Below are 55,415 nucleotides of genomic sequence, written 5' to 3' on the forward strand. Positions count from 1 at the left end.
CGGCGTCCCCCGGGCGGTGCTCGACGCGTTCACGGGCGCGGATCCCGGGGCTCCGCTCGCCCGCCGCCTCGTCGACGCCCTGGCCGCGGGCGCGGCGGCAGGCGGCGAGGCGGGCCCGGTCCACTCGGCCGGACTCCTGGTCGTCGACGCGGTGCCGTGGCCGGTGACGGACCTGCGCGTGGACTGGACCGAGGGCGACCCGATCGCGGAGCTCGCGGACCTGTGGAAACGGTGGGAGCCGCAGCAGGAGGCATACGTGCAGCGGGCCCTTGCCCCGGACGCGGCACCGAACTACGGCGTGCCGGGGGACGAGTGAGGCCCGTGCGCGAGGCGGTCGCGAAGGCGGCGCCCGAACTCCTCGCCCTGAGCCACCGCATCCACGCGAACCCCGAGGTGGCGTGGGAGGAGGAGAAGGCGGCGCGCTGGACCGCGTACGCCCTCGGCGACCTCGGCTACGACGTGGTGACCGGCACCGCCGGCCTGCCCACCGCCTTCACCGCAACCGTCGGCAGCGGCCCGCTCCACCTCGCGATCTGCGCCGAGTACGACGCGCTGCCCGGCCTCGGTCACGCCTGCGGGCACAACGTCATCGCGGCGGCCGCGGTGGGCGCCGCGGCCGGACTCGCGCCGGTGGCCGACGAGTTGGGCCTCAAGGTCACCGTCCTCGGGACCCCGGCCGAGGAGGGCGGCGGCGGCAAGATCCTCATGCTGGAGCGCGGCGCCTTCGACGGGGTGCACGCGGCGATGATGGTGCACCCCGGGCCCGCGGACGTCGCCGAGGCCGACCCGTACGCGGTCGCGCACCTCAAGGTCCGCTACCACGGCAAGGCGGCGCACGCGGCGGCCTACCCGGAGCAGGGCCGCAACGCGGCGGACGCGTTCACGGTCGCCCAGGTCGCCATCGGTCTCCTGCGCCAGCAGCTCCCCTCCACGACGCGCGTGCACGGCATGGTGACGCGCGGCGGGGAGGCCCCGAACGCGATCCCGGAGCTGACCGAGGGTCGCTGGTACGTGCGCGCGGGCAGCCTTGAGGAGCTGGCCGCGCTCCAGCCGCGGGTCGAGAGGTGCTTCGAGGCCGGCGCGCTCGCCTCGGCCTGCGACCTGGAGATCGAGCCGGAGTCCCGCCCGTACTCGGAGTTCCGCAACGACGCCGCGATGCTGGCCGTCTACCGCCGGGCGGCCGAATCCCTCGGCCGTAGGTTCGACAGCTCCGGATCCCCGGCGGCCCGGATGAACCGCGCCTCCACGGACATGGGCAACGTCTCCCGCGTCCTGCCCGCCATCCACCCCTACCTGGGCATCAACTCGCTGCCCGCGGTCAACCACCAGAAGGAGTTCGCGGCGGCGTGCGTCACCTCGGACGCGGACCGGGCGGTCCTCGACGGCGCGCTCGGCATGGCGCTCACGGCGGTGGCCCTCGCGGGCGACGACCGGGAGAGGACCCGGCTCACAGCTGAGGGCAGCCGGTGACCGTCCGCGCGTAGCCGAGGAGCAGGCGCCGGGCGACGTCCGGCGTCAGCTCGGCGTTGCGGCTGACGATGTGCAGCCCGTAGCCGTCCTCCAGCGCGACGAGGTTGCGCGCGAGGTCGGTGACGGGCTCGGTGAGCGTGAACTCCCCGACGGCCGCGCCGACTTCGAGCACGGTCGCGTACAGGGCGACCTCGCGCGCGAAGAGCGACGCCATCAGCGTCGCGTGCCCGGAGCTGCGGTCGGCGCGCCGGTGCAGCTCGAAGAGCAGTCCGTGCACGGCGTCCCCCGAGCCGCCCGGCAGCCCGCTGCCGACGAGAGCCCGCAGCCGTGCGGCGGCCCCGGTCGCTCCGGTCGCCCCGTCCACCCCGTCCGCGGCCTTCTGCCGGGCGGCGAGATAGCGCTCCACGGCGCCCCGGTGCACTTCGAGGACCAGCTCGCCCATCTCCGGGTAGTAGTACAGAACCGACCCCGCCGACATACCCGCCTCGGCGGCGATGTCCTTGATGCGCAGCCCTTCCAGGCCCCGCTCGGCGATGGCGCGCCCCGCCGCGTCGACGAGGGCCTCGCGGCGCGCCGTCTGGTTCTTCGGTCTCCCAGGCTTGTTCCCCATGGGTTAATTCTCTGTTACTCGGTTCAAATAAATCAAGTTCCTTGCGCTCAGGGCATTGACGGCCGGACACCCCATTGTTTGAATCCGATCTCAAAGAAGTAGAGGGGAGCCGCCGCATGCACGCCTACGCAGACTGGCAGCGCCGAGCAGCAGAACTGACGCCCCGCACAAGGGCGTTCATCAACGGCACATGGACCGAAGCCCGAACCCGGGCGACCTTCCCCACCACCGACCCGGCCACCGGCAAGGTCACCGCACACGTCACGCACGGCGAAGCGCCCGAGATCGACGCGGCGGTCCGTGCCGCCCGCGCGTCCTTCGAGGACGGCCGCTGGTCCCGCACCGACCCGGCGGCCCGCAAGCGCGTCCTGCTCAGGCTCGCCGGCCTGATCACCGCCAACGCCGAGGAGCTGGCCCTCCTCGACACCCTCGACATGGGCAAGCCCATCGCGGAGTCCTACGGCACGGACGTGCCCGGCGCGGCCGGCGTCTTCGCCTGGTACGCGGAGGCCGCGGACAAGCTGTACGACGAGATCGCGCCGACACCCCCGGGCAGCCTGGCGACGGTCCGCCGCACCCCGCTGGGCGTGGTGGGCGCCGTTGTCCCCTGGAACTTCCCTCTGGACCTGGCGAGTTGGAAGCTGGCCCCGGCGCTCGCGGCGGGCAACAGCGTCGTACTCAAACCGGCCGAGCAGTCCCCGCTGTCGGCCCTGCGCCTGGCCGAACTGGCGGCGGAGGCGGGCCTGCCCGACGGAGTCCTGAACGTCGTCCCCGGCCTGGGCGACACGGCGGGCCGGGCCCTCGGCCTGCACGGGGACGTCGACACCCTGGTCTTCACGGGCTCGACGAAGGTAGCCCGCCTGTTCCTGTCCTACGCCGCCGAGTCGAACATGAAGCAGGTCTGGCCGGAGGCGGGCGGCAAGAGCCCGAACGTGGTCTTCGCGGACGCGGACCTGGACGCGGCGGCAGAGCGCGCGGCCTGGGGATTCGCGTACAACGCGGGCCAGGTCTGCTCCTCCAACACCCGTCTCCTGGTGGAGAGTTCCATCGCGGAGGAGTTCACGGCCCGCGTCGCCGAACACGCGGCGCGCTTCGTGCCGGGCGACCCCCTGGACCCCGGCACGAACCTCGGTCCGCTGGTCGACGAGGCCCAGGCCGTCCGGGTCCTCGCGGCGATCGAGGCAGCGGACGGCAAGGTGATCACGGGCGGCACCCGCGACGGGGCCTACCTCACCCCCACGATGGTCACCGGCCTGCGCCCCGACGCACCCCTGGCCCGCGAGGAACTCTTCGGCCCGGTCCTGACGGTCCACCCCTTCACCACGGAGGCCGAGGCGGTCGCGACGGCGAACGACTCCCCGTACGGCCTCGCGGCCTCCCTGTGGACGAGGGACCTGGCCCGCGCCCACCGGGTGGCGGACGCCCTGCACGCCGGGACGGTCTCGGTGAACACGGTCGACGCGCTGAGCCCGCTGACACCGTTCGGCGGCTTCAAACAGTCGGGCCACGGCCGGGACCTGTCACTCCACTCCCTCGACAAGTACACGGGCCTGAAGACGACGTGGATCACGTACGGCTAGCGACGACTCATTCCGAACGATCTCCCGAACCATCCCCCGAACGATCCCCTGAAGGGACGAACGCACCATGACGCTCACCCCCGCACAGCAGCTCGCAGCCACGGACCGGGCGCACATCATCCACCCCTACCTCCCCGGCACGGCCGAGGAACGCGTCGTGATGACGGACGGCAAGGGCTGCCGTCTCACCGACGCGGAGGGCCGCAGCTACCTGGACGCGACGGGCGGGCTCTGGCTCGCGCAGGTCGGCCACGGCCGCAAGGAGATCGCGGACGTCGCGCACGCGCAGATGCAGCAGCTCGAATACTTCACGAGCTTCTGGGAGTTCTCGAACGACAAGGCGATCCAGCTGGCCGAACGCCTCGCCGGCCTGGCCCCCGACAACCTCAACCACGTCTACTTCACGTCGGGCGGCTCGGAGGGCAACGAGGCGGCCATCAAGATGGCCCGCTACTACCACCACCGCAGGGGCGAGGGCTCCCGCACCTGGATCCTGGCCCGCGACAAGGCGTACCACGGCATCGGCTACGGCGGCGGCTCGGCCACCGGATTCCCGGTCTACCACGAGGGCTTCGCCCCGATGATGCCGCACGTCAGCCACCTGACGCCGCCGTGGCCGTACCGCACCGAGCTCTACGGCGGCGCCGACCCGACGGACTTCCTGATCGCCGAACTGGAGGGGCGCATCGCACAGATCGGGGCGTCCAACATCGCGGCGATGATCGGCGAACCCATCATGGGCGTCGGCGGCATGCTGGTCCCGCCGGCGGACTACTGGCCGCGCGTGCGCGAGGTCCTCGACCGCCACGGCATCCTCCTCATCTTCGACGAGGTGGTGACGGCGTACGGCCGCGTGGGCGAATGGTTCGCGGCCCAGCACTTCGACGTGAAGCCGGACATCATCACGACGGCCAAGGGCATCACGTCGGGCTACACACCGCTCGGCGCACTCCTGGTCTCCGACGAGGTGACCGAGGCGCTGCTCCAGGACCACGGCTTCCCGATGGGCTACACGTACAACGGCCACCCGGTGGCGGCGGCGGTGGCGCTCGCGAACCTCGACATCATCGAGCGGGAGAACCTCCTGGCGCGCGCCGTGACGATGGGCGAACACCTCCACGCCCAACTCACCGACGAGCTGGGCGACTTGCCGATCGTCGGCGAGATCCGCTCGGTCGGCATGATGCTGGCGGTGGAACTGGTCGCCGACCGCGAGACCCGCACCCCCCTCCCCCTGAACCCCGCCCGCATGCCGCACGACGTGATCCGCAAGGAAACGGGCGTCATCGTCCGCGACTCGGCCCACAGCCTGGTCCTGTCCCCGCCGCTGATCATGACGGAACAGGAGGCGAAGGAGGCGGCGACGGCGATGCGCTCGGTCCTCGAACGCACGACGCCTGCGGGTGAGATCACCACGTAGCCCCCGGATCCCCGCCCCACGTACACCAGCGCGCCCCACAGCCACCCGCACCGTCCCACCCGTCCCGAGCCACGAGGACACAGACGTGCCCGACTACAAAGAACAAGCAGCACCACCACCAAGCACCGCCGCCATGGAATCCGCCGCCACGGGGTCCACCGGCGAAGAAGTCACCCCCACCCCCACCCCCACCCCCACCCCCAACCTCCACAGAAGCCTCCGCCGCTTCGACATCACGGCGATGGCGGTGGCCACGGTGATCTCCTTCGACACGGTGGGCCAGATCGCGACGGGCGGCGGAGAGGCGGTGACGTGGACGGCGGTCATCGCGGTCGCGTTCCTCGTCCCGTACGCGCTGCTCTTCGCGGAGACGGGCGCGGCCTTTCCCCAGGAGGGCGGCCCCTACGTCTGGGTGAAACTGGCCTTCGGCCGGCTGACGGCGGCGCTCACGACGCTCTTCTACTGGGTGACGAACCCGATCTGGCTCGGCGGCTCGCTCGTGTTCATCGCGGCACAGACCTGGGACGGCTTCGTGTTCCGCCTGGGCCAGGGCACGTTCGCGGACTACGCGTTCAAGACGGTGTTCATCTGGACGGCGATCCTCACGGCGGTGGTCTCGCTGCGCAAAGGCAAATGGATCACCACGGCAGGCGCGTCGGCCAAGGTCCTCGCGCTCACGGTGTTCACGGCGACGGCAGTGGCGTACGGCATGGCACACGGCTTCCAGGGCCTGACGGGAACGACGGGCGACACCACAGCCACAGCCACCACCACCTTCAGCCCCACGACGGCCGGCTTCCTGGCCCTGGTCCCGGTCCTCCTCTTCGCGTACGTCGGCTTCGAGGCCCCGAACGCGGCGGGCGAGGAGATGCACGACCCGCAGCGCGACGTCCCCACAGCCCTCGGCCGCTCCGCGGCGATCGCGGCGGCCTGCTACCTGCTCCCCGTGCTGGCGATCCTCTCGGTGGTCCCGCCGGGCAAGGTGACCGGCATCGGCGGTTTCATGGAGGGCGCCCGGACCATCTTCACGGTCTACGGAGGAGCAAGCGGCGCACTCCTGAAGGCGACCGCGCTCCTGTTCGTCTTCGCGCTCCTCACCCAGGGCAGCGCGTGGATGATCGTCAGCGACCGGATGCAGGCGATGGCGGCGGCGGACGGCGGCTTCTTCAGCCGCAAGCTCGGCGCGTTCCACCCCACACTGGGCACACCGGTGCGCACGAACCTGCTGTCGGGCGTGATCGCGACGGTGTTCATGGTGGCGGCGATGCGGCTCGCGGACGGCGACGCGGCGGCGGTGTTCTCGGTCGTCCTGACCGTCGCGGTGACGACACTGCTGCTCTCGTACCTGACGGTGATCCCGGCCCTGGCGGTCCTGCGCCTGCGCCACCGGGACGTACCGCGCCCGTACCAGGTCCCGTTCGGGACGAAGGGGTTCATGATCTGCGCGGTGCTGGTGTACGCGTGGATCCTGACCGGCTCGTGGACGGCCCTGTTCCCGGGCACGCTGGAGGCGCTGCTCGGCATCACGTACGACTTCCACGGCACGTGGGGGGTGACGCGGACGGCATTCGAAGCATTCACTCTGGGCACGGTCGTCGCCCTGCTCCTCATCGGCACCATCGGCCACAAGATGGCCGGCGCGGTGAACACCCGCGCGCGTGTGCGCCGTTGACGCGCCCGCCGGGCTGGGCATGAACTGGGGGACAGGCAGTTCGCCCCGAGGAGGGAACACCATGGCCGAGTCCCCCACCCCCGAAGCCATCGCAGAGCAGCCCACGGAAGTCGCGGAGCCGCACCGGCTGGTCCTGCTAGGCGCCTGCGGCTGCGGCTCGGGCTGCGGCTGCGGCTGCCAGTCGGGCGCACCGTGCCAGTGCGGCGGCTGATCGGGCTGACATGACGAGACCCCGCACCTGTGGTGCGGGGTCTCGTCAGACTGTCGTCGGAGTGTCAGCTGCCGTCGACGGGCTGAGGCTGAGGCGTCTGGATCTCGTCGGCGTGTTCACCGGTCACGAGATACACCACGCGCTTGGCCACGGACACCGCGTGATCGGCGAAGCGCTCGTAGTAACGGCCGAGCAGCGTCACGTCCACGGCCGTCTCGATGCCGTGCTTCCACCGGTCGTCCATCAGGTGCTGGAACAGCGTCCGGTGCAGCTGGTCCATCTCGTCGTCGTCCTGCTCCAGCTGGAGCGCGAGGTCGACGTCCTTGGTGATGATGACCTCGGCGGACTTCGCCATGAGCCGCTGCGCGAGCTGCCCCATCTCCAGGACGGTCGCGTGCAGGTCGTGCGGAACGGCCTGGTCCGGGAACCGCAGCCGGGCGAGCTTGGCGACATGCTGCGCCAGGTCACCGCTGCGCTCCAGGTCCGCGCTCATCCGCAGCGAGGTCACGACGATCCGCAGATCCGTGGCGACGGGCTGCTGGCGCGCGAGCAGGGCTATCGCCCGCGCCTCCAGGTCATGCTGCAGGTCGTCGACCTTCTGATCCGCCGCGATGACACTCTCGGCCAGCTTCAGGTCGGCGTCGAGCATGGCCGTGGTGGCGCGCCCGATCGCCGACCCGACAAGGCGGGCCATCTCGACCAGGCCCTCGCCGATCGAGTCAAGTTCCTCGTGGTACGCGTCACGCATACAACTGTCCCTCTCACTCACTGCGGGGCTGCTGTGCCCCACGCTCCCACGTTCGGCCCTGTACGCGTCCGTTTCCGTCACCCCAAATGAATCACCCCTGTATCCAAGGTGAACTCTGGGCGACGAGTGTTCGAGCTACCACTCGGACGGCTGTGGGCAGCCCTTAAGAGGCGCATAACCTGGGGGCATGGACGTGAACGCGGCGGTCGCCGCAGCGGCAGCGATCGCCGGGGTGTGCACCGGGGTGATCGCCGTGCTGGCGTTTCGCTGGAGCGAACGCGACCAGAAACGACCCACCCGCACCTCCCTGCACACGGACCCGGTCCTTCCGCCCGGCGTCGACACCGTCCTCTCCGTACTGCGCTCCTCCGCCGTCGTCCTGGACGAGGCGGACAGTGTGGTCAAGGCCAGCTCGGCGGCGTACGCCCTCGGCCTGGTCAGAGGCGGCAAACTGGCCGTGGAGCCGATGCTCCTCATGGCCAGGGACACGCGCCGTGACGGAGAGATACGACAGGTCGAGCTGGACCTGCCCCGCCGCGGCACCGGCCGCGGAGACGCGCTCGCGGTCTCGGCCCGCGTGGCCCCCCTGGGCTCCCGCCTGGTCCTGCTCCTCGTGGAGGACCTCACCGAAGCCCGCCGCATCGAAGCGGTCCGCCGCGACTTCGTGGCGAACGTCAGCCACGAGCTCAAGACCCCGGTCGGCGCGCTCAGCCTCCTCTCCGAGGCGGTCATGGACGCGTCCGACGACCCCGAGGCGGTGGAACGCTTCGCGGGCCGGATGCAGATCGAGGCGACCCGACTGACCAACCTGGTCCAGGAGCTCATCGACCTGTCCCGGGTGCAGAACGACGACCCGCTGGAGGACGCCGAGCCGGTCCGCGTCGACGAACTCGTCGCCGAGGCGATCGACCGCTGCCGCCACCAGGCCGGCACGAAGCAGATCACCATGGCCTCGGGAGGCACCGCTGACCTCCAGATCTGGGGCAACCGGGGTCAGCTCGCCGCGGCTCTCGGCAACCTCGTCGAGAACGCCGTCAACTACAGTCCGGCCCGAACCCGCGTGGGCATAGCCGCGCGCCGGGTCAGCGCACCCGGCGGAGACCTCATAGAAATGGCGGTCACCGACCAGGGCCTCGGCATCTCCGACAAGGACAAGGAGCGCATCTTCGAGCGCTTCTACCGCGTCGACCCGGCCCGCTCCCGGGCCACCGGCGGTACCGGTCTCGGCCTCGCCATCGTCAAGCATGTGGCTGCCTCGCACGGCGGGGAAGTCACCGTGTGGAGCTCCGAAGGCCAGGGCTCCACGTTCACCCTGCGGCTGCCGGAGGCAGGCGCGACCCGCGACCGCGGCCCAGGACACGTAGGCGGCGACGCATACGGACACCACGACGGCAACGACGCCGCCGGGCCCGACGAGACAACCGCATACGACCCCATTCCTGCCGCCCCGGAGGTCCTTCCGTGACCCGAGTGCTCGTCGTCGAGGACGAGGAATCCTTCTCCGACGCCCTGTCGTACATGCTCCGCAAGGAGGGTTTCGAGGTCGCCATCGCGGCCACCGGACCCGACGGACTCGACGAGTTCGAGCGCAACGGCGCCGACCTCGTCCTGCTCGACCTGATGCTGCCGGGCCTGCCCGGCACCGAGGTCTGCCGCCAGCTGCGCGGCCGGTCCAACGTCCCGGTCATCATGGTGACCGCCAAGGACAGCGAGATCGACAAGGTCGTGGGCCTCGAGATAGGAGCCGACGACTACGTCACCAAGCCCTTCTCGTCCCGCGAGCTGGTCGCCCGCATCCGCGCGGTGCTGCGCCGCAGAGGGGAGCCCGAAGAGGTCACCCCGCAGGCCCTGGAGGCCGGCCCGGTCCGTATGGACGTGGACCGCCACGTCGTCACGGTCTCCGGCTCCAAGGTCGACCTGCCCCTCAAGGAGTTCGACCTCCTCGAAATGCTCCTGCGCAACGCGGGTCGCGTCCTGACCCGCATGCAGCTGATCGACCGTGTCTGGGGCGCGGACTACGTGGGCGACACCAAGACCCTCGACGTCCACGTCAAGCGCCTGCGAGCCAAGATCGAGCCGGACCCGGGTGCCCCGCGTTACCTGGTGACGGTGCGTGGCCTGGGCTACAAGTTCGAGCCGTAGAGCGCCGGGTCACGGCGGTGACCCGGACGCACGACGCCGAGCACGACGCCGAAGGGCGGGACCCCCACCGGGGGCCCCGCCCTTCGCCATTGCATACGTACGTGATCAGTGCCCGGCGGCCGGGCTGCCCGAGGCCGACTCGGACGGCGAGGTGGAGCCGGACGGCGTGGCCGACCCGGAGGGCGTCGCGGAGCCGGACGCGGACTCCGACGGCTCCGTGCTCGGCACGGCCGGGATCTCGCTCGGCCCCCACTTCTTGAAGTAGCTCTCGGCCGGCACGACGAACGACTGGATCTTGACGGCGCCCGTGGTGCTGAACGTGAAGGTCAGCGCCCGCACGTCACCGTCGAGGTCGGCGGTGCGGCTGTTGGGCAGCTGCGCGGACGCGTTGCCCTTCCCGCCGAGCACGAGGGAGCCGCCGGCCGGGATCTTCACGGTCTTCTTGCCGTCGGCGGCCGACAGCTCGGCCTTCTTGCCGACGCCGTCGAGGACGACCGAGTCGAGGGTCTGGGCCTTGGAGCCGTTGTTGAAGAGCGTCGCGGTCACGACGGCCGGACCCGTGGACTTCAGGTCGGGCTGCGTGATCACGGTGGCGTTCTGGATCCGGATGTCCCCGACGGAGGTCTCCGCGTTGTCCGGCTTGACCTCCAGCGTCTGGGCGTTGTTTCCGGCGCCGCACGCGGCGAGCGAGGCGATCGAGAACGCGAGGGCGGCGGCGGCGAGGGTGCCGCGTCGAAGGCTGCTGCTCACGGCGGCGGCAACTCCTTGAACGTGGGCGGTAAGGGTCTGGACGCCCTGGACGGGTGTAAAGCCGCCCTAAGGGTCTGTCAGCGGGCTTAGGTTACCGAGCCGTTCACGCGCCGCTGCACCCGACCCGCCCCTAGGGGGTTTTGGATGGATCTCGGCCCCGGCCGATCTCCCGCTCCGATCAGCCCCAGTGCCACCCGCCCCACCCGTGATCACACCCTCACCGGTCCCTCCTCAACCCCTCTCACCTCACCAAACGTGACAGGTCGCATTGGCCTCCCGTTCACCATTCACATAAGTGCCGCGGGACCGCCGCTGCGGATTTCCGGTAAGGAATGCATGGCGGTACGGAAAATTGATCACCCTCCACGGTGATCAATTTTGGATTCGGGTCGCACGCGTCTCCGAGTCACCGAACGGAGTAGCGGAAGTTCAGCGCTTCGAACCGCGCAAAACGGGACGTTCAACCCCCTGCGGGCCCTTGCGGGTAGGTGTAACGTGCGCGTTTCCTCTCCGTCGAAGAGCCGCTCCGACCTGCGGATACCCCCTTCCGCGAGCCCTCCGCAGCACGTTCCGGTTGTGCTTGTCAAGCCCCGAGATATGCCCTGACCTGCGAAAACGCCATTCAGAAGACGCCGTTTCCGTGTTACCCTGGATAGCCACGGAAGGGGTACCTGTCACATGACGTTCAAGGTTGGCGACACCGTGGTCTATCCCCATCACGGGGCCGCGCTGATCGAGGCTATCGAAACTCGCCAGATCAAAGGCGTGGACAAGACCTACTTGGTGCTGAAGGTCGCGCAGGGTGACCTGACGGTGCGTGTGCCAGCGGACAATGCGGAGTTCGTCGGCGTACGTGATGTGGTCGGTCAGGACGGTCTCGACCGGGTCTTCGAGGTGCTTCGCGCGCCGTACGCCGAAGAGCCCACGAACTGGTCGCGCCGTTACAAGGCAAATCTCGAGAAGCTCGCCTCCGGCGATGTCATCAAGGTCGCGGAAGTTGTCCGTGACCTGTGGCGTCGGGAGCGTGAGCGCGGACTGTCCGCAGGTGAGAAGCGCATGCTCGCCAAGGCACGACAGATCCTGGTGAGCGAGCTCGCGCTCGCGGAGAACACGAACGAGGACAAGGCCGAGGCCCTGCTCGACGAGGTTCTCGCGTCCTGAAGCGTGCCCTGACCGGCACGCGGCTGCGACAAGAAGTCCCGGGCGAGAGCCCAGGCGCATGAATAATGCCGCGGTGCCCGCTGACCCTGATGGTGTCGCCGGGCGCTGCGGCATGTTCGTACCCGCACTCCGTGCCTACCAGGTGCCTCTTGTGGTGCGCACCCGCTTGACTCGCCTGGCGTGCCGGGCCCGGGCAGCTGGCTCGACCAGATGTCACGGAAGGGGTCCGGTCAAGGCGTCGCGCCCGGCACTGGTGTTGGCCATACCCACCTCGGTCGAGCACACAAACCTGAACGGAAGCGATGTCTGACGAAACGCGGCCCTCGCGCACCGCGGCCGTGATTCCGGCCGCCGGCCGGGGCGTACGCCTCGGCCCCGGCGCCCCCAAAGCACTCCGCGCGCTCAACGGCACCCCGATGCTCATCCACGCCGTCCGGGCGATGGCCGCCTCGCGGTCCGTCTCCCTCGTCGTCGTGGTGGCCCCGCCCGACGAGGCGTCCGCCGCCGAGGTGAAGACCCTCCTCGCCGACCACGCCCTGCCCGAGAGGACCGACTTCGTCGTCGTCCCCGGCGGCGAGACCCGCCAGGAGTCCGTGAAGCTCGGCCTCGACGCCCTGCCGCCCGGCATCGACGTCGTCCTCGTCCACGACGCGGCCCGCCCCCTGGTCCCCGTCGACACGGTCGACGGCGTCATCGAGGCCGTACGCGAAGGCGCCCCCGCCGTCGTCCCCGCGCTGCCCCTCGCGGACACCGTCAAGCAGGTCGAGGCCCGCACCGACGGCGGACCCGAGCTCGTCGTCGCGACGCCCGAGCGGGCCCGGCTGCGCGCCGTGCAGACCCCGCAGGGCTTCGACCGCGCCACGCTCGTGCGCGCCCACGAGACCGTCACCGACAACGTCACGGACGACGCCAGCATGGTCGAGCAGCTCGGCGAACCGGTCGTCGTCGTGCCCGGACACGAGGAGGCCTTCAAGGTGACCCGCCCCCTCGACCTCGTGCTCGCCGAAGCCGTGCTCGCCCGCAGGAGGGCCAACGATGGGTTCTGAGCCGCCGGTCATCCCCCTCGTCGGCATCGGGACCGACATCCACGCCTTCGAAGAGGGCCGCGAACTGTGGTGCGCCGGACTGAAGTGGGAGGGCGAGGGCCCCGGCCTCGCCGGACACTCCGACGCCGACGTCGTCGCGCACGCCGCGTGCAACGCGCTGTTCTCCGCCGCCGGGCTCGGTGACCTCGGCGCCCACTTCGGCACCGGCCGCCCCGAGTGGTCCGGCGCCTCCGGGCTCACCCTGCTCACCGAGGCCGCCCGCATCGTGCGCGAGGCGGGCTTCACCATCGGCAACGTCGCCGTACAGGTCATCGGCCCCCGGCCGAAGATCGGGAAGCGGCGCGAAGAGGCGCAGAAGGTACTCTCCGACGCCGCCGGAGCGCCCGTCTCCGTTTCCGGCGCCACCACCGACGGCCTGGGTTTCCCCGGCCGCGGCGACGGACTCGCGGCGATCGCCACGGCACTGGTCGTCAGGACGGGCTGAAATACCGCTCCGGGGGCGGATGTTGGCGCAGTATCGGGTACTCGGGTACTCGTACCGGCATCCCCCAAGGAGTGAGGCTCCATGACCGCCCAGCTGTCCGACGAGCTCAAGGCGCTGCTCGACACCCCGGTCTTCATCACGGTCGCCACCATCCAGCCCGACGGGAGCCCGCAGGTGTCCCCTGTCTGGGTGAAGCGGGACGGGGACGACGTGCTGTTCTCCACGACCGTCGACCGGCGCAAGGAGAAGAACCTGCGCCGCGACCCCCGGGTCACCGTCGTCGTACAGCCCGCCGACAACCCCTACGCGTACGCCGAGATCCGTGGCACCGCCGACCTCACTGCCGAGGGCGGCCAGGAGCTCATCGACGAGCTGTCGCTCAAGTACACGGGCAAGAAGTACGCGGAGTTCAACCCCCGCTCCGCGGACGACGCCGAGCGCGTCGTCGTGCGGATCACCCCCCGCAAGGTCGTCGGCCGGGTCTGAACGACGGGCCCGCATCCGAACCGAGGCCTGACACACGTCACAACGTCACGGTTGCGCCCCGTGTCCCCCAAGGGGTCGCGGGGCACTGCCTCGGGGCCACTACCCTGGGGGAGTGACTATTCGCCTGCACGACACCAGCGCCCGGAAGATCCGTGACTTCGTCCCGCTGACACCGGGCTGTGTCTCGATCTACCTCTGTGGCGCGACCGTGCAGGCCGCTCCGCACATCGGGCACATCAGGTCCGGCCTCAACTTCGACATCATGCGCCGCTGGTTCACGTACCGCGGCTACGAAGTGACGTTCGTGCGGAACGTCACCGACATCGACGACAAGATCATCAAGAAGGCCGCCGAACAGGGCAGGCCCTGGTGGTCGATCGGGTACGAGAACGAGCGCGCGTTCAACGACGGCTACGCCGCCCTCGGCTGCCTGCCGCCCACCTACGAGCCGCGCGCCACCGGTCATGTCACCGAGATGGTCGAGATGATGCGCGGCCTCATCGAGCGCGGCCACGCCTACGAGGCGGACGGGAACGTCTACTTCGACGTGCGCTCCTTCCCCGGCTACCTGGAGCTGTCCAACCAGGACCTCGACGAGCTGCGCCAGCCGTCCGGCGACGGCGAGACCGGCAAGCGCGACCCGCGCGACTTCGCCATGTGGAAGGCCGTCAAGCCCGGGGAGCCCAGCTGGGAGACCCCGTGGGGCCGCGGCCGGCCCGGCTGGCACCTGGAGTGCTCGGCGATGGCCCACAAGTACCTGGGCACCGCCTTCGACATCCACGGCGGCGGCATCGACCTGATCTTCCCGCACCACGAGAACGAGATCGCCCAGGCCAAGGCCTTCGGCGACGAGTTCGCCAAGTACTGGGTGCACAACTCGTGGGTCACCATGAGCGGCGAGAAGATGTCGAAGTCCCTGGGCAACTCGGTCCTCGTGTCCGAGATGGTCAAGGACTGGCGCCCGATCGTGCTCCGCTACTACCTCGGCACCCCGCACTACCGCTCGACCATCGAGTACAGCGAGGAGGCCCTGCGCGAGGCCGAGTCCGCGTTCGCGCGGATCGAGGGCTTCGTGCAGCGGGTCATCGAAAAGGTGGGGGAGGCCGTCCTCCCCGCCGACGAGGTGCCGCCCGCCTTCGCCGAGGCCATGGACGACGACCTGGGCGTGCCGCAGGCGCTCGCGATCATCCACACCACGGTCCGTCAGGGCAACAGCGCCCTCGCCGCCGACGACAAGGAAGCCGCCGTCGCCCGCCTCGCCGAGGTACGCGCGATGCTCGGCGTCCTCGGCCTGGACCCGCTCGACCCGCACTGGGCCGGCGAGACCGACCGCGGCGAGGACCTGCACGGCGCCGTCGACACCCTCGTACGGCTCGTCCTGGAGCAGCGCGAGTCCGCCCGCGCCCGCAAGGACTGGGCCACCGCCGACGCCATCCGCGACCAGCTCGGCCAGTCCGGGCTCGTCATCGAGGACAGCCCGACCGGGCCGCGCTGGACGCTCGGCCCGCGCTAGACCTGCGCGAATGTGCCGCTCGGGCCTCCGGGCGGCACACTTCATATACGTACGCACATACGCATCACACAGACAGGTAGATCATGGCCGCGAACAACCGCCGCATGTCCGGCAAGAAGGGCGCGCAGGTCGGCAGTGGCGGCCAGCGACGCCGGGGACTCGAAGGCAAGGGTCCGACGCCGCCCGCCGAGGCGCGCAAGGGACACAAGAAGAACCGCATCGCGGGCGCCAAGGCCAAGCAGGCCGGCCGTCGCCCCGCGACGCTGAAGAGCCGCGGCGGCAAGGGCACGTCCGAGATGGTCGTCGGCCGCAACTCCGTCGTGGAGGCGCTGCGCGAGGGCGTGCCCGCCTCGATGCTCTACGTCCAGCAGTTCATCGACAACGACGAGCGGGTGCGCGAGGCGCTCCAGCTCGCCGGTGAGCGCGGCGGCATCCACCTGATGGAGGCCCCCCGTCCCGAGCTGGACCGCATGACGAACGGCCTCAACCACCAGGGCCTCGTCCTCCAGGTCCCGCCGTACGAGTACGCGCACTCGGAGGACCTCGCCGCCGCCGCGTACGACCAGGGTGAGGACCCGCTCATCGTCGCGCTCGACGGGGTCACCGACCCGCGCAACCTCGGCGCCGTCGTGCGTTCCGTCTCCGCGTTCGGCGGCCACGGCGTCGTCGTCCCCGAGCGGCGCGCCGCCGGCATGACCGCCGGTGCCTGGAAGACGTCCGCGGGCGCCGCAGCCCGTACGCCCGTCGCCCGCTGCACCAACCTGACGCGCGCCCTCGAGGCGTACAAGAAGGCGGGCATCGCCATCGTCGGTCTCGCGGCCGACGGCGAGCACACGGTCCATGACCTCGAAGCCCTCGGCGGGCCCGTCGTCATCGTCGTCGGCAGCGAGGGCAAGGGCCTGTCGCGCCTCGTCGGCGAGACCTGCGACTACCGCGTGCGGATCCCGATGCCGGGCGGCACCGAATCCCTCAACGCCGGTGTCGCGGCAGGCGTCGTGCTTTATGAGGCGTCGCGTCGCAGGGCGTGAGTCCGGCGGGCGGAGTCCGCGCAGCCGTTCGAAGCCGCGACAGCGTGCGAGGGCGGCAGACGGAGGGGTCGCCGGTGTCGCGGCAGGCGTCGTGCTTTACGAGGCGGCCCGTCGCCGGTCCTGATCCAGATGTCCGGGCCGCGATCTTGACGCGGTCCGGACATTTGCTCGCGGTCAAGGCAGTGTCCTAAACACACATCACTCGGTTAGATGAGTGTGGACACCAGAACACCCCGCACACCTACGGGGGACCGCTCGCCCGGATTCGGCCCTGGATTCGATTCCGGATTCGACGACGGTCCCGCGCTGAGCATGGTGAAGGTGCCGTGCGATCCCGCGCAGGTCGTCGTCAATCACGCGAGTTTCCGCGTGCAGCTCCCCCGGGCGCAGCAGACGCAGTCCCCCCGCATCGCCCGGCACCTGGGCCCGCAGGAGCAGACCGCCTGCATCCCCGTCGTCGGCGCCGCCGCCGCGCGCCGCCGCGCCCCCGTCGTCTGGAGCGGCAGGTCCGCGCCCGGCGACCCCGGGGCCACCGGCCTCCTTCAGGCGGCCCGCAGGGCAGGCGAAAGCACGCTGCCCCGCCACGGCTACGAGGGCGGGGACGGCGGCGCCACCCAGGTCATCCCGCGCATCGACCTCGACAGCGACCTCAGGGACGACGCCACCGGCGAACTGCCCATGGTCACCGCACAGGGCACCCGCCTCCTCCCGCAGATGCGCCAGTCCGGCAGCGCCTTCGAAGAGCCGTCGTACGAGGAACCCCCGTACGACGACGGCGAGTTCGGCGACGACGAGTACGACGACGGGGGCGAGCAGAACGGCTCCCGGCGGCACGGTGCCGACCCGGTACGTCACGCGTACTACCCCGGCCGCCGGATGAACCTCGGCGTCGTCCTCCTCCCGCTGCGCGTCTTCCTCGGCTTCATCTCCATGTACGCCGGCATGGGCAAGCTCTGCGACCCCGTCTACTTCGACGGCGGCGACCGCGGCTCCATGGTCAAGTGGCTCAACTCGCTGCACCCGTGGGCCCTCGCCGAACCCCTGCGCGACTTCGCTCTCCAGCACCCCGTCGGCGCCGGGCTGTGCATCGCCTTCCTCCAGGTCGTCGTCGGTGTGCTCACCGTGCTCGGCCTCTGGCAGCGCGTCGCGGCCGTCTTCGGCGTACTGCTCTCGGCCGCCCTCATCGTCACCGTCAGCTGGAAGACGGTGCCCGCCTACGACGCGCCCGACATCATCTATCTGGCCGCCTGGTCCCCGCTGATCATCGCGGGCGCGCCCGTCTACTCCATCGACGGACGCCTCGCGGGCGGCGCCTGGCGCCGGCTCGGCCCGCGCGCCGAACTGTGGGAGCTGCGGCGGTACGTGCTGCGCCGCGGCACCGTCGTGACGACCGTCGTCGTCGGCCTGACCCTGCTCATCGGCTCGCTGCTCGGCGGCGCCGTGCGCGACGCGGGCCGCGTCACCGCCCCGGGTCCCGGCGAGGCCCCGCGCAACGAGCTGCCCGGCTCCGCGCTCCCGTCGGAGCCCGGCCGCAAGCAGCACCGTTCGCAGAGCCCGTCGGCGTCCAACACGCCTACGCAGGGCGCCACTTCGGTGAAGCCCTCCGGCGCGGCGAGTTCGCCGGGTTCCGCCCCCGTGACGGGCACCGCCAGCGGCTCGGGCCAGCCCAGCCAGACGCAGGGCACCGGCCAGGCGCCCCCGCAGTCGGCCCCGCCGGCCCAGCAGCAGCCCCCGGCGTCCAGCAGCGGCCCCGCCTCCAGCGGCGGTACGGGAACGGGTGGCGGCACCGGCGGCGGCACCGGCGGTTCCGGCGGCGGGGACAAGCCGGGGGGCCTCCTCGGCGGAGTGCTCGGCGGCTGACCGCATCGCTTAGAAACGTGAGCGGCTGATCGCATCGCGTAGAAATCTGAAGGGGCCCGCACGCGTGGTGTGCGGGCCCCTTGCTGCTGGACGGAGACGGCTGGGCTCAACGCCCCTGCGCGGCAAGCTCCTTGGCGGCCTCGGTGAGGTCCTTCGCCGTGTCGATGGCCCTCCAGTACGCGCCCTGCGGGATCGGGAAGCCGGCCAGGCGCTTCGCGCGGGCCAGGCGCGGGAACGTGGTGCGCTCGTGGTCACCGCGGTCCGGGAGCAGGCCCGTGAAGTCGGGGGAGAAGACGTAGACGCCCGCGTTGATCAGATACGGGGACGGCGGGGCCTCGATGAAGTCCGTGATGTGGCCGAACGCGTCGGTCTCCACGGCGCCCCACGGGATGCGGGGGCGGGCCAGGGCGAGGGTGGCGGTGGCGTCGCGCTCGGCGTGGAAGCCGGCCATCTCGCGCAGCGAGAACCGGGTCCAGATGTCGCCGTTCGTCGCGTACCAGGGCCGGTCGGGGTACGGCAGGTGCGCGGCGGCGTACTTGAGGCCGCCGCCACGGCCGAGGGGTTCCTTCTCGATCACCGTGGTGACGCGCAGGGGGAGTTCGGCGCCGTCGAGCCACTCCTGGAGCACCTCGGCGAGATGCCCGCAGGAGACGACCGCGTCCGTCACGCCCTCTTCGGCGAGCCAGGCAAGCTGATGGCCGATGATCGGGGTCCCGGTGCCGGGGATCTCGACCATCGGCTTGGGCCGGTCGTCGGTATAGGGCCGCAGGCGCGAACCCTGGCCGCCGGCCAGGACGACGGCCTGTGTGGGGTGGTGCTGGCTGTGCGGGTCCGGGGCCTGGGCGCTCGTCATGCCCGCACTGTACGTCGGCCCCTTCCCGGCCGGCTGTGAGGGCGTCAGCCGCGCGCTGCCGTGGCGACGCCCGTGGCGAACGCGGTGTCGCAGACGGGGCGGGCGAAGGACTGGGCTCGGGAGGGGCCGTAGGCCTGCACGGCGGCACGGCCCAGGGCGCGGGCGAGGGAGACACAGTGCTTGGCGAGGGACGGCCGCTCGTGCATCTCCTGCTGGAGATGGGTGAGCGCGATACCGGGGTCCTTGTCCTGGAGTTCGAGCAGCAGCTTGTCGCGCAGGACGTCCTGGGGGGCGCGCGACTTGGCGCGTGCGGAGACGTTCTGCGAGGAAGCGGTGAGGATCGAGTCCGGTGAACTGCCGGACCAGTTCACTCGGGTGACCGCGAGTGTGCCGGAGAGCACCAGCATCACCGGCAGGACGAGAGCAAGGGTGCGGCCGATGCGGCGGGCGGGGCCCCGGCCTCGGCGCGGCTTCTGGGTGTAGTTGGCGGAGTGCGTCACGCGAGTGAGCGTAGCGGTCGGTGATGATTTGGCGACATTTAGTCACTCGGTCGAGGGATGGGTAATCCGGTTTTGATTCACGCGTGTTGACGCACAGGGGGCGAAATGACCGGTGTGCCGGGGTATTTGTCGACAACGTGGCGTGCGTCTCGGGTGGGGGAGCGGCCGGGAACGCGAGGAGCCCCGCACCGAAGTGCGGGGCTCCACAGCGGAACAGGCGGAGTGTCAGTCGGTGAGGCGCTCACCGGTCGACGAGGAGAAGACGTGGGTCTCGCCCGGACGGGGCACGACGTGGAGGTGGGTGCCCTTCTCGGGGACCTGGCGGCCGTTGACCCGGACGACGAGGTCAATGGCCTCGCCACCGACCTGCGCGGTGCCGTAGACGTAGCCGTCGGCGCCGAGTTCCTCGACGACGTTCACCGAGACGGCGAGGCCGGCGGGGGAGTCCTCGGTGTCCTTGGAGAGGGACTTCGCGGCCTCGCCGCCGCCCGCCTCGACGATGTCGAAGTGCTCCGGGCGGACGCCGACCGTCACGGTGCGGTCGCCGGCGGCGGAGGCGGCCGTCAGTGCCTCGCGGTTCACCGGGACGACCGAGTTGCCGAACTTCACGCCGCCGTCGGTGATCGGGACCTCGACCAGGTTCATGGCGGGGGAGCCGATGAAGCCGGCGACGAAGAGGTTGGCCGGGCGGTCGTACATGTTGCGCGGCGAGTCGACCTGCTGGAGCAGACCGTCCTTGAGGACCGCCACGCGGTCGCCCATGGTCATGGCCTCGACCTGGTCGTGCGTGACGTAGACCGTGGTGATGCCGAGGCGGCGCTGGAGCGAGGCGATCTGCGTACGGGTCGAGACGCGGAGCTTGGCGTCGAGGTTCGACAGCGGCTCGTCCATGAGGAAGACCTGGGGCTCACGCACGATGGCGCGGCCCATCGCGACGCGCTGGCGCTGGCCGCCGGAGAGGGCCTTCGGCTTGCGGTCCAGGTAGTCCGTGAGGTCGAGGATCTTCGCCGCCTCTTCGACCTTCTGGCGGATCTCGGCCTTGTTGACGCCGGCGATCTTGAGCGCGAAGCCCATGTTGTCGGCGACCGACATGTGCGGGTAGAGCGCGTAGTTCTGGAACACCATGGCGATGTCCCGGTCCTTGGGCGGCAGATGGGTCACGTCGCGGTCACCGATGCGGATCGCTCCGCCGTTCACGTCCTCGAGACCCGCGAGCATGCGCAGGGAGGTCGACTTGCCGCAGCCGGACGGGCCGACGAGGACGAGGAACTCGCCGTCCTCGATCTCGATCTCCAGGCCGTCGACGGCGGGCTTGGTGGAGCCCGGGTAGATCCGGGTCGCCTTGTCGAACGAAACAGTTGCCATGGCTGTGAAGCCCCCTTCACCGGCAGGAACGTGCCGGACGATCCGTTGTAAAGGTGGTGGTCCACTGCGGGCTGCGCCGCGGTGGTTTAGTCCACATGAATGAACTGCTGTGGACCGTACCTGTCGGGAGCCGGTCTGTCAGTAGCCGGGGCGCCACGACTTTCGACGGAATTTTCGAGCAGGCAGAGCAACGCACTTTTGACCTCGCACTCAGGCTTCCTGCTTCATCGCCCGTCGCCGACGGACGAACGGGACGCCCCGCCATCGCGTACGGACTCACACGAACTCCACAGGCGTTCCGGCCGACGGCCCGTCGGTCCGTGTGGCGCCTACTGCATGACAGGCAGTGGCCCCTCCGATCGCGGCAGCGCCGACGCTCTGATCACTGCCGGCGCCCTGCCGTCGGGTGGGAGTGCCGACGTCGCCAGCCGGTACAGCCGCATCCCCTCGTCCCGCAGATTCACCGCTGCGTTCACGTCGCGGTCATGGGTCGTGCCGCACCCGGCACAGGTCCACTCCCGTACTGAGACATCCAGCTTCGGGCCCTTGGCATGGCAGGCAGAGCAGCGACGGGTGGAGGGGAAGAACCGGTCCACAATCACCAGCGTCCGCCCGTACCACTCGCACTTGTAATGCAGCTGCCGCAACAGCTCTCCCCAGGCCGCGTCCCGGATCGCACGGTTTAGCGACGCCTTTCGTCTTCTGCCTTTGCCACGCGCCGGACGCAACAGGGACGCGATGGACAGGTCCTCCACCACGAGCACTTGGTTCTCGCGCACGAGGCGGGTTGTGAACTGATCCAGCATGTCCCTGCGTACGTCACCGATGAGCGCGTAGAGGCGAGCGATCCGGCGCCGCACCTTGTCCCGGTTCTGCGAGCCCCTTACCTTGCGGTGCAGCTCACGCTGCAGCCGAGCCATGCGCCCGGCGTACCGCTTCAGCAGCCGTGGGTGGTCGACTTTCGTACCGTCGTTGAGCGTGACCAACGAGGCGAGCCCCAGATCGAGGCCCACGGCCTTCGGCTCGTGGGACCCGGGCAGGAGCGCGGCGGGCAGCACCGTGATCCGCTCCTCCACCAGTACCGCCAGGAAATACCGCCCCGCCCGGTCCCGGGTCACCGACAACCGCACCGGCAGCACGCCCGCCGGGAGCCCGCGCGACCAACGCACGTCCAACGGCTGCGCCTGCTTGGCCAGTGTCACGCGGCCCGTACCCGGCCGCTCCGGATCCTCCACCCAGCGAAATCCCGTTCGCACGTACGTCGCCGTATTCTTCGACGTGCGCTTCTTCTTCCGCTTCGGGTACTTCGACGTCCCCTTGAAGAACCGCGTATACGCCTGGTCCAGATGCCGCAGCGACTGCTGAAGCACCGTCGACGACACCTCCTGAAGCCACGCCGTCCCCGTGGCCTGCCGCCAGCCCGTCAACACCCGGCACGTCTCCGCGAAACCTACATTCACCCGGTACCGCTCCCAGGCACCCGACCGCAGCGCCAGGCCCTCGTTGTAGACCCAACGGCAGGCACCGAACGTCTTCTCCAATTGCTCGGCCTGCGCCGCCGTCGGATAGAAGCGGAACCGGTAGACGCGCTGCTGAGTGCCGGGTCCCTTGGCGTGGCTCCCCATGCGGGTCGCCGGACGGTTCTGGTGCTTGACCCGGTCGCCGATGCCGAGCGCCTCGCGCTTCACGCGCTTGGCATCGGCGCCGGTCAGTGCCACCGGCTGCCCGTGCGCCGCCGAATCCCTCATGAGTCCCCCGGGCCTCGCAGTCCGATTGTCGGAACAGTGCGTCCGTTCGGTAAACGAACGAGTGCGTGGATGGTTACGCGGGGATCGCGATCTCGGACGTGGTGGCCAACTTCGTGGCTGGGGGAATCGGGGGCTGTGTAAGGTGGAGCAGCCTTCGCGTACGGTCGTTGCCGCACGCGATGCCCCCTTAGCTCAGTTCGGTTTAGAGCGCGTGATTTGTAATCTCGAGGTCGTCGGTTCGAATCCGACAGGGGGCTCACTCGAACCCCGGGTCAGATGTCCTCTGACCCGGGGTTTTTCGTGTTCGGGGCGTGACGCGTCACCGGGCCGGGGCTACGACCTCGCCGACGTCGCCCAGGGTCGGCGCCCTCGGCCGGCGTCAGTGCACCGGCGGGACTAGGGGTTCTTGGGAATCAAGCCGGAGTGGTTCGCGCGGGTCGTCGGGGGTGAAGGTGACGGGGAGGTGTACGGGGCCGCGCAGGCCGCCGGGCCTCCATCGCAGCTCGCCGGGTGGCACGGCCAGGGTGAGGCCGGGAAGCCGGCGCAGGGCGGTGCCGATGGCGACCTGCCCCTCCAGCCGGGCCAGCGGTGCCCCCAGGCAGTAGTGGATGCCGTGCCCGAACGCGAGGTGGGCGTTGTCCCGCCGGGTGACGTCCAGGCGGTCGGGGCCGGGGAACTGCGCCGGATCGCGGTCGGCGATGGCGGTGGCGATCAGCACGGTCGCGCCGCGCGGGATGGCCACGCCCGCGATGGTGACGTCCTCGCGCGCGAACCGGGCGATGCCGGGGTTGACCGGTCCGTCGTAGCGGAGGAACTCCTCGATCGCGTCCGGTAGCAGTGCCGGATCGTCCCGCAGCATCCGCAGTTGGTCCGGGTGTGCGAGCAGCGCGGCGATGCCGCCGCCGATCAGGTTGACCGTGGTGATGTATCCGGCCACCAGCAGCAGGAACGACATGGCGATCAGCTCGTCCTCGTCCAGTTGCTGCTGCTCGTCCCGGGCGGTGATCAGCGCGCTGAGCAGGTCGTCCCGGGGCTGGGCCCGTTTGGTCTCCAGGAGCTTGGTCAGGTACGAGCGCATCTGCTGCCACGCCGCGTCCACCACGGCCGGGTCCGGAGGCTCCGGCCCCCGGAGGATCATGTCGTCGGTCCACCGCTGGAAGTCGTACCGGTCCGTCGTGGGCACCCCGAGCAGCTCGCTGATCACGGTGACCGGAAGCGGCAGTGCGAAGTCCTCGACGAGGTCGGCGCGGCCGGCCGGCGTGACCGCGTCGAGCAGCCGGTCGGTGACGGCCTGGATGCGCGGCCGCAGCTCTGCCACCCTGCGCGCGGTGAACGCCTTCGAGACCAGGCGGCGCAGGCGCGTGTGGTCGGGCGGGTCGGAGCGGAGCATGGTGCGCAGCATGGATTCGCGCTCCGTCGAGGGCAGCCGCTGCATGAGCCGGGGGTCCGAGGCGTCGCGGATGTCGCTGCTCAGCCGCGGGTCGGACAGCGCCGAGAGGCCGTCCTCGTACCTCGTGACCAGCCAGGCTTCCAGGCCGCCGACGATGACGGCGCGCCGTACCGGTCCTTCTTCGCGCAGCTGCCGGTACAACGGGAAGGGGTCCGCCACGAACGCCGGGTCGGCGTAGGGCAGAAGGACCGGCTGCTGACTCATCGTGCCTCCCGGAATGTGCCTCATGCGGTTATATGTCCCAGTGTGGTCGATCCCGGGGATTTCACCGAAGGGAGCGGATGCGATGGAGCGGACCACGTGCTGTGTGGTGGGCGGCGGCCCTGCCGGAATGGTCCTCGGACTGCTGCTGGCCCGGGCCGGCGTCGAGGTCACGGTCCTGGAGAAGCACGGCGACTTCCTGCGCGACTTCCGCGGCGACACCGTGCATCCGTCCACCCTGGCGCTGCTGGACGACCTGGGCCTGGCCGAGCGGTTCGCCCGGCTGCCGCAGCGGCGGGTGACGGCGGTCCAGCTGCCGTTCGGCCCGGGGCGTTCGCTGGTCACCGTCGGAGACATCGGCGCGCTGCGGGGCACGTACAACTACATTGCGATGGTGCCGCAGTGGGACTTTCTCGACCTCCTGGCGGACGAGGCCCGGCGGGAGCCGCCCTTCTCCTTGCGGATGAGTACGGAGGCGACGTCCTTCCTGGTGGAGCGCGGGAGGGTCACAGGGGTGCGGTACCGCACGTCCGACGGCCGTACCGGTGAGCTGCGGGCCACTCTGACGGTGGCCTGCGACGGCCGGGGCTCGCTGTCCCGGTCGCTGCCCGAACTGGGACTGCGGAGCTTCACCTGCCCGATGGACGCCTGGTGGTTCCGGCTGCCGCGGCGGGAGGGCGACCCGCACGGGCTCGTGGCCGGCGTCGGCGACCGGTTCCTCACCCCCATGATCGACCGCGGAGACTACTGGCAGTGCGGCGCGCTGATCCCCAAGGGAACCGACGCCCAGCGCCGTGCCGCCGGTCTCGAGCGGTTCAGGGCCGATTTCGCGGCCGCCGTCCCGTGGCTCGCCGACCGGGTGCACACGCTGCGGTCGTGGGACGAGGTGAAGCTGCTCGACGTACGGCTCGACCGGCTCAGGCGCTGGCACCGCCCGGGGCTGCTGTGCATCGGCGACGCGGCGCACGCGATGTCGCCGGTCTTCGGCATCGGCATCAACCTCGCCGTCGAGGACGCCGTGGCCGCCGCCCGGTATCTCGTCGAGCCGCTGCGCGCGGGCACGGTCGGCCTGCGGGACGTGCGCGCCGTCCAGCGCCGCCGCTGGCCGACCGCGGCCGCGACGCAGGCGCTGCAACGGATCGCCCATGCGCGGGTCATCGAACCGCTGCTGGCGGGACGTCCGCCCTTCGGCAATCCCAGGCGGGCGCAGCGGGTGACCGAGCGGCTCGCCACCTCGCGCTGGCTGAACCGGGTGCCGGCGTACTTCCTCGCCTACGGCGCCGTACGCGAGCGTCCGCCGGCCGCGTCGATGCGGTGAGCTCACCTGTGCGGCTCGGCGGAGTCTCGTCGTGCGCGTGGCGGGTCAGCCGCGGCCGGCCACCTTGTCCGCGGCGCGGGCCAGGCGGGAGGAGTCCGTCGTGTGGGTGGTGAGTTCGCGGTGGTCGGCGGCGTTGTAGGTGGCGTACATGCCGTGGACGCCCAGCCAGCGGAAGGGTTCGGGTTCCCACTTGCGGACCTTGTGGTTGACCCAGGGGAGGGTCGTGAGGTCGGTGGGGCCGGACTGGCCGGAGTCCTGCTGGACCAGGTCGCGCAGGGTGCGGGCGGCGAGGTTGGTGGTGGCGACGCCGGAGCCGACGTAGCCGCCCGCCCAGCCGAGGCCCGTCGCGCGGTCCAGGGTGACCGTGGCGCACCAGTCGCGCGGGACGCCGAGCACGCCGGACCAGGCGTGGGTCACGGCGACGCCGGCGAGCTGGGGGAAGAAGCGGGTCAGGAGCGCGGTGAGGGACTCGATGGTGGCGGGCTGGGTGCGTCCGTCGTTGTCGGTCTTCGAGCCGTAGCGGTACGGGACGCCCCGGCCGCCGAGCGCGATGCGGCCGTCGGCGGTGCGCTGGGCGTACATGTAGGCGTGCGCCATGTCGCCGAGGGTCTCGCGGCCCTCCCAGCCGATGGACTCCCACTGCGCGTCGGTCAGCGGCTCCGTGGCGATCATGGAGGAGTTCATGGGGAGCCAGGTGCGGCGCTGGCCCTTGAGGGAGGCGGTGAAGCCCTCGGTGCAGCGCAGGATGTAGGGCGCGCGGACGGTGCCGTACGGGGTGACGGCGTGCTTCGGCTTGATCTCCGTGACGGGCGTCGACTCGTGGATCGTGACGCCGAGGGCCTCGACGGCCGCGGCCAGGCCCTTGAGGAGCTTGACGGGGTGCAGGCGGGCGCCGTGCGGGGTCCAGGTCGAGCCGACGGCCCCGAAGACGCGGACGCGCTCGGCGGTCTCGCGGGCGCCGTGCAGGGTGCGGTCCTTCTCGCCGTACGCGAGCTCCGCCGCGTGGAAGGCCTTGAGGCGGGCCAACTGGGCGGGTGTGTAAGCGATTTCGAGTACGCCGCCCTGGTGGATGTCGGCGTCGATCTCCTCTTCGGCGGCCGTGCGGATCACCTCGGAGACCGTGTCGTTCATGGCTTCCTGGAGGCGGACGGCCGCGTCGTGGCCGTGCAGCTTCGCGTAGCGGTCGCGGCCCGCGATGCCGTTGTAGAGCCAGCCGCCGTTGCGCCCGGACGCGCCGTAGCCGCAGAACTTCTGCTCCAGGACGGTGATGCGGAGGAAGGGCGCTGCCTTCTTCAGGTAGTAGGCGGTCCACAGGCCCGTGTAGCCGCCGCCGACGATGACGACGTCGGCGGACGCGTCCCCCGGCAGGGGTTCGCGGGCGGTGGGGATGCCGTCGTCCGCGTACCAGAACGATATGCCGCCGTTGACGGTGGCCTGGGTGCCGTGGGTGCCGTTCTTGCTGCTCATGGCCCCGGACGTTAGCGCTCCGCAGGGGGGTTCGGGCAGGGGGGACGGGCTTCTTCCTGGGTTCGGGGGTGGTCGCTGTGCCTCGCCGGCCGGTCCCGCCGCCGCAGGAGCGTCAGGGGGTTCCAGGGCTCGCCCCGGTCGCGTACGAGGGGGTGGCAGGCCAGGCCGATGAGGACCGAGACGAAGTGCCCCAGGTCGGTGAAGGTGCGGCCGGCGACGAGCGGGCCGCCGTAGACGATGAGGACGACGGCCAGATAGACGTAGCGCCAGGGCGGGACGAGGCGGTACGTGAGGACGCCGACGACGCCCGCGAGCGCGTAACTCACCCCCACGTCAAGGGTGTCGACCGACGAAGGGGGCGCGTGGCCCTCGCGGATCGCCCACAGCAGGGCGCCCTGGCTGATCACGGTCGCGAGGACGTGCGCCGCCGCCACGACCACGAGCCAGCGCCAGGTGCCGAGCCAGCGTTCGGCCTGCGCGTGGAACACCGTGTAGAGGACGGCGTACGGCCACCAGCTGCTGCCGTCGATCCAGAACAGGGAGGCGACGAAGACACGGACCGGGTTCGTCGACAGCTCGTGCAGGTTCGTGGAGCGCTGCCGCAGGAACTCGTGCTCGAAGTGCGGATCCATGTGGTGCACGGCGACCGTGGTGAGGAACAGGGCGGCCAGCCAGAGGTAGGTGCCGGGGGCGTGCCGTACGTACGACCACACGGCGTGGGGGAATCGGCGCATGGACTGCATTCAGGCATGCACGTAGGGTCGTTCGGGTGATCGACATTCCGGACGGCCTTGTCGAGTCCCAGTACACCTACGCGGGTGACGCCGGCCGCGCGTTCATCGCCGGGCTCCCCGCGCGCGTGGAGGAGTTCGTCGAACGCTGGGATCTGCGCGTCGACGGGCCCGTGATGCACGGCATGGCGGCCCTGGTCCTGCCCGTGGTGCGGGGCGACGGGACGCCCGCCGCGGTCAAGTTCCAGGTCCTCGACGAGGAGACGGAGGGCGAGCCGGTCGCGCTGCGCGTCTGGGACGGCGACGGCGCCGTCCGGCTCCTCGACCACGACGACGCCACCGGCACGATGCTCCTCGAACGGCTCGACTCCGGGCGGATGCTGGACTCCGTCGAGGACTCCCGCAAGGCCGTCCTCGTCATCGCCGAACTCCTCGCCCGGCTCACCTCCGGGCCCGCCCCGGAGGGGATGCGGCGGCTGTCCGACATCGCGGCGGACATGCTCGCCCAGGTGCCCTCGGCGCTCGCGGCCGTGCCCGGCCAGGCCGACCGCGCGCTGCTCGCGGACTGCGCGGCGGCGGTGCGCGAGGTCGCGGGCGAGGCGGGCGATCGGCTGTTGCACTGGGATCTGCACTTCGAGAACGTGCTGGCGGCCGCGCGCGAGCCGTGGCTCGCCATCGACCCGAAGCCGCTCGCGGGCGATCCGGGCTTCGACCTGAAGCCCGCCATCGACAACCGCTTCGACGCGGACGAGGTGGTGTGGCGCTTCGACGCGATGAGCGGGGTGCTCGGGCTCGACCGGGAGCGTGCGCGCGCCTGGACGCTGGGGCGGGTGCTTCAGGACTCCCTGTGGGAGATCGAGGACGGGCGGCCGCTGGTCCCGGACCATCTGGAGACGGCGCGCAGGCTGCTCGGGCGGTGACGTGCTCGGGCGGGTCGCTCGGTGGTCGCTGGTCGGCCGGCTCGTGCGGGGTGCCCCGCGGTGACTGGTTAGCCTGCCGTCATGATTCGTACCGCCACGCCCGCCGATGTCCCCGTCATCCACGCCATGGTCCGTGAACTCGCCGACTACGAGAAGGCGCTGCACGAGGCGCGGGCCACCGAGGAGCAGCTGCGCGAGGCGCTGTTCGGGGAGCGGCCCGCCGCGTTCGCCCACATCGCCGAGGACGACGCGACGGGCGAGCCCGTCGGCTTCTGTCTCTGGTTCCTGAACTTCTCCACGTGGCGTGGTGTGCACGGGATCTATCTGGAGGACCTGTACGTGCGGCCTGAGGCGCGCGGCGGCGGCCACGGCAAGGCTCTGCTGAGCGAGCTGGCGCGGATCTGCGTCGAGCGTGGGTACGAGCGCCTGGAGTGGTCGGTCCTCAACTGGAACGAGCCGTCGATCAACTTCTACCGGGCGCTCGGCGCGGCGCCGCAGGACGAGTGGACGGTGTACCGGCTGACGGACGGGGCGCTGGCGCGGCTGGGGTCGTAGCGCGCCCGCGGACCTTCACGGTTCACGGGATCAGGACCACCTTGCCGATCGTGCCGCGGTTCTCCAGGGCGCGGTGGGCCGCGGCCGCCTCGGCGAGCGGGAAGCGCGTCACCGCGGGCCTCAGGCGGCCGGCCTCGGCCTCCTTCAGGGCGGCGAGTTCCAGCGTGCGGATCGGGTTGTCGCCACCCGCGCGCTGCATCATCGGCGGCCCGAGGACCTGCTCCTGGGTGATGCCGCGCCGGGCGAGTTCGTCCTCGGAGAAGGTGAGGGGCTCGCCTTCGCGCGGGCCCTTGCCGGACCAGCCGAAGACGACGTGGACGCCGCCGGGGCCGAGCAGGCCGACGGCGGCCAGGCCCGCGTCGCCGCCCACCCCGTCGAAGACGACGGTCGCCGTGCGGCCGCCGAGGAACCGGCGGACCTGCTCGGGCCAGTCCGGGGCGGTGTAGTCGACGGCCAGGTCGGCGCCGTTCGCGCGCACGCGGGCCACCTTCTCGGGGCCGCCCGCGAGGCCGACGACCGTGGCGCCCGCGTTCTTCGCGTACTGGACGAGGAGGGTGCCGATGCCGCCGGCCGCGGCCGGGATCACGGCCACCGACGCGGGGCCGAGCGGGGCGAACCGGAGGATCCCCATCGCCGTACGGCCCGTGCCGATCAGGGCGACGGCCTCGGCGAAGTCCAGGTCCGGCGGGAGTTCGTGCAGGCGGGCCGCGTCGACGACGGCGAGCTCGGCGTAGCCTCCCGGGGCGAATCCGAGGTGGCCGACGACGCGCTTGCCGAGCCAGGACGCGTCGGTGCCCTCGCCGAGCGACTCGACGGTGCCGGCGACCTCGCGGCCGGGAATGGTGGGCAGCGTCGGCGGCTCGGGAGCGGGGCCCTTCATGCCCTCGCGCAGAGCGGTGTCCAGAAGGTGCACGCCGGCCGCGGCCACGGCGATCCGGACCCGACCGGGGCCGGGCTCGGGGTCGTCGGTCTTCTCGTGGACGAGGTTCTCGGCGGGGCCGAAAGCGTGCAGTCGAACGGCGTGCATGGTGGGCTCCCTCGGGCGTACGGGCTCTTGCTGGGCCAGGTGCACACCACCTTTCAACCTCAAGTTCACTTGAGGTCAAGTGCGGGGGTCAGGCCGCGCGGAGATCCGGGCGGGACGCGGTGAGCGCGAGCGTGACCGCCTCGACGGCGCTGTTGAACGACACCTCGGAGAGCACGCCGGGCGCCGCGACCTGGTCACCCACCAGATACACGCCGTCCCCGCGGTCGATCGCAGGCCGGTCCCGCCAGGTCGTGCCGGGCCGGTCGACCGCCCCCGTACGCCCGTTGGCGAGTGCGTCCCTGCGCCACGTCACGCGGTCGCGCCAGCCGGGGAACCCCAGGTCGAGCAGGTGCTCGGCGCGCGCGGTGCCGTCGGCCTTCGACTCGTGCGGCGCTACGGGGACGTGGCCCTGGACGAGCTGCTGCCCGTTCGGCGCCAGGCTCCGGTCCTGGGCCGTGAACCGCTCGAGCCAGGCCGGGAAGTCGAGCCCGGACACCACGAAGGCGTCGCCGCGGCGGGTGCGCACGGCCAGGTCGATCAGCGCCGTACGGCCGCTGTCCCACGTCAGCGACGAGTCCCCGAGGAGACGCCGCGCCGAGTCGAGGGACGTCGCCACGATCACCGGGCCGCCGCCCGTGGGGAGGGTGTCGACGCGGGACAGCGTCTCCACGCGCACGCCCAGATTCCAGGCGCGGGCCGCCATCCGGTCGATCACACAGGCCCAGCCGCCGCGCGGATAGTGCGCCTCCGGCGGCACCTTCGCGGTGCGGCGCAGGCGCTCCTGGACGAAGGCGGCGGACAGGGAACCCGGGTCGTGGTGGAAGAGCGCCACGGACGTGTAGTGGGCGGCCGCTCGGGCCCCCTCCTCGCCGACGTGCCGCGTCGCCCACGTCATGAAGTCCAGGTCCACGGGCGTGTGTTCGGACCGGTGGCGAAGCAGGCGCAGGAGGGCCAGGGGCGGGGTGCGTCGCAGGGCTCCGCGGTGGTGGAAGCGCAGGCGGGAGCCCTCGACGGGCGGGATCGGCGCGAGCGGGCCGAGCAGGTCGCGCTGCTTGAGCCAGGTCCAGTGCGGTCCGCCGCTGTAGAGGGCGTGCGGTCCGTCGTGCGTGCGGTACGGGCCTTCGGTGGTGCGGGCGCGGCCGCCGAGGGTGTGGTGCGACTCGTGGACGGTGACGCTCGCTCCGGCCTCGGCGGCGGTGACCGCCGCGGTGAGGCCGGCGAATCCGCCGCCGATGACGGTGAGGTCGGGGGTGGTCCTTGCCATGCCGTCTCTCCCCTTCGGGCTGCTTTTGCCTGTACGACGGCTGCGAGCGGCGGAATGTGACATGGGCTGGGGAGAGGCGGCGGTCACCGATGTCAGTGGGGGCGGGCAGCATGGGGGCATGGTGGAGAAACGAGTGGCGAGGCCGGCGAAGTCTTCGTCGGTGAGACCGGCGGTGAAGAAGGCGCGGCGGCCCGAGGTGCGGCTGCCCCCGCTGGCGCCCTGGACCGGCGGCGAGCTGGAGCCTGACGGGGACTACGACGGGGTGGAGTTCACCGCGGCCGACTTCACCGGGCAGGACGGCGGAGGCGCCCGTTTCATGGACTGCGCGCTCGAAGGGTGCGGGCTCGACGAGACGCGGCTGACCCGGGCCCGGATCCTCGATTCCACGCTGACGGGGATACGGGGCGTGGGCACGGACCTCGCGGAGGCGACGCTGCGGGACGTCGAGGTGGCGGACGCCCGGCTCGGCGGGGTCCAGCTGCACGGGAGCGTGCTGGAGCGGGTCGTGGTGCGCGGCGGGAAGATCGAGTACCTGAATCTGCGCAAGGCACGCCTGAAGGACGTCGTCTTCGACGGGTGCGTGCTGGTGGAGCCGGACTTCGGGGGCGCGCGGCTCGACCGGGTCGAGTTCCCGGGCTGCGTCGTGCGGGGCGCGGACTTCACGGGCGCCGTGCTGGCCGACGTGGACCTGCGGGGAGTGGCCGAGCTGGGGATCGCGCGGGGGGTGGACCGGCTGGCCGGGGCCGTGATCAGCCCGGCCCAGCTCTTCGACCTGGCACCCGCGTTCGCGGCGCAGATCGGGGTGCGGGTGGAGTAGGGCCCGTCGCCGGGGGAGGGCTAGCGCTCGTCCGGGATGCGGGGGAAGCGGGCCTGGAGGTCCCAGATCACGGGGTTGTCCGCCAGGTCCTCGTGCATGTCCGTGAGGTCGGCGATCAGATCGTGCAGGAAGTCGCGGGCCTCGCGGCGCAGCGCGGTGTGGGAGAACGTCAGGGGCGGCTCGTCGGCCTCCATCCAGTCGGCCTCGATGTCGACCCACCCGAAGCGGCGCTCGAAGAGCATCCGGTCCGTCGACTCGGTGAAGTCGAGCTCGGCGTACTGCGGCCTGGAGGCGCGGCTGCCGCGCGGATCACGGTCCAGCTGCTCGACGATGTCGCACAGCGCCCAGGCGAAGTCCAGTACCGGCACCCATCCCCAGGCTGTGGACAGCTCCCGGTCGGCCTTGGTGTCGGCGAGGTAGACGTCGCCGCAGAAGAGGTCGTGGCGCAGCGTGCGGACGTCCGCACGGCGGTAGTCCAGCTGGATCGGGTCCGGGAAGCGGCGGGAGAGGGCGTAGCCGATGTCGAGCACGTAAGTGATGGTGTCACGGGTGGGAGGGGGTGCCGGTCACGGGCGGGAGGGGGTGCAGTTCATGGGCGGGAGGGGGGTGCAGTTCATGGCTGGACAGGGCGCATCGATCACACTCGCCCCGGTGGGGTCCGGCACTCGCTCAGCCCAGCAGCCGCTGTTCCTTCGCCACCGCCACCGCGCCCGCCCGGGTGTCCACGCAGAGCTTGTCGTAGATCCGGCCCAGGTGGGTCTTCACCGTGGCCTCGCTGATGAACAGTGCGCGGGCGATGTCCCGGTTGCCGAGGCCCTGGGCGAGCTGGGCGAGGATGTCGCGCTCGCGGTCCGTGAGGGACGGGCGCGGGCTGCGCATGCGGGCCATGACGCGGCTCGCGACCGGCGGGGACAGCGTCGTACGGCCCTCGGCGGCGGCCTGGATCGCGGCGAACAGCTCCTCGGGGCGCTCCGCCTTGAGGAGGTAGCCCGTGGCGCCCGCCTCGATGGCCCGGGTGATGTCCGCGTCCGTGTCGTACGTGGTCAGCACCAGGACGTGCGGGTGCGGGCCCGCCTCGGGCGGCGCGGTCGTGATGCGGCGCGTCGCCTCCACGCCGTCGATGCCCTCGCCCAGCTGGAGGTCCATCAGAACGACGTCCGGCGTCAGTTTCGCGGCGAGCGCCACCGCCTCGTCGCCCGTGCCCGCCTCACCGACCACCTCGATGCCGGGTGCGCTGCCGAGGAGGGCGAGCAGTCCCGCGCGCACCACCACGTGGTCGTCGCACACGAGCAGTCGTACGGGGTCCTTCATGAGGCCTCCAGCGGAATCGCCACCGACAGCACCGTGCCCTCGCCCGGAGCCGACTCGATCGTCAGGGTGCCACCCAGCTGCCGCGTGCGCGCCCGGATCGCCGGGAGGCCGTGCCCGCGCACGCCGCCCTCCCGCGGGGATTCGGGTGTGAAGCCGCGGCCGTTGTCCGCGACGTCGAGGACGACCTGGTCGCCGAGGTGCGTCAGCGTGATCGCGGCGGTCGTGGCGTCGGCGTGCTCCCGTACGTTCGCCAGGGCGCCCTGCGCGATCCTCAGGAGCGCGGACTCGACCCGGTCGGGCAGCGGGGCCGGGGCGCCCTCCGCGTGGAAGCGGACCGCGAGCCCCGCCTCCGACTCCCGCGCCGCCAGCGTCCGCAGCGCCTCGTCCAGACCGCCGCCCGCGAGGTCCGCCGGCGCCAGGTCGTGCACGAACCGGCGCGCTTCCACGAGGCCCCGCTCGGTCACCGACTCCGCCGTCCGCACATGGGCGCGGGCCCGCTCGGGGTCGGCGTCCCACAGCCGGTTCGCGGCCTGGAGCAGCATCTGCTGGCTGGAGAGGGACTGGGCGAGCGTGTCGTGGATCTCCATCGACAGGCGCTGGCGCTCGGCGAGCGTGCCCTCGCGGCGCTCCGTCGCGGCGAGTTCCCTGCGGGTGCGCACCAGGTCGTCGATCAGGGCGCGCTGGCGTTCGGCCTGGCGCTCCATGTGGACGAAGACGGCGGTCGCCACGGCCGCGACGGCCGGCGGCGCGAGCAGCAGGTTCGGGTCGAAGTTCCCCGCGAGGCGCAGCTGCGCCCCGACGACGAACACCGTGAGTACGGCGATCAGGACGAGCGCGGCGCGGGCGGGCAGGGTGCGCAGGCCCGTGTAGAAGAGCGGGACCGCGCACCAGGCGAAGCTCGGCGCGAGGACGACGAGGACCATCCACACGGCGACCACCAGGGCCAGCCAGGTGAGGCGGCGCGGGGTGGGGCGCGCGCCGAGGCCGGTACTGGAGCCCGTACCGGCACCCGTGCCGGCACCCGTGCCGAGGCTCGGGCCGAGCGCGGGGCCGAGCACGTACAGCGCGGCGAGGACGACGGACAGCGCGATGATCCAGGGGGTGCGGGCCTCGCCGGGGTGGCGCAGCAGGAACCGGGCGAGCGCTCCGCCGAGCAGCAGGAAGAACGCGGTGTGCATCACCGCGGCCAGCCAGCGGGCGTCCGGATCCCGCGTCTCGTGCCCCACGCCCGTACCCCTCTCCGCTTCCACCGCTTCCACCGCTGCCTGGCTGTCGCGCCGCGGAAGCTTCCGCAGCTGCGCCGTCACCGCACCGCTGTCGCACCGCTCTCGCGCCGCTGAACTGGTCAAACACCCCCATTGTGGCCTGCTCGGGCGGTACGCGGGTCAACCGATCGGCTGACCCCGGCGTCAGCCGAGCCGCGCTCCGGTCGCAGCCGGTACGTCGACGGTGCGGCCCGGTTTCCGGCCCGAGGATCGATACCAGAGCGACTCACCGACCGCCTCTGACCGACCCGACCGCCTCCAAGGAGCACCCGTCATGAAGAAGATCTCGAAGCGCGCCCGTGTCCTGACCGGTGGCGCCGTCCTCGCCGGCGTCATCGCCGGTACCTTCGGCGCGGTCTCGGCCAGCGCCGACGCCCCGGCCGCGGCTCCTGCCGCCGTGACCGCGGACGCCCCGGCCAAGAACCTCACCCAGTCCACGCACCTGACGACGGCCGCCGCCACGAAGGCCGCGCAGGCCGCCCTCGACGCCGCGAAGAAGGAGAACCAGCGCGTCTCCGTCGCCGTCGTCGACCGCAACGGCAACACGATCGTCACCCTCCGCGGCGACGGCGCCGGCCCGCAGTCGTACGAGTCCGCCGTGAAGAAGGCGTACACCGCGGTGTCCTGGAACGCGCCGACGTCCGAGCTCGCCAAGCGCCTCGAGCAGACCCCGAACCTGAAGGACATCCCGGGCACTCTGTTCCTCGCGGGCGGCGCGCCCGTCGCGGCGAAGGGCGCCCCGGTCGCGGGCATCGGCGTCGCGGGTGCGCCTTCGGGCGACCTGGACGAGAAGTTCGCGCAGGCCGGCGTCGCCGCGCTGAACCGCTAGTACCGCCGGTACTGGCAGTACTGCCAGTACTGCCAGTGCTGCCGGTACCGCCATGACCACCCGTGGGGGCGCCCGCCCGCCGGCAGGCGCCTCCACGGTGTTCGCCCCTACGATCGCTTTGTGCCCCGTAGTCCACGGATTGCCCCCGTCGCCCTCGTCCTCGCCGCCGGTGCGTGTTCCGCCGCCGTCGGTGCGTACGGCACGCCGGGCGCCTCGGGCGTGCGCGACCCGTACTTCCCCAAGCTGGGCAACGGCGGCTACGACGCCACGCACTACACCCTCACCCTCGATACCGACGGGCACCGGCTGACGGGCACCGCCGACATCACGGCGAAGGCCACCCAGGACCTCAGCGCGTTCAATCTCGACCTCAAGGGCCTGACCGTCGACCGCGTCACCGTCGACGGGCAGAAGGCCCGGTTCGAGCGGGCCGGGCACGAGCTGACGATCCGTCCGCACGAGGGGCTGCGGAAGGGCGCCACCTTCCGCACGGTCGTGCGGTACTCGGGCAAGCCCGTGACCATCACCGACCCGGACGGCTCCGAGGAGGGCTGGCTGCCCACGAAGGACGGGGCCCTCGCGCTCGGCGAGCCGACGGGGTCCATGGCCTGGTTCCCCGGGAACAACCACCCCTCCGACAAGGCGTCGTACGACCTCCACATCACTGTCCCCAAGGGCCTGAAGGCCGTGTCCAACGGGGAGTTGACGAAGGAGCGGACGGCAGGCGGCCGGACGACGTCCGACTGGCGTGTCCCGCAGCCCATGGCGAGCTACCTGGCGTTCCTGGCGATCGGGAAGTTCGAGACCAAGGCCTACAAGACGCCCGACGGGCTGCCTGTGTACACCGCCGTGGACCCGGTCGAGGCGGCCGCGAGCGCCAAGGTCCTGGCCAGGATCCCGGACGTCATGGCGTGGGAGTCGAAGACCTTCGGCCCCTACCCCTTCTCGTCCACCGGCGCCGTCGTCGACCAGAAGAACGACGCCGGGTACGCCCTCGAAACCCAGAACCGGCCCGTCTTCCCCGGCACCCCTCCCCTCTCCACGCTCGTCCATGAAATGGCCCACGAGTGGTACGGGGACTCCGTCACGCCGAAGTCGTGGCGCGACATGTGGCTCAACGAGGGCTTCGCGTCCTACGCCGAATGGCTCTGGTCGGAGCAGCACGGCGGCGACAGCGCGCAGAAGACGTTCGACCGCTACTACGCGAAGGACGGCGCCAACGCGATCTGGGCCTTCCCGCCCGCCGATCCGCCGGGTGCCGCGCACATCTCTGCCCCGCCCGTCTACGAGCGCGGCGCGATGGTGCTGCACAAGATCCGCGAGACGGTCGGGGACGCCAGGTTCTTCGAGCTGCTCAAGAGCTGGCCCGCCTCGCACCGTTACGGCAACGCGGACACCGCCGACTTCACGGCGTACGTGGAGAAGCAGAACCCGGGCAAGGACTTCCGCTCCGTCTGGGACGACTGGCTGTACGGAAAGGGAAAGCCGGACCACCCGTAGTCCCGGATGGCCCGGCCGAACTCACCGGCGGTGTGCGCGCAGAGCGACACCGGGCCGGCGAGCCCCTTCAACTGCCGTGTGAACGTCAGACGTTCACGCCGAAGTCCTGCGCGATGCCGACGAGGCCCGACGCGTAACCCTGGCCGACCGCGCGGAACTTCCACTCCGCGCCGTTGCGGTACAGCTCGCCGAAGACCATGGCGGTCTCGGTGGCGGCGTCCTCGCTCAGGTCGTAGCGGGCGATCTCCGTGCCGCCGGCCTGGTTGATGATGCGGATGAACGCGTTGCGCACCTGGCCGAAGTTCTGCGAGCGGTTCTCCGCGTCGTAGATCGAGACCGGGAAGACGATCTTGTCGATGTCGGCCGGGAGCCCCGCCAGGTTGACGTTGATCTGCTCGTCGTCGCCCTCGCCCTGGCCCGTGACGTTGTCGCCGGTGTGGACGATGGTCTGGTCCGGCGTCGCCTTGTTGTTGAAGAAGACGAAGTGGCCGTCCGAGAAGACCTTGCCCTGCGGGTTCACCGCGATCGCGGAGGCGTCGAGGTCGAAGTCGGTGCCGGTGGTGGTGCGGACGTCCCAGCCGAGGCCCACGGTGACGGCGGTCAGGCCCGGAGCCTCCTTGGTGAGCGAGACGTTGCCACCCTTGGACAGGCTTACAGCCATTGTTGGGAGTCCTTCCCTCGTGAGTGATGCGTGCACTTCGTAGACGAAGCTACTCGTACCCCTATGAACGCCAAGGGGGGATCCAGGGTTCCAGGTGTCTTTACTTTCTTTACCCGGTTTACCCAGGACGGGTGCGCCGCCGGGAAAAGGGGGTGACGTGGCGCGCGTCCAGGCGCGACCATAGAACCCATGTCCGGTCCTTATGTCATCCGCGGCTCGGTGGTCCTTCCGGAGGCCGAGCTTCTCTGGCGATTCTCGCGGTCGTCCGGGCCGGGCGGCCAGCATGTGAACACCAGCGACTCCCAGGTCGAGCTCCGCCTCGACCTCGCCAGGACGGAGGCGCTGCCCGAGGTGTGGAAGGCGCGGGCCCTGGAGCGGCTCGCCTCCCGCCTCGTCGACGGTGTCATCTGCGTACGGTCCTCCGAGCACCGGTCCCAGTGGCGCAACCGCGAGACCGCCGCCGTACGCCTCGCGTCCCTCCTCGCGGAGGCCACCGCCCCGCCGCCCAAGCCGCGCCGCGCGACCCGCATCCCCCGGGGGATCAACGAGCGCCGCCTGCGCAACAAGAAGTCACGCTCGGACACGAAGCGGGGCCGGTCGGGCCGCGGCTGGGACTGAGCGGCCTCAGGGGTCGCGTGGGACCGAGCGGCCTTGAGGGATGCGGGCCGCGGGGGTCACCCCAACTGCCGGTACTTCCCCTTGAAGTACGTCAGCGGTCCGCCCTCCGAGCTGGGCAGCGCCGCCGTGAGCACCCGGCCGATCACCAGCGTGTGGTCCCCGGCGGGCACCCGCTGCTCCGTACGGCACTCCAGCGTCGCGAGCGTGCCGCCGACCAGGGGCGCGCCGGACACCTCGCCGCGGACGTACGGGATGTCCTCGAAGAGCAGGCGGTCGCTGATGCGGCCCTTCATCGCGAAGCGGCCCGCGATGTGGCGCTGGCTCTCGGAGAGCACGGAGACCGCCCACAGGGGCTGCTCGTCGAGCAGGTCGTCCATGCGGGAGCCGTTGCGCAGGCTGACGAGGACCAGCGGCGGGTCGAGCGAGACCGACAGGAACGCCGTCGCCGTCATGCCGACGTCCTCGCCCAGGGGAGCCGACGGGTCGTCCGGGTCGAGCGGCATCTCGCGCGCGGTCACCAGGACCACGCCCGCGGCCAGTCGGGACATGGCGGCGCGGAACTCGTCGTTGCTCACCCCCTCAGCATGCCCGGCCGGGGCGGGCGCGGGGACGAAAGCGCCGGTGGGGGGTGTGGGGGTCGTGCGGGTGGTGGGGGAGAGCGGGGAATTCTTCAGCGGCGGGGGAGTCTTCAGCACGACTCGACGCTAGCTTCGGTGCCGTGCCCGCCACATCGGGCCTTGGGCCGAGGCAGGTCCTAGGACCTGTGAGGGATCTCGTCCTGATATGGAGGTGTTCGGCGGTGTTTTCCGTTCAGGAAGTGCAGGGGGCGTGCGCCGGAGTGCTCCTCAACCCTTCATCTCCTCCTGTGACTTGAGTCACAGGAGACATATTTTGTTGACCCTGTGTACCGGGTGGACAGCTCGCTGTGATTCAGTGGCGGAGACACTGCAACAAGAGCGTGCATACGCACGTGCGGAATCGGCGATCAGAATTCTGGAGTGCTGTCGAGGTCTCGGGGAGAGCTGAGCATGGAGACCGAGTCGGAGCCCTACGTCCGCCTTGCGACCCTGCGGCAGCTTCACCAGGTGATGGCGGACATGAACACCGCCCGCAGCCTGGCCGACACCCTGCAGACGGTCTCCGACGGAGTCGTGAACGGCCTCGGCTACGAGCTGGCCTGCGTCAATCTCGTACGCCCCGACGGTGACCTCGTCGTAGCCGCCTTCTCCGGCGACGCCTCCGCCGAAGCCCTCATCACCGGCCGGGTCGGCTCCCGCACCTCCTGGGAGCGCCGCCTCTCCATGGGCGAGGCCTGGGGCGACCTGCGGTTCATCCCGCACACCGAGGGCTGGGTCCTCGACGAGGACGACGTACCGCAGTGGTTCACCGACGGGCCGCCGCCCCGCTTCGAGGACGAGTGGCACCCCGCGGACCGCCTCTTCGCCCCGATGTACGCCACCGGCGGCTCCGGCGGCGAACTCCTCGGCGTGATCTCCGCCGACCGCCCGCGCAACGGCAGGCGCCCCGGCGCCTGGGGCCGCGAGGCCCTGCAGATGTACGCCTTCCAGGCCGCCATCGCCATCAGCAACGCACGGTTGCGCGCCAACATGCAGCGCGCCCTCGTCCGGCTCGAACGCGAGCAGCAGGCCCTGCGCGCCAGCGAGGAGTCCTTCCGCCAGGCCTTCGAGTACGCGCCGAGCGGCATGGCCATCGCCGAGATGGGCGGCGACCAGCACGGGCGGCTCCTGCGCACGAACGACGCCCTGTGCCGGCTGCTCAGCCGCCCGGCGTCCGCCATGCGCCGCTACTCGTTCTCCGACCTCGTCCACCCCGAGGACATCGGCACGCTGCTGCGCACCTCTGCCGAGGGCGGGCGTGCCGAGCTGCGCCTCGGGCGGCGCGACGGCACCTACGTCTGGGTGTCCCTGCGGAACTCGGTGGTGGCCGACGCCGCCGACGGGCCGCGCTTCCTGCTCACCCACGTCGAGGACATCGAGGAGCGCAAGCGCCGCGAGCTGCACCTCGCGCACCGCGCCTCCCACGATTCCCTCACCGGCCTGCCGAACTCGGCGGAGCTGCGCTCCCGCCTCTCGGCCCGCCTGTGCCGCCGCCCCCAGCTGCCCGAGCCGAGCGCCGTGGACTCCCTGGACGCGGCGTACGGGGACCGCACCGGCGGCTCGTACGACACGAACGGGCACGGCTTCGACTTCGCGGGTGCCGCCGCCGCGGCCGGACAGCAGAACGGCGGGTCCGGACCCTCCGGCGGGATCTACGACGACTATGGCTTCGATCACCACGTCCACATCGTCGCGCCCGAGGGCGAGACCGACGACGGGACGAAGGGCCTGGCGGTCCTCTTCTGCGACCTGGACGGCTTCAAGTCGATCAACGACCGGTTCGGGCACCACACCGGAGACGCCGTCCTGATCGAGGTCGCACGCCGTCTGACCAGCGGTGTCCGGGACGGGGACACCGTCGCGAGGCTCGGTGGGGACGAGTTCGTCGTGCTCGCCGACGGGCTCGGCCGGGCCGACGCACAGGACCTCGCCGTCCGCCTGCGGAACGCGATCATTCCGCCCATCCGGGTCGACGGAAGAGCGGTCCGGGTGGGTGCCAGTTTCGGCATCGGCTGGGCCCACTGCGGCATGACGGCCGACGAGGTGTTGAAATCCGCTGACCAGCGGATGTACATCGAGAAACGATCCCGTGCCAAGCAGCAACGACGGGCCGGATGATCTCCTTCCGCGGGTATCGGTGAGGTCAACGCCACCCCTTCGGACCACTCCCAGCGGGTACGCTCGCCGGGTAAGCGATACGTAGGGAGTGATCAGGGATGGCGCCCGCTGACAACGGCGCGAGCACGCCCGAGGACGACGATCCGTTCGGCTATCTGTACGCCGACGGACAGGCGGCCGGGGCGACACCGCCCAGCGGGGGCGGCGGCTACGGCTATCCGGGTCCCCGGTCCTACCACCAGGTCAGGCCGGTCGGTGAGCGGCAGTACGGGCAGCAGTCCCCGTACGGGCAGCAGCCGCAGCCCGCGCAGACCGCCGCGTACGGGCAGGCGCCCGCGCAGCAGCAGCCCCAGGCCTATGGCCAGTCGAACGCGCACTACTCGGCGCCCGAGACGCTGCCCGGTGGCGCGCCGACCACGGTGACGCCCCCGATGCGGGGCGGCGACGGTGGCGGCGGCCGGGGCCGCGGGCCCAACACCAAGGGCCTGCTGATCGGCGCGCTCGCTGTCGTGGCGGCCGTGGTCATCGGCATCGGGGTCGCGGTCCTCGGCGGCGACAAGGGCGATGACAAGGGCGGCGACGCGGGCGGGCAGCCGTCCGGCGGCTCCCAGTCCGTGCAGCCGAGCGAGACGGCGACCAAGGAGGCCGACAAGCCGGTCGCCCTGCCGAAGACGGATGCCAAGGCGCTGAAGCTCGAGGGCGGCACGGCCACCGCGTCGGACGTCCAGGGCGCCAAGGCCGACGGCGGCACCTATGTGGCGGGCTTCAACCAGGTGGGCGCCAAGCTCACGTGGACGGTCAACGGCATCCCGAAGGACGGCGCGTACAGCCTGCGCGTGAACTACGGCGTGCCCGGCAAGGACGCCAACGCGACCATCACGGTCAACGGCAAGGTGCAGACCCGCCCGCTGAACATGGAGAACTTCTCCCATGCCAAGGAAGGCGACTGGGAGAAGGGCTGGAGCAACACCTGGTCCGTCGTCCAGCTGAGCAAGGGCACGAACGCGATCACGATCTCGTGCGAGCAGGGCAACCAGTGCGACGCCAACTTCGACCAGATGTGGCTGGTCAAGGGCGCCCACGGCTGAGCGACACAGCCGGCGGCACGGACACAGCCGGCGAGACGGACACAGACAGCAGCGGCCGGGGCGGGAGCCCTAGGCCGCTGTCGTCGTCTGTTGCGCCACCGCGACCCGGCCGAGCAGTTCCTCGTACGCCGTGCGGTCGAACTCGCCCGCCACCGGGGCCAGTACCGTCGCCGCGGACAGGGCGACCGCGCGGGCCAGGCGGTCCGGCCACGGCAGGTCTTCCACGTAGCCCGAGAGCAGGCCGGCGACCGCCGAGTCGCCGGCGCCCGTCGGGTTGCCCTTCACGCGGTCGGGCGCGGGCGCGCGCCAGCTGCCGTCCGGGGTGACCGCGAGGAGGCCCTCCGCGCCGAGTGAGGCGACCACGGAGTGCGCGCCGCGGCGGCGGGCGTCACGGGTGGCGCGCAGCGGCTCGTGGGAGCCGGTGAGTTCGGCGAGTTCGTCGGCGTTCGGCTTGATGATGTCGGGGCGGGCGGCGAGGCCGCGGCGCAGGGGTTCCCCGGAGGAGTCGAGGAGCACGGTGACGCCGGCGGTGCGGGCCGCGCGGACCAGCTGGGCGTACGCGCCGACGGGGACGCCGGGCGGGAGGCTGCCGCACAGGGCCACCGCGGACGCCGACCCGAGGAGCTTCTCGTACGCCTCGGTGAACGCGGACCATTCGGCGGCGGCGACGTGCGGGCCCGGCTCGTTGAGCTGGGTCGTGTCGCCTGACGCGGCGTCGACGACGGCGATGGTGCGGCGCGTGGCGCCCGAGACCGGGACGAGCGCGTCCCGGATGCCGGGGGAGCCGAGGAGCTGTTCCCTGAGGGCGCGCCCGGTGCCGCCGCCCGCGAAGCCGGTGACGGTCACGTCGTGGCCGAGCGCGGCGAGCACGCGCGCGACGTTGAGGCCCTTGCCGCCGGGGCGTTCGGTGACCTTGGTGACGCGGTGCGACGCGTGCGGGTGCAGCGCCGGCACGTCGTACGTGATGTCGAGCGCGGCGTTCAGTGTGACCGTGAGGATCACGAGACCCCAGCCCACCCCTCAGTTCGGGACTACCTTCAGTAACGCGGCCTGATCATGCCAAAGACCGGGCGGTAGGCCCAGACCTCAGGCGACCTGGGGTTCCACGATCCACCGGCCCTTGCGCATGACGCCCTTGAGCTCGAAGTCCTCGTCCAGGACGACGAGGTCGGCGTCCTTGCCGGGCTCCAGCGAGCCCACCTTGTCGTCCACGCCGAGGAGGCGGGCCGGGTTGGCGGAGATCGCGCGGACGATGTCCTCGACGGGCAGCCTGTCGATGGTGGCGGCGCGCTTGAACGCCCGGTCCAGGGTGAGCGTCGAGCCGGCGATGGAGTTGCCCTCGACGAGCCGCGCGACGCTGTCCTTCACCTCGACCTCCAGGGTGCCGAGCATGTAGCGGCCGTCGCCGAAGCCCGCGGCGTCCATCGCGTCGGTGATGAACGCGACGCGCCCGCTGCCCACGTGGTGGAACGCCAGCTCCAGGGCGGCCGGGTGCAGATGCGTGCCGTCGTTGATGAGCTCGACGGTGATCCGCTCGTCCTCCAGGAGCGCCGCGATCGGGCCCGGGACGCGGTGGCCGATGGCCGGCATGGCGTTGTAGAGGTGGGTGGCGACGGTGGCGCCCGCGTCGATGGCCTCCACGGTCTGCTCGTACGTGGCGTCGGTGTGGCCGATCGCCGCGATCACGCCGTGCTCGGCGAGGAGGCGTACGGAGTCGATCCCGCCGGGGAGTTCGGGGGCGAGGGTGAGCATCTTGGCCTGGCCGCGCGCCGCGTCGAGCAGCTTGCGGACCTCGGCCGGGTCGGGATCGCGCAGGAGCGTTTCGTCATGGGCGCCCTTGCGGCACGGGGAGATGAACGGGCCCTCGAAGTGGATGCCCGCGATCTCGCCCTGCTCGGCCAGCTCGGACAGCAGGCCCGCGCGCTGGGCGAGGAAGTCCGTCTCGCCGGTGACGAAGGACGCGGCGACCGTCGTGGTGCCGTGCAGGCGGTGGGTGCGGACGCCCTTGAGGATGTCGTCGATCGATCCCGAGGTGAAGGAGGCCCCGCCGCCGCCGTGGTTGTGCATGTCGACGAAGCCGGGGACGACCCAGTGGCCGGTCAGATCGGTGGAGGGGGCGGCGGCCGGCGCGCCGGCGGCGATCCTCGCTCCGTCCACGATCACGCGTCCGTTCTCGACGACGCCGGCCGGCAGGACGACGCGGGCGCCGGAGAGAACATTCAGAGCGGCCATCAGGCGACTACCTCCGTGGAATCGGTGGACCGGGCGAGCAGGTCCCAGGCGAGCAGGCCCGCGCCCAGGCAGCCGGCGGTGTCCCCGAGGGCCGCCGGGACGATCGTGGGCAGCTTCTGGAACGTCACGCGTTCCTCGACGGCGGCCCGCAGTGGTGTGAACAAGGTTTCCCCCGCCTCGGCCAGACCGCCACCGATGATCAGGGTGCGCGGGTCCAGCAGAGTGAGTGCCGTGACGAGCCCGTCGGCGAGCGCCTCCACGGCCTCCCGCCAGACCTGCCGCGCCCGGGGGTCCCCGGACTCGACGGCCTTGGCGCAGTCCGCGGCGTCCGCCTCCGGGTCGCCGGTGACCTCGGCCCAGGCGAGCGAGACCGCCGACGCGGACGCGTAGCGCTCCAGGCAGCCGCGCTGCCCGCAGCTGCAGTCCGTGCCGCCGGGGCGTACGACGATGTGGCCGATCTCCCCGGCCGAGCCGTGCGCGCCGGGTTCGATCCGGCCGCCGATGCCGATGGCGCCCGCGATGCCGGTGCCGAGCGGCACGAACAGGAAGCGGTCCGCGCCCTTGCCCGCGCCGAGCCGCCCCTCGCCGAGGCCGCCGGTGCGCACGTCGTGGCCGAGGGCGACGGGGATGCCGTCGAGCCGCTCGCTCAGCAGCCGCCGCATCGGCACGTCGCGCCAGCCGAGGTTCGACGCGTACAGGGCGATGCCGTGCTCGTCGTCGACGATGCCGGGCACCGCGACGCCGGCCGCGGCGGCCGGCTCCCCGAGGTGCTCCTCGCCGTACGCGCGCAGGTCTGCGGCGAAGCCGAGTATCGTCTCGACGATCGCGTCGGGCCCGCGCTCGCGGCCGGTGGCACGCCGCGTCTGGTGGAGCAGGGTGCCGTCGGCCCCGACCAGGGCGGCCTTCATTCCGGTGCCGCCCACATCGAGGGCGATGACATGTCTCACGGGGGACAGTCTCGCGCGTATACCCGCGAGAGGTCTAGTCCACTTGCATGGATCTTGCGTCGATGTGTACGGATGATGCGTTTTCCGGTTTCGTGGCGGAGGCCCGTTGCAGGTGCTAAACGCGCGTGGTGTAGACCTTGTGTCCGGACCTGAGTATTCCGGGTCCGAAATCCGGACGAGCGACTTCAAGAGGGTGGGAAACCGGCTGTGCAGCGGCGCATGACAGGTCTGACGGCGGCGATGGCCGCGCTCGGCATGGCGGCGACGCTGGCCGCCTGCGGAGGCCCGGGTTCCGACGACGTGACCCTGAAGCTGGTGGCCGCCGACTACGGCGACTCCCCGGCGAACAGCTCCCAGAAATACTGGGACAAGCTGTCCGCCGCCTTCGAGAAGAAGAACCCCGGCATCAAGGTCGACGTCAGCGTCTACTCCTGGAGCGACGTCGACGCCAAGGTCAAGAAGATGGTCGCGGACGGCCACGCGCCCGACATGGCGCAGATCGGCGCGTACTCCGACTACGCCGCGAGCGGCAAGCTCTACAGCGCGAACGACCTGCTCTCCATCCCCGTGCAGTCCGACTTCCTGCCGCAGCTCGCCGACGCCGGTGAGGTCTCCCGCGTCCAGTACGGCATGCCCTTCGCATCCTCCACGCGGCTGCTGTTCTACAACAAGACCCTCTTCGGCAAGGCCGGTCTGACCCCGCCGCAGACCTGGGCCCAGCTCCAGGCCGACGCCAAGGCCCTCAAGGCGCGCGGCGTGAAGATCCCTTACGCGCTCCCGCTGGGCAGTGAGGAGGCGCAGGCCGAGACGATGATGTGGATGCTGAGCGGCGGCAGCGGGTACACCGACGACGTCGGCACCTACAGCCTCGACTCCCCGCAGAACGTCAAGACCTTCGAGTGGCTGAAGAACGACCTGGTCGGCCAGGGCCTCACCGGTCCGACCCCGCCCGCCAAGCTCGACCGCAAGGAGGCCTTCGCGGCCTTCACGCGCGGTGACGTCGGCATGCTCAACGGGCACCCGACGCTGATGCAGATGGCCGCCAAGAAGGGCGTCAAGTTCGGCATGGTGCCGATGCCCGGCATCAACGGCAGGGCCCGGTCGACCATGGGCGTCGCCGACTGGATGATGGCGTTCCGGCAGAACGGCCATCAGGAGCAGGTCGGCAAGTTCCTCGACTTCGTCTACAGCGAGAAGAACGTCCTCGACTTCTCCCGCGAGTACGACCTCCTGCCGGTCACCAACTCGGCCTCGGACACGATGGCCGACGACCCGCGCGACCAGAAGCTCTCGAAGTTCCTCGGCGAACTGCCGAACTCGCAGCTCTACCCCGTCGGCAAGACGTCCTGGGCCCAGGTCAGCGCCGGCATCAAGCGCGAGATCGGCTCGACCGTCGGCCCCAACGGCAACCCGGGCGCCACCCTCGGCCGGCTCCAGCGCGCGGCCGACACGGCGGAGAACGCGGAGTAGCGTCGCTGCCGTGAGCGAACCGCCGTACGCAGAGCCAGAGCCAGAGCCCGAGTCCGCGCCAGAGCCAGAGTCCGTCGGGGACATGCCGTCCGACGGCCTGTCCCCGCGTGAGCAGGGCGTTCTCGCTCTGGAGCGGCGCGGATGGACGTCGGCCGGGGTCAAGGAGCGCGCCGTGCGCGAGGAGCTGGGCCTGGCCCCGGTCCGCTACTACCAGCTCCTCAACGCGCTCCTCGACGACCCGAGGGCCCTCGCCCACGACCCCGTCACCGTCAACCGGCTGCGCCGCGTACGGCAGGCCCGCCGCGAGGAGCGCTGACTCGCGCCCGGTCCGTCCCGCACGCCGGGAGTACGGCCCGACTCCCGCGGATAGGCTCGGCGCATGGGCAGCCCACAGCAGCACGACCTTCCGTCGCCTGTGACCTCCGCCGGGCGTGACGGCCTCGACGCACTCCTCTCGGACCCCGCGCGGGCCGTGATCGCGCTCGACTTCGACGGCACGCTCGCACCGATCGTGCCCGACCCCGAACAGGCCCGCGCCCACCCCGGCGCCGTCCACGCGCTCGCCGCGCTCGCACCGCAGGTCGCCTCCGTCGCCGTGATCACCGGCCGCCCCGCGGGCGTCGCCGTCCGCCACGGCGGCTTCGCGGGCGTCCCCGGCCTCGAACACCTAGTGGTCCTCGGCCACTACGGCGCCGAGCGCTGGGACGCCGTCACCGGCACGGTCCACGCCCCCGCCCCGCACCCCGGCGTCGCGGCCGTCCGCGCCGAACTGCCCGGCGTGCTGGAGTCCGTAGGGGCCTGGCGCGGCACGTGGGTGGAGGAGAAGGGCCGCGCCGTCGCCGTCCACACGCGCCGCGCGGGCGACCCGCAGGCCGCGTTCGAGGCGCTGCGCGCGCCCCTGTCCGACCTCGCGGCCCGGCACGGCCTGATCGTCGAGCCCGGCCGCCTCGTCCTGGAACTGCGCCCGCCCGGCATGGACAAGGGCGCGGCGCTCACGGCGTACGTACGCGAGGTGGGCGCGACGTCGGTCCTCTACGCCGGCGACGACCTCGGCGACCTGCCCGCGTTCGCCGCCGTCGACAAGCTCCGCAGGGACGGGGTGCCGGGCCTGCTGGTGTGCAGCGGCAGCTCGGAGGTCACGGAGCTGGCCGAACGGGCGGACGTGGTGGTGGACGGGCCGCAGGGAGTGGTGGGGCTGCTGTCGGGCCTGGCCCGCGCGATCAGCTCCCGGGGCCAGGCCGGCAACGCCTAACCCCTCAGCGCCCGCAGCGCGTCGAGCTGGTCGAGGAACCACTGGGCGGGCGGCAGCGCGGTCGCCGCGGCGGCGAGCCGCTTCGCGCGCTCGGTGCGTTCCCCGACGCCCATGACCAGCGCCGCGTGCAGCGCGCCGGCCGTCGCCGACACGTCGTACGGGTTCACCACGAGCGCGTCCTCGCCCAGCTCCTCGTACGCCCCCGCCTCCCGCGACAGGACCAGCGCGCAGCCCTCGTCGGAGACGACCGGGACCTCCTTGGCGACGAGGTTCATGCCGTCCCTGATCGGGTTGACCAGCGCCACGTCGGCCAGCCGGTACGCGGCCAGGGAGCGCGCGAAGTCGTCCTTCACGTGGAGCACGACAGGGGTCCAACTCTCCGTACCGAAGCGGGAGTTGATCTCCCCGGCGACCCGGGACACCTCGTCGGTGTACTCCCGGTAGACCGCCAGGTCCTGCCGTGACGGGTAGGCGAAGGCGACGTGCACGACCCGCTCGCGCCACTCGGGGTGCTCCTCCAGGAGGAGCCGGTACGCGTGCAGGCCGCGCACGATGTTCTTCGACAGCTCCGTGCGGTCCACGCGGACGATCACCTTGCGGTCCGCGCCGCCGATCTGCTCCCGCAGCGCCACGAGCCGCTCCTCGACGTCGGGGCGGTGCGAGCGCTCCCGCAGGAAGTCCGCGTCCGCGCCGAGGCCGTGCACCCCGATCTCCGTGCCGGAGGTGCCGCCCACCACGGCCTCGCAGCACGCGGTGAACGTGTCCGCCCAGCGCCGCGTCAGGAACCCCAGCCGGTCCGCGCCCAGCATCCCGCGCAGCAGCTGCCCCGCGATGTCGTCCGGCAGCATCCGGAAGTAGTCGACCGGCGCCCACGGGGTGTGCGAGAAGTGCCCGATGAGCAGGTCGTCGCGCAGCTCCCGCAGCATCCCCGGCACGAGCGCCAGGTGGTAGTCCTGCACGACGACCGCCGCGCCCGGCCCGGCCTCCGCGGCCAGCGCCTCGGCGAACGCCCGGTTGTAGGCCTCGTACGACGCCCACCGCGCACGGAACTCGGGCCCGAAGGCCGGCTCCAGGGGCGTCTGGTAGAGCATGTGGTGGACGAACCAGAGGACCGAGTTCGCGATGCCGTTGTACGCGTCGGCGTACACCTCGGGGTCGATGTCGAGCATCCGTACCCCCGGCTCGCCGACGCCGCGCCGCACCGCCTCGCGGTCCCCGGCGCCGAGGGCCGCGCACACCCACACCGCGCTCGCGCCGTCCGGGTCCTGTCCGATCGCGGAGAGCCCGGAGACGAGCCCGCCCCCGCCGCGCCGCGCGTCGAGCGTCCCGTCGGCCCGTAGCTCGTACGAGACCGGACCGCGGTTGGACGCGACGAGGATCTGTGCACCCTGCGTGGAAGCCATACGGGCAAACGTAGCCCGGCCCGTAAACGCTCAAACGTACGGCCGGACTCCGTGGGAGCCCGGCCGTATACGATCCGCCGTCCGCCTGTCCTGACGGCTACCCGCGTGGGTCAGTCCCGCCGGCTGCGCGCCGCCGCCACCGCGAGGACGCCGAGGCCGGACAGGGAGGCCGCGAGACCGCCGTGCAGGAGCGTGTGCGACCCGCCGGTGCGGGCCAGTTCCGGTCCGTGCGACTCCTGTGGCGGGACCGGGCGGGCCTGCTCCCGCCTGGGCGTGACCACCGACGTGCACGGATCGTCCCCACCGCGCCGGGCGGCCTTCGGACAGTCCGTGACGGTGTTGCCGATGGTCACGAAGTCGCCGTACAGGGATGCCTCGTAGCGCTTGGCGAACGGCGGGGAGACGTCCGCCGAGGCGGGGGCCGCGGCGCCGAGCGCCGTCAGCGCGGTGGCCGTGGCGACGAGCGCCCCGGCGGTGCGGGTCGCGGCTGCGCGCAGCCGTCGCTCACCCGTAACTTGTCTGAGCCACATAAAGGGCAATGTAGGCAAAACGTATGAGTGCCCCCGGCTACGCCACGCGACGCTCCGCGTACTCGGTGATTTCGGTCATCGGGGGGCGTTCCTCGGTGTCCACGTCATGCGTACGTGGCTCGAATCCCCGTTCCCCGCGCTCGAACTGGGTGAGCACGGGACGTACGAGGTGCCCGCGCGCCAGCCGCAGCTGCGCGGTGCGGTAGATCGCCGCGGCCATCCGCCCCAGCGCCTGCCCGTCCTGGTGCCGGTGCTTGCGCACCCCGACGTCGACCTGCCCGAGCGCGTCCAGGCCCACCGTGTGCAGCGCGTCGACGAGAAGGCCCAGCTCCACGCCGTAACCGACCGGGAACGGCAGGCGCTCCAGCAGCGATCTGCGCGCCGCGTACTCGCCGCCGAGCGGCTGCACGAACCCCGCAAGGAGCGGCCAGTGCAGATTCAGGAGCGGGCGCGCCACCAGCTCCGTGACCCGGCCGCCCTGACCCGCGGCGGAACCGAGCGGACGGTCGTACATCGCCTTCACGAAGTCCACGCCGGGATCCGTGAGCAGCGGGCCCACGATCCCCGAGACGAAGTCCGCGGAGAACTCCTTCAGGTCCGCGTCCACGAAACAGACGATGTCGCCGCCTGTCGCGAGCAGCGAGCGCCACAGCACCTCGCCCTTGCCCGGCACGGCCGGGATCCTCGGCAGGATCGCGTCCCGGTGCACGACCCGCGCCCCGGCGGCCCGCGCCACCTCGGCCGTACGGTCCGTCGAACCCGAGTCGATCACCACCAGTTCGTCGACCAGCGGCATCCGCTCCGTCATCAGGGCGCGCCGGATCTCGGCGACGATCTCGCCGACCGTCTCCTCCTCGTTCAGCGCGGGGAGCACCACGCTCACCGAAGTGCCCGCGGCGCGCTTCGCGGCGATCAGCTGAGGGAGCGGGCGGTCGGTCACCGACCAGGAACGCCTGCTCAGCCAGCGCTCTACTTCTTCCAGCACGGTGCGCGGCTCCTCACTGTCGGCTCTGCCGGATCACGAACTGTGATCCATCTCGCGGTTCGGACGACTATCTCAAGCCTCCAGGCCTTCGGTTACAGTCTTGAACAACGCCGGTGACCATCGCATGTCGGGGTCACCGCCACGCTTGAGTGATCAAGCGACAGCTCAACAACCGAATAGCGCTCATCCAGAGGGACAGAGGGATACGGCCCGTTGAAGTCCCGGCAACCCTCCCGCCGACCTTGCCGAGGTCCAGGTGGGGAAGGTGCCAATTCCGTCTCGTGGCGAGATGCGCCGCGAGGAAGATGAGGAGAAAGGGCCTCGCCATCATGGCTGCGCAGACTGTCGCCACCACCACTTCCGTTGATCTCGGACCCGCCACGGCGCTCTCCTGCCGGGAGTGCGGCACCAGCTTCCCGCTCGGACCGATCTTCGCCTGTGCCGAGTGTTTCGGGCCGCTCGAAGTCACCTACGACCTGCCGGTCGGCGACCCCGAGTCGCTGCGTAAGCAGATCGAGGCCGGCCCCGCCAACATCTGGCGCTATGCCCCTCTCCTGCCCGTCCCGGCGGACGTCGCCGAGAAGCCGAACCTGAACCCCGGCTGGACCAAGCTCGTCAAGGCCGACAACCTCGCCCGTGAACTCGGCGTCGAGCAGGGCAAGTTGTTCGTCAAGGACGACTCGGGCAACCCCACGCACTCCTTCAAGGACCGCGTCGTCGCCCAGGCCATCGAGGCCGCCCGCGCCTTCGGCTTCACCACGCTGTCCTGCTCCTCCACCGGCAACCTCGCCGGCGCCGTCGGCGCCGCCGCGGCCCGCGCCGGCTTCCGCTCCTGCGTGTTCATCCCGCACGACCTGGAGCAGGGCAAGGTCGTCATGGCCGCGGTCTACGGCGGTGAACTCGTCGGCATCGAGGGCAACTACGACGACGTCAACCGCTTCTGCTCCGAGCTCATCGGCGACCCGCTCGGCGAGGGCTGGGGCTTCGTCAACGTCAACCTGCGCCCGTACTACGGCGAGGGCTCCAAGACCCTGGCGTACGAGATCTGCGAGCAGCTCGGCTGGCAGCTCCCGGACCAGCTGGTCATCCCGATCGCGTCCGGCTCCCAGTTCACGAAGATCGACAAGGGTCTCCAGGAGCTGATCAAGCTCGGCCTCGTCGAGGACAAGCCGTACAAGCTCTTCGGCGCCCAGGCCGAGGGCTGCTCGCCGGTCTCCGTCGCCTACAAGGGCGGCCACGACGTCGTGCGGCCGCAGAAGCCGAACACGATCGCCAAGTCGCTGGCCATCGGCAACCCGGCCGACGGCCCGTACGTCCTCGACATCGCCCGCCGCACCGGCGGCGCCGTGGAGGACGTCAACGACGAGCAGGTCGTCGACGCGATCAAGCTCCTCGCGCAGACCGAGGGCATCTTCGCGGAGACCGCGGGCGGTGTGACGGTCGGCGTCACGAAGAAGCTGATCGAGGCCGGCCTGATCGACCCGGCGCTCACCACCGTCGTCCTCAACACCGGCGACGGCCTCAAGACCCTCGACGCGGTCGCCGAGACGTCCCAGGCGACGGCCACGATCCGCCCGAGCCTGGACGCGTTCCGCGACGCGGGCCTCGCCCACTGAAGACCCCGCGAAGACCCGCGAAGACCCGCGAACCCCCGCGACACCCGCACGGAAAGGCTGCAGCCCCACATGAGCGTCAACGTCCGCATCCCCACCATCCTGCGCACCTACACCGGCGGCAAGGCCGAGGTGGCCGCCGAGGGCGCCACCCTCTCCGAGGTCCTCGCCGACCTGGAGAAGAACCACACGGGCATCGCGGCCCGCGTCCTGGACGACCAGGGCAAGCTGCGCCGCTTCGTCAACGTCTACGTCAACGACGACGACGTGCGCTTCGAGCAGGGCCTCGAGACGGCGACGCCGGAAGGCGCGGGCGTCTCGATCATCCCGGCCGTCGCCGGAGGCTGACCGTCGAGCACAGTGCCGGCGGCTGACCGCCCGGCCACCGACAAGGCCACGCAGAGTTACGTGAATTGCCCCCTCCGCGCGAGAAGCGGAGGGGGCAATTCTGCATGGTTAGGCGCGGTAGAGTTGGGAAGCGAGCTTCGCGCTTGTGCCGAGCGCATATATGAAGTCGGCCGCCGCCCGACAAGAAGCAGCCAAAGTGCCCCGCCCTTATTGGGTGTTCGCGTCATTTGTCGGGCCCGAGTTGCCCCGGAATCCAATGACTCCGTCGCTTATTACCGCTCTGCCGTGCCCAGAATTCTCGTCCGATTGACCTGTTGCAGAGGGCAGTTGGGCAGATACATTCAGCCGCGGTCGACGCGTTCCGGCGCACACCCCCAACCAATGGGGGGTGAGGTCTGACCCGGGTCCGCGAAGTGCGGTCCTGTGCAAGGGCCAGTAATAGGGGAGTTAGCCATGGCTCAGGGCACCGTCAAGTGGTTCAACGCGGAGAAGGGGTACGGCTTCATCGCGGTCGACGGTGGTGCGGATGTTTTCGTCCACTACAGCGCCATCCAGATGGACGGGTACCGCACCCTTGAAGAGGGTCAGCGAGTCGAATTCGAGATCTCGCAGGGCCAGAAGGGTCCGCAGGCGGACATGGTCAAGCTCGCCGTCTGAATCTCGGCGCGAACGGCCACCGACACACTCACGCCGAGAGGCCCGTACCCCGCGAGGGGTACGGGCCTCTCGTGCGTGCGCGCGCGGCCCGCGCACGCCGCCCGCGGGGACCGCGCGTCTGCCGGAGGCGCTTGCACTCTCCTAGGCCGAGTGCTAATCATTGCGTTAGCACTCTGAAGGTGAGAGTGACAGAACTTGGATCGGGTCGGTGAGGCTCGCAGGCCGGGTGGGGCAAGGAACCACACGGCATGCAGGCCGTCCGTCGCGGGCACCAGCACGGTCCGTTTGCATTTCCACCGCGTCCGGGAGGACCACTTCACATGGCCAAGATCATCGCGTTCGACGAGGAGGCACGGCGCGGCCTCGAGCGCGGCATGAACCAGCTCGCCGACGCCGTCAAGGTGACCCTGGGCCCCAAGGGTCGCAACGTCGTCCTCGAGAAGAAGTGGGGCGCCCCCACGATCACCAACGATGGTGTGTCCATCGCCAAGGAGATCGAGCTCGAGGACCCGTACGAGAAGATCGGCGCCGAGCTGGTCAAGGAGGTCGCGAAGAAGACGGACGACGTCGCCGGTGACGGCACGACGACCGCGACCGTCCTCGCCCAGGCGCTCGTCAAGGAAGGCCTGCGCAACGTCGCGGCCGGCGCCAACCCGATGGCCCTCAAGCGCGGCATCGAGAAGGCCGTCGAGGCCGTCTCCGCCGCCCTGCTCGAGCAGGCCAAGGATGTCGAGACCAAGGAGCAGATCGCTTCCACGGCCTCCATCTCCGCCGCCGACACCCAGATCGGCGAGCTCATCGCCGAGGCGATGGACAAGGTCGGCAAGGAAGGCGTCATCACCGTCGAGGAGTCGCAGACCTTCGGGCTCGAGCTTGAGCTCACCGAGGGCATGCGCTTCGACAAGGGCTACATCTCGGCGTACTTCGCCACCGACATGGAGCGTATGGAGGCGTCGCTCGACGACCCGTACATCCTGATCGTCAACTCGAAGATCGGCAACGTGAAGGACCTCCTTCCGCTGCTCGAGAAGGTCATGCAGTCCGGCAAGCCGCTGCTGATCATCGCCGAGGACGTCGAGGGCGAGGCCCTGTCGACCCTGGTCGTCAACAAGATCCGTGGCACCTTCAAGTCCGTCGCCGTCAAGGCCCCGGGCTTCGGTGACCGCCGCAAGGCCATGCTCGGCGACATCGCCATCCTCACCGGTGGCACCGTCATCTCCGAGGAGGTCGGCCTCAAGCTGGAGAACGCCGGTCTCGACCTGCTCGGCCGCGCCCGCAAGGTCGTCATCACCAAGGACGAGACGACGATCGTCGACGGCGCCGGTGACAGCGACCAGGTCCAGGGCCGCGTCAACCAGATCCGTGCCGAGATCGAGAACAGCGACTCGGACTACGACCGCGAGAAGCTCCAGGAGCGCCTCGCCAAGCTCGCCGGCGGCGTGGCCGTCATCAAGGCGGGCGCGGCCACCGAGGTCGAGCTCAAGGAGCGCAAGCACCGCATCGAGGACGCCGTTCGCAACGCGAAGGCGGCCGTCGAAGAGGGCATCGTCGCCGGTGGTGGCGTCGCTCTCCTC

General features: G+C 71.2%; 54 protein-coding genes, 1 tRNA gene and 1 riboswitch (2 of these 56 cut by a window edge). Of the genes, 32 read left to right on the forward strand and 23 right to left on the reverse strand.

Annotated elements, in window-relative coordinates; all coding sequences use genetic code 11:
- Together AC07EJ_RS13370 and AC07EJ_RS13375 are read left to right on the forward strand one after the other, a co-directional pair.
- On the forward strand, nt 1-316 hold the 3' end of the coding sequence (locus tag AC07EJ_RS13370; protein WP_478884284.1) for a DUF1028 domain-containing protein. It extends 362 nt beyond the left edge of the window; only the last 316 of its 678 coding nucleotides appear in the window; the start codon falls outside the window, past its left edge; its stop codon occupies nt 314-316.
- Between the two features lie 5 nt (nt 317-321).
- Entirely contained in the window at nt 322-1,470 is a 1,149-nt protein-coding gene (locus AC07EJ_RS13375) for a M20 family metallopeptidase (protein WP_389480675.1), read from the forward strand.
- Here the strand turns inward: AC07EJ_RS13375 and AC07EJ_RS13380 are convergent.
- Nucleotides 1,448-2,080: a TetR/AcrR family transcriptional regulator gene (locus AC07EJ_RS13380; protein ID WP_389480673.1), complete on the reverse strand. Its 633-nt coding sequence runs from the start codon at nt 2,078-2,080 to the stop codon at nt 1,448-1,450. The two genes, AC07EJ_RS13375 and AC07EJ_RS13380, sit on opposite strands and share 23 nt — an antisense overlap.
- A 116-nt stretch (nt 2,081-2,196) precedes the next feature.
- Between AC07EJ_RS13380 and AC07EJ_RS13385 the strand changes: the two genes are divergently transcribed.
- The 4 genes from AC07EJ_RS13385 (at nt 2,197) to AC07EJ_RS13400 (ending at nt 6,963) form a co-directional block, all read left to right on the forward strand.
- Nucleotides 2,197-3,660: an aldehyde dehydrogenase gene (locus tag AC07EJ_RS13385; protein ID WP_478884285.1), complete on the forward strand. Its 1,464-nt coding sequence runs from the start codon at nt 2,197-2,199 to the stop codon at nt 3,658-3,660.
- Between the two features lie 67 nt (nt 3,661-3,727).
- A complete protein-coding gene (locus tag AC07EJ_RS13390; RefSeq protein WP_389480667.1) occupies nt 3,728-5,080 on the forward strand; it encodes an aminotransferase family protein in 1,353 nt (450 codons plus the stop codon).
- An 85-nt stretch (nt 5,081-5,165) separates the two neighbouring features.
- Nucleotides 5,166-6,752, forward strand: a complete 1,587-nt coding sequence (locus AC07EJ_RS13395) for an APC family permease (RefSeq protein ID WP_478884286.1) — start codon at nt 5,166-5,168, stop codon at nt 6,750-6,752.
- A 61-nt stretch (nt 6,753-6,813) separates the two neighbouring features.
- Entirely contained in the window at nt 6,814-6,963 is a 150-nt protein-coding gene (locus AC07EJ_RS13400; RefSeq protein ID WP_389480661.1) for a hypothetical protein, read from the forward strand.
- A 64-nt stretch (nt 6,964-7,027) separates the two neighbouring features.
- Here AC07EJ_RS13400 and phoU read toward each other — a convergent pair whose 3' ends face one another.
- Nucleotides 7,028-7,711, reverse strand: coding sequence for a phosphate signaling complex protein PhoU (gene phoU, locus AC07EJ_RS13405; protein ID WP_389480659.1), 684 nt, complete (start codon nt 7,709-7,711; stop codon nt 7,028-7,030).
- A 187-nt stretch (nt 7,712-7,898) separates the two neighbouring features.
- Here phoU and phoR point away from each other — a divergent pair, with 187 nt between their 5' ends.
- Nucleotides 7,899-9,176: a two-component system sensor histidine kinase PhoR gene (gene phoR, locus AC07EJ_RS13410; protein WP_389480656.1), complete on the forward strand. Its 1,278-nt coding sequence runs from the start codon at nt 7,899-7,901 to the stop codon at nt 9,174-9,176.
- Between the two features lie 5 nt (nt 9,177-9,181).
- The gene (gene phoP / locus AC07EJ_RS13415; protein WP_468975769.1) at nt 9,182-9,853 is read left to right on the forward strand and encodes a two-component system response regulator PhoP; all 672 of its coding nucleotides are present in this window, start codon (nt 9,182-9,184) and stop codon (nt 9,851-9,853) included.
- 105 nt (nt 9,854-9,958) lie between these two features.
- On the opposite strand, the gene AC07EJ_RS13420 is transcribed toward phoP, so the two are convergent.
- On the reverse strand, nt 9,959-10,603 hold the full coding sequence (locus tag AC07EJ_RS13420) for a DUF461 domain-containing protein (RefSeq protein ID WP_389480654.1): 645 nt from the start codon (nt 10,601-10,603) through the stop codon (nt 9,959-9,961).
- Between the two features lie 678 nt (nt 10,604-11,281).
- Between AC07EJ_RS13420 and AC07EJ_RS13425 the strand changes: the two genes are divergently transcribed.
- From AC07EJ_RS13425 to AC07EJ_RS13455, 7 genes are all read left to right on the forward strand, one after another.
- Complete coding sequence (locus tag AC07EJ_RS13425; protein ID WP_003953493.1) at nt 11,282-11,764, forward strand: CarD family transcriptional regulator; 483 nt, start codon at nt 11,282-11,284, stop codon at nt 11,762-11,764.
- Nucleotides 11,765-12,066: 302 nt separating this feature from the next.
- Nucleotides 12,067-12,810 (forward strand): 2-C-methyl-D-erythritol 4-phosphate cytidylyltransferase, encoded by a 744-nt coding sequence (gene ispD, locus AC07EJ_RS13430; protein WP_100595665.1) that lies wholly within the window; start codon nt 12,067-12,069, stop codon nt 12,808-12,810.
- Nucleotides 12,800-13,294, forward strand: coding sequence for a 2-C-methyl-D-erythritol 2,4-cyclodiphosphate synthase (gene ispF / locus AC07EJ_RS13435; protein ID WP_266671845.1), 495 nt, complete (start codon nt 12,800-12,802; stop codon nt 13,292-13,294). Before ispD ends, ispF begins: the two co-directional genes overlap by 11 nt.
- An 81-nt stretch (nt 13,295-13,375) precedes the next feature.
- Entirely contained in the window at nt 13,376-13,780 is a 405-nt protein-coding gene (locus tag AC07EJ_RS13440) for a PPOX class F420-dependent oxidoreductase (protein WP_389480651.1), read from the forward strand.
- Nucleotides 13,781-13,892: 112 nt separating this feature from the next.
- Nucleotides 13,893-15,293 (forward strand): cysteine--tRNA ligase, encoded by a 1,401-nt coding sequence (cysS, locus tag AC07EJ_RS13445; RefSeq protein WP_389480649.1) that lies wholly within the window; start codon nt 13,893-13,895, stop codon nt 15,291-15,293.
- An 83-nt stretch (nt 15,294-15,376) separates the two neighbouring features.
- Nucleotides 15,377-16,321, forward strand: a complete 945-nt coding sequence (gene rlmB, locus AC07EJ_RS13450; RefSeq protein WP_389480647.1) for a 23S rRNA (guanosine(2251)-2'-O)-methyltransferase RlmB — start codon at nt 15,377-15,379, stop codon at nt 16,319-16,321.
- Nucleotides 16,322-16,537: 216 nt separating this feature from the next.
- Nucleotides 16,538-18,181, forward strand: a complete 1,644-nt coding sequence (locus AC07EJ_RS13455; RefSeq protein ID WP_478884367.1) for a DoxX family protein — start codon at nt 16,538-16,540, stop codon at nt 18,179-18,181.
- A 106-nt stretch (nt 18,182-18,287) separates the two neighbouring features.
- Here AC07EJ_RS13455 and AC07EJ_RS13460 read toward each other — a convergent pair whose 3' ends face one another.
- The 4 genes from AC07EJ_RS13460 to AC07EJ_RS13475 form a co-directional block, all read right to left on the reverse strand.
- Entirely contained in the window at nt 18,288-19,034 is a 747-nt protein-coding gene (locus AC07EJ_RS13460; protein WP_478884287.1) for a nucleotidyltransferase family protein, read from the reverse strand.
- 44 nt (nt 19,035-19,078) lie between these two features.
- The gene (locus tag AC07EJ_RS13465) at nt 19,079-19,534 is read right to left on the reverse strand and encodes a hypothetical protein (RefSeq protein WP_389480642.1); all 456 of its coding nucleotides are present in this window, start codon (nt 19,532-19,534) and stop codon (nt 19,079-19,081) included.
- A gap of 225 nt (nt 19,535-19,759) precedes the next feature.
- A complete protein-coding gene (locus tag AC07EJ_RS13470; protein WP_389480639.1) occupies nt 19,760-20,899 on the reverse strand; it encodes an ABC transporter ATP-binding protein in 1,140 nt (379 codons plus the stop codon).
- A 329-nt stretch (nt 20,900-21,228) separates the two neighbouring features.
- Nucleotides 21,229-22,647, reverse strand: coding sequence for an RNA-guided endonuclease InsQ/TnpB family protein (locus AC07EJ_RS13475; RefSeq protein WP_478884288.1), 1,419 nt, complete (start codon nt 22,645-22,647; stop codon nt 21,229-21,231).
- A 181-nt stretch (nt 22,648-22,828) separates the two neighbouring features.
- On the opposite strand from AC07EJ_RS13475, the gene AC07EJ_RS13480 reads away from it, so the two are divergent.
- Nucleotides 22,829-22,904, forward strand: a tRNA-Thr gene (locus AC07EJ_RS13480).
- Between the two features lie 122 nt (nt 22,905-23,026).
- Here the strand turns inward: AC07EJ_RS13480 and AC07EJ_RS13485 are convergent.
- Nucleotides 23,027-24,301 (reverse strand): cytochrome P450 family protein, encoded by a 1,275-nt coding sequence (locus AC07EJ_RS13485; protein ID WP_478884289.1) that lies wholly within the window; start codon nt 24,299-24,301, stop codon nt 23,027-23,029.
- An 82-nt stretch (nt 24,302-24,383) separates the two neighbouring features.
- Between AC07EJ_RS13485 and AC07EJ_RS13490 the strand changes: the two genes are divergently transcribed.
- Nucleotides 24,384-25,616 carry an FAD-dependent oxidoreductase gene (locus tag AC07EJ_RS13490; protein WP_389480633.1) on the forward strand — a complete coding sequence of 411 codons (1,233 nt, stop codon included), beginning with the start codon at nt 24,384-24,386 and terminating at the stop codon, nt 25,614-25,616.
- 45 nt (nt 25,617-25,661) lie between these two features.
- Here the strand turns inward: AC07EJ_RS13490 and AC07EJ_RS13495 are convergent, their stop codons facing one another.
- Both AC07EJ_RS13495 and AC07EJ_RS13500 read right to left on the reverse strand, forming a co-directional pair.
- Nucleotides 25,662-27,083: an NAD(P)/FAD-dependent oxidoreductase gene (locus AC07EJ_RS13495; RefSeq protein WP_478884290.1), complete on the reverse strand. Its 1,422-nt coding sequence runs from the start codon at nt 27,081-27,083 to the stop codon at nt 25,662-25,664.
- An 11-nt stretch (nt 27,084-27,094) separates the two neighbouring features.
- Nucleotides 27,095-27,826 (reverse strand): rhomboid-like protein, encoded by a 732-nt coding sequence (locus AC07EJ_RS13500; protein WP_389480630.1) that lies wholly within the window; start codon nt 27,824-27,826, stop codon nt 27,095-27,097.
- 26 nt (nt 27,827-27,852) lie between these two features.
- Between AC07EJ_RS13500 and AC07EJ_RS13505 the strand changes: the two genes are divergently transcribed.
- Both AC07EJ_RS13505 and AC07EJ_RS13510 read left to right on the forward strand, forming a co-directional pair.
- Nucleotides 27,853-28,734 (forward strand): aminoglycoside phosphotransferase family protein, encoded by an 882-nt coding sequence (locus AC07EJ_RS13505; protein WP_389480628.1) that lies wholly within the window; start codon nt 27,853-27,855, stop codon nt 28,732-28,734.
- Nucleotides 28,735-28,815: 81 nt separating this feature from the next.
- Entirely contained in the window at nt 28,816-29,289 is a 474-nt protein-coding gene (locus AC07EJ_RS13510; protein ID WP_389480625.1) for a GNAT family N-acetyltransferase, read from the forward strand.
- Between the two features lie 22 nt (nt 29,290-29,311).
- Here the strand turns inward: AC07EJ_RS13510 and AC07EJ_RS13515 are convergent, their stop codons facing one another.
- Together AC07EJ_RS13515 and AC07EJ_RS13520 are read right to left on the reverse strand one after the other, a co-directional pair.
- Entirely contained in the window at nt 29,312-30,316 is a 1,005-nt protein-coding gene (locus AC07EJ_RS13515) for a zinc-binding dehydrogenase (protein ID WP_389480623.1), read from the reverse strand.
- An 88-nt stretch (nt 30,317-30,404) separates the two neighbouring features.
- Nucleotides 30,405-31,580 carry an FAD-dependent oxidoreductase gene (locus tag AC07EJ_RS13520; protein ID WP_389480620.1) on the reverse strand — a complete coding sequence of 392 codons (1,176 nt, stop codon included), beginning with the start codon at nt 31,578-31,580 and terminating at the stop codon, nt 30,405-30,407.
- A gap of 118 nt (nt 31,581-31,698) precedes the next feature.
- On the opposite strand from AC07EJ_RS13520, the gene AC07EJ_RS13525 reads away from it, so the two are divergent.
- Nucleotides 31,699-32,397, forward strand: coding sequence for a pentapeptide repeat-containing protein (locus tag AC07EJ_RS13525; protein WP_389480617.1), 699 nt, complete (start codon nt 31,699-31,701; stop codon nt 32,395-32,397).
- A 20-nt stretch (nt 32,398-32,417) separates the two neighbouring features.
- Here AC07EJ_RS13525 and AC07EJ_RS13530 read toward each other — a convergent pair whose 3' ends face one another.
- The 3 genes from AC07EJ_RS13530 to AC07EJ_RS13540 all read right to left on the reverse strand — a co-directional run bounded on the left by AC07EJ_RS13530 (nt 32,418) and on the right by AC07EJ_RS13540 (nt 35,057).
- The gene (locus tag AC07EJ_RS13530; protein WP_389480616.1) at nt 32,418-32,927 is read right to left on the reverse strand and encodes a hypothetical protein; all 510 of its coding nucleotides are present in this window, start codon (nt 32,925-32,927) and stop codon (nt 32,418-32,420) included.
- A 139-nt stretch (nt 32,928-33,066) separates the two neighbouring features.
- On the reverse strand, nt 33,067-33,708 hold the full coding sequence (locus AC07EJ_RS13535; RefSeq protein ID WP_478884291.1) for a response regulator: 642 nt from the start codon (nt 33,706-33,708) through the stop codon (nt 33,067-33,069).
- Entirely contained in the window at nt 33,705-35,057 is a 1,353-nt protein-coding gene (locus AC07EJ_RS13540; RefSeq protein WP_478884292.1) for a sensor histidine kinase, read from the reverse strand. The genes AC07EJ_RS13535 and AC07EJ_RS13540 overlap by 4 nt, the downstream gene beginning before the upstream one ends.
- A 190-nt stretch (nt 35,058-35,247) precedes the next feature.
- Here AC07EJ_RS13540 and AC07EJ_RS13545 point away from each other — a divergent pair, with 190 nt between their 5' ends.
- A complete protein-coding gene (locus AC07EJ_RS13545; protein WP_389480611.1) occupies nt 35,248-35,802 on the forward strand; it encodes a GlcG/HbpS family heme-binding protein in 555 nt (184 codons plus the stop codon).
- A gap of 120 nt (nt 35,803-35,922) precedes the next feature.
- Nucleotides 35,923-37,302, forward strand: coding sequence for a M1 family metallopeptidase (locus AC07EJ_RS13550; protein WP_478884293.1), 1,380 nt, complete (start codon nt 35,923-35,925; stop codon nt 37,300-37,302).
- A gap of 85 nt (nt 37,303-37,387) precedes the next feature.
- Here AC07EJ_RS13550 and AC07EJ_RS13555 read toward each other — a convergent pair whose 3' ends face one another.
- Nucleotides 37,388-37,963 carry a TerD family protein gene (locus AC07EJ_RS13555; protein WP_389480607.1) on the reverse strand — a complete coding sequence of 192 codons (576 nt, stop codon included), beginning with the start codon at nt 37,961-37,963 and terminating at the stop codon, nt 37,388-37,390.
- Nucleotides 37,964-38,143: 180 nt separating this feature from the next.
- Between AC07EJ_RS13555 and arfB the strand changes: the two genes are divergently transcribed.
- The gene (gene arfB, locus AC07EJ_RS13560) at nt 38,144-38,581 is read left to right on the forward strand and encodes an alternative ribosome rescue aminoacyl-tRNA hydrolase ArfB (RefSeq protein ID WP_389480859.1); all 438 of its coding nucleotides are present in this window, start codon (nt 38,144-38,146) and stop codon (nt 38,579-38,581) included.
- Nucleotides 38,582-38,637: 56 nt separating this feature from the next.
- Here the strand turns inward: arfB and AC07EJ_RS13565 are convergent, their stop codons facing one another.
- Nucleotides 38,638-39,156 (reverse strand): flavin reductase family protein, encoded by a 519-nt coding sequence (locus tag AC07EJ_RS13565; protein ID WP_389480857.1) that lies wholly within the window; start codon nt 39,154-39,156, stop codon nt 38,638-38,640.
- Nucleotides 39,157-39,609: 453 nt separating this feature from the next.
- Here AC07EJ_RS13565 and cdgB point away from each other — a divergent pair, with 453 nt between their 5' ends.
- Nucleotides 39,610-41,316, forward strand: coding sequence for a diguanylate cyclase CdgB (gene cdgB / locus AC07EJ_RS13570; RefSeq protein WP_389480605.1), 1,707 nt, complete (start codon nt 39,610-39,612; stop codon nt 41,314-41,316).
- A 98-nt stretch (nt 41,317-41,414) separates the two neighbouring features.
- Nucleotides 41,415-42,404 (forward strand): carbohydrate-binding protein, encoded by a 990-nt coding sequence (locus tag AC07EJ_RS13575; protein WP_389480602.1) that lies wholly within the window; start codon nt 41,415-41,417, stop codon nt 42,402-42,404.
- A gap of 69 nt (nt 42,405-42,473) precedes the next feature.
- Here AC07EJ_RS13575 and AC07EJ_RS13580 read toward each other — a convergent pair whose 3' ends face one another.
- The 3 genes from AC07EJ_RS13580 to AC07EJ_RS13590 all read right to left on the reverse strand — a co-directional run bounded on the left by AC07EJ_RS13580 (nt 42,474) and on the right by AC07EJ_RS13590 (nt 45,583).
- The gene (locus AC07EJ_RS13580; RefSeq protein WP_478884294.1) at nt 42,474-43,406 is read right to left on the reverse strand and encodes a 1-phosphofructokinase family hexose kinase; all 933 of its coding nucleotides are present in this window, start codon (nt 43,404-43,406) and stop codon (nt 42,474-42,476) included.
- Nucleotides 43,407-43,490: 84 nt separating this feature from the next.
- Nucleotides 43,491-44,636, reverse strand: coding sequence for an N-acetylglucosamine-6-phosphate deacetylase (gene nagA, locus AC07EJ_RS13585; RefSeq protein WP_389480598.1), 1,146 nt, complete (start codon nt 44,634-44,636; stop codon nt 43,491-43,493).
- Nucleotides 44,636-45,583, reverse strand: a complete 948-nt coding sequence (locus AC07EJ_RS13590; protein ID WP_389480595.1) for an ROK family protein — start codon at nt 45,581-45,583, stop codon at nt 44,636-44,638. The genes nagA and AC07EJ_RS13590 overlap by 1 nt, the downstream gene beginning before the upstream one ends.
- A gap of 207 nt (nt 45,584-45,790) precedes the next feature.
- On the opposite strand from AC07EJ_RS13590, the gene AC07EJ_RS13595 reads away from it, so the two are divergent.
- The 3 genes from AC07EJ_RS13595 to otsB all read left to right on the forward strand — a co-directional run bounded on the left by AC07EJ_RS13595 (nt 45,791) and on the right by otsB (nt 48,305).
- Nucleotides 45,791-47,053 (forward strand): ABC transporter substrate-binding protein, encoded by a 1,263-nt coding sequence (locus AC07EJ_RS13595; protein WP_478884295.1) that lies wholly within the window; start codon nt 45,791-45,793, stop codon nt 47,051-47,053.
- Between the two features lie 82 nt (nt 47,054-47,135).
- Entirely contained in the window at nt 47,136-47,369 is a 234-nt protein-coding gene (locus AC07EJ_RS13600) for a DUF3263 domain-containing protein (RefSeq protein ID WP_389480591.1), read from the forward strand.
- Between the two features lie 63 nt (nt 47,370-47,432).
- Entirely contained in the window at nt 47,433-48,305 is an 873-nt protein-coding gene (otsB, locus tag AC07EJ_RS13605; RefSeq protein WP_389480589.1) for a trehalose-phosphatase, read from the forward strand.
- Here otsB and AC07EJ_RS13610 read toward each other — a convergent pair.
- From AC07EJ_RS13610 to AC07EJ_RS13620, 3 genes are all read right to left on the reverse strand, one after another.
- Nucleotides 48,302-49,708 carry an alpha,alpha-trehalose-phosphate synthase (UDP-forming) gene (locus AC07EJ_RS13610; protein ID WP_389480587.1) on the reverse strand — a complete coding sequence of 469 codons (1,407 nt, stop codon included), beginning with the start codon at nt 49,706-49,708 and terminating at the stop codon, nt 48,302-48,304. The genes otsB and AC07EJ_RS13610 overlap by 4 nt on opposite strands.
- Nucleotides 49,709-49,818: 110 nt before the next feature.
- Entirely contained in the window at nt 49,819-50,238 is a 420-nt protein-coding gene (locus AC07EJ_RS13615; RefSeq protein WP_478884296.1) for a hypothetical protein, read from the reverse strand.
- Between the two features lie 37 nt (nt 50,239-50,275).
- On the reverse strand, nt 50,276-51,223 hold the full coding sequence (locus AC07EJ_RS13620) for a glucosyl-3-phosphoglycerate synthase (RefSeq protein ID WP_389480582.1): 948 nt from the start codon (nt 51,221-51,223) through the stop codon (nt 50,276-50,278).
- A 180-nt stretch (nt 51,224-51,403) separates the two neighbouring features.
- Nucleotides 51,404-51,535: riboswitch (SAM riboswitch) on the forward strand.
- Here AC07EJ_RS13620 and thrC point away from each other — a divergent pair.
- The 4 genes from thrC to groL form a co-directional block, all read left to right on the forward strand.
- The gene (gene thrC, locus AC07EJ_RS13625) at nt 51,529-52,839 is read left to right on the forward strand and encodes a threonine synthase (protein ID WP_389480579.1); all 1,311 of its coding nucleotides are present in this window, start codon (nt 51,529-51,531) and stop codon (nt 52,837-52,839) included. Its footprint overlaps the riboswitch before it by 7 nt.
- A gap of 69 nt (nt 52,840-52,908) precedes the next feature.
- Entirely contained in the window at nt 52,909-53,184 is a 276-nt protein-coding gene (locus tag AC07EJ_RS13630) for a ubiquitin-like small modifier protein 1 (RefSeq protein WP_393583497.1), read from the forward strand.
- A 453-nt stretch (nt 53,185-53,637) separates the two neighbouring features.
- Complete coding sequence (locus AC07EJ_RS13635; protein WP_005315736.1) at nt 53,638-53,841, forward strand: cold-shock protein; 204 nt, start codon at nt 53,638-53,640, stop codon at nt 53,839-53,841.
- A gap of 320 nt (nt 53,842-54,161) precedes the next feature.
- Nucleotides 54,162-55,415, forward strand: the 5' portion of a protein-coding gene (gene groL / locus AC07EJ_RS13640; protein ID WP_389480575.1) for a chaperonin GroEL. Its footprint extends 372 nt past the window's final position; the window shows 1,254 of its 1,626 coding nt (coding positions 1-1,254); it begins with the start codon at nt 54,162-54,164; its stop codon lies beyond the right edge, outside the window.

This window comes from Streptomyces sp. NPDC045026 (assembly GCF_056432625.1).

Excerpts from the sequence above, each read along its gene's own strand:
- AC07EJ_RS13380 (WP_389480673.1), bottom strand. The coding sequence starts at position 2,080 with ATGGGGAACAAGCCTGGGAGACCGAAGAACCAGACGGCGCGCCGCGAG.
- AC07EJ_RS13385 (WP_478884285.1), top strand. The coding sequence starts at position 2,197 with ATGCACGCCTACGCAGACTGGCAGCGCCGAGCAGCAGAACTGACGCCC.
- AC07EJ_RS13390 (WP_389480667.1), top strand. The coding sequence starts at position 3,728 with ATGACGCTCACCCCCGCACAGCAGCTCGCAGCCACGGACCGGGCGCAC.
- AC07EJ_RS13400 (WP_389480661.1), top strand. The coding sequence starts at position 6,814 with ATGGCCGAGTCCCCCACCCCCGAAGCCATCGCAGAGCAGCCCACGGAA.
- phoU (WP_389480659.1), bottom strand. The coding sequence starts at position 7,711 with ATGCGTGACGCGTACCACGAGGAACTTGACTCGATCGGCGAGGGCCTG.
- phoR (WP_389480656.1), top strand. The coding sequence starts at position 7,899 with ATGGACGTGAACGCGGCGGTCGCCGCAGCGGCAGCGATCGCCGGGGTG.
- AC07EJ_RS13425 (WP_003953493.1), top strand. The coding sequence starts at position 11,282 with ATGACGTTCAAGGTTGGCGACACCGTGGTCTATCCCCATCACGGGGCC.
- ispD (WP_100595665.1), top strand. The coding sequence starts at position 12,067 with ATGTCTGACGAAACGCGGCCCTCGCGCACCGCGGCCGTGATTCCGGCC.
- ispF (WP_266671845.1), top strand. The coding sequence starts at position 12,800 with ATGGGTTCTGAGCCGCCGGTCATCCCCCTCGTCGGCATCGGGACCGAC.
- AC07EJ_RS13440 (WP_389480651.1), top strand. The coding sequence starts at position 13,376 with ATGACCGCCCAGCTGTCCGACGAGCTCAAGGCGCTGCTCGACACCCCG.
- rlmB (WP_389480647.1), top strand. The coding sequence starts at position 15,377 with ATGGCCGCGAACAACCGCCGCATGTCCGGCAAGAAGGGCGCGCAGGTC.
- AC07EJ_RS13460 (WP_478884287.1), bottom strand. The coding sequence starts at position 19,034 with ATGACGAGCGCCCAGGCCCCGGACCCGCACAGCCAGCACCACCCCACA.
- AC07EJ_RS13470 (WP_389480639.1), bottom strand. The coding sequence starts at position 20,899 with ATGGCAACTGTTTCGTTCGACAAGGCGACCCGGATCTACCCGGGCTCC.
- AC07EJ_RS13475 (WP_478884288.1), bottom strand. The coding sequence starts at position 22,647 with ATGAGGGATTCGGCGGCGCACGGGCAGCCGGTGGCACTGACCGGCGCC.
- AC07EJ_RS13485 (WP_478884289.1), bottom strand. The coding sequence starts at position 24,301 with ATGAGTCAGCAGCCGGTCCTTCTGCCCTACGCCGACCCGGCGTTCGTG.
- AC07EJ_RS13490 (WP_389480633.1), top strand. The coding sequence starts at position 24,384 with ATGGAGCGGACCACGTGCTGTGTGGTGGGCGGCGGCCCTGCCGGAATG.
- AC07EJ_RS13495 (WP_478884290.1), bottom strand. The coding sequence starts at position 27,083 with ATGAGCAGCAAGAACGGCACCCACGGCACCCAGGCCACCGTCAACGGC.
- AC07EJ_RS13500 (WP_389480630.1), bottom strand. The coding sequence starts at position 27,826 with ATGCAGTCCATGCGCCGATTCCCCCACGCCGTGTGGTCGTACGTACGG.
- AC07EJ_RS13510 (WP_389480625.1), top strand. The coding sequence starts at position 28,816 with ATGATTCGTACCGCCACGCCCGCCGATGTCCCCGTCATCCACGCCATG.
- AC07EJ_RS13515 (WP_389480623.1), bottom strand. The coding sequence starts at position 30,316 with ATGCACGCCGTTCGACTGCACGCTTTCGGCCCCGCCGAGAACCTCGTC.
- AC07EJ_RS13520 (WP_389480620.1), bottom strand. The coding sequence starts at position 31,580 with ATGGCAAGGACCACCCCCGACCTCACCGTCATCGGCGGCGGATTCGCC.
- AC07EJ_RS13525 (WP_389480617.1), top strand. The coding sequence starts at position 31,699 with ATGGTGGAGAAACGAGTGGCGAGGCCGGCGAAGTCTTCGTCGGTGAGA.
- AC07EJ_RS13535 (WP_478884291.1), bottom strand. The coding sequence starts at position 33,708 with ATGAAGGACCCCGTACGACTGCTCGTGTGCGACGACCACGTGGTGGTG.
- AC07EJ_RS13545 (WP_389480611.1), top strand. The coding sequence starts at position 35,248 with ATGAAGAAGATCTCGAAGCGCGCCCGTGTCCTGACCGGTGGCGCCGTC.
- AC07EJ_RS13555 (WP_389480607.1), bottom strand. The coding sequence starts at position 37,963 with ATGGCTGTAAGCCTGTCCAAGGGTGGCAACGTCTCGCTCACCAAGGAG.
- cdgB (WP_389480605.1), top strand. The coding sequence starts at position 39,610 with ATGGAGACCGAGTCGGAGCCCTACGTCCGCCTTGCGACCCTGCGGCAG.
- AC07EJ_RS13575 (WP_389480602.1), top strand. The coding sequence starts at position 41,415 with ATGGCGCCCGCTGACAACGGCGCGAGCACGCCCGAGGACGACGATCCG.
- nagA (WP_389480598.1), bottom strand. The coding sequence starts at position 44,636 with ATGGCCGCTCTGAATGTTCTCTCCGGCGCCCGCGTCGTCCTGCCGGCC.
- AC07EJ_RS13600 (WP_389480591.1), top strand. The coding sequence starts at position 47,136 with ATGCCGTCCGACGGCCTGTCCCCGCGTGAGCAGGGCGTTCTCGCTCTG.
- otsB (WP_389480589.1), top strand. The coding sequence starts at position 47,433 with ATGGGCAGCCCACAGCAGCACGACCTTCCGTCGCCTGTGACCTCCGCC.
- AC07EJ_RS13610 (WP_389480587.1), bottom strand. The coding sequence starts at position 49,708 with ATGGCTTCCACGCAGGGTGCACAGATCCTCGTCGCGTCCAACCGCGGT.
- AC07EJ_RS13615 (WP_478884296.1), bottom strand. The coding sequence starts at position 50,238 with ATGTGGCTCAGACAAGTTACGGGTGAGCGACGGCTGCGCGCAGCCGCG.
- thrC (WP_389480579.1), top strand. The coding sequence starts at position 51,529 with ATGAGGAGAAAGGGCCTCGCCATCATGGCTGCGCAGACTGTCGCCACC.
- AC07EJ_RS13630 (WP_393583497.1), top strand. The coding sequence starts at position 52,909 with ATGAGCGTCAACGTCCGCATCCCCACCATCCTGCGCACCTACACCGGC.
- AC07EJ_RS13635 (WP_005315736.1), top strand. The coding sequence starts at position 53,638 with ATGGCTCAGGGCACCGTCAAGTGGTTCAACGCGGAGAAGGGGTACGGC.